Here is a 53663-nt window from a genome sequence, read left to right as displayed (position 1 = left end):
TACTATATTGGAAATGGTTCGTTTACGAATATATGGGTTCGAAAATTATTATTATTAATTGAAGAATACGCATGTTTACGTGATAATTTATGGAATTATATCGGAATTGATCCTAATATTGGGTGTGGATCGCAATAACGGTACGCCGAGGGGAAGGTCGAACTGGGCTGTGAGCTGCCGGTATGCGTCGTTCACTCGAGCTTGCAGGGGGTCAGGCAGCTCGGCCATGATAGTTGTCCCTTTCGGGCAAAGGAGAGACGGTTCGATCCGGTTGTATTGGCCGCTGACGAGGGGGTCGCCGCCACCCCGTTCTCGCGAGGCGGCGGTGCTGATGTATTCGTTCCTGAGGGGAGGATCGAAGCGCAGCCGCCCCGAAATCCGCGCTAGCGTCTCATCCGGAGCCTGCAGGAGTTGTTCGTGCAGAATGCCGATCCGACGGTGCGGGGGGAAGTGGGGCCAGAGCCTTGCCAGCGCTTCGACTCGTTCTGCGTAATAGCCCGCTGCCTTGAGCGGCGTGTCGTAAGCCTGGCGTTCGAGGCGCGCGAACAGATTGGCAATGGAGGCAATCGTCTCATCCGGGCGGCGCGCAATGAAGATGGCACGCGCTTCGAAAAATTCGGGCCAGGCTTGTGCATCGTGCCGGTTGTGCAGGATCTTGTCGAAGAGCAGCCGTGCCCCCGGTTTCCAGCCTTCGCGTCGCATCTGGTTGATCGCCAGTCGGCCGAGCGCGCCGGGTCCGTCGTGGCGCACATGGGCTTCTCCATAGCCGCTGATGTCGTCGCGCGAACACAGGATATTGGACAGGGCAGTGGACCCGCAGCGCATATGCGCGAGGACGAAGACGCAATTGCGATAGCTGAAAAGGTCGCTGGTGCGGCTCAGCAACCAGCCGGCTGAGCGCTTGCCCGTTTCGCGCAGGGCCTGGATCATGGGGCGGACGCCTCCTTCATGGTCTGGATCGCGCTCGTCTCTAGCGGTCGGGCAGGCAGGACGCCGCCGCAACTGGGTCCATCGTGGAGCTAGTCGCGCTTGGGATCGCCGGGGCGCGCCCCCTAAAAGGAAGGCGTCACTCCCGAAGTGAAGCCTGGCAGGTGGCCAAGCCCGGTGCGCCTGTTTCTCCCGAATTGCCGCAGGTCGATCGCATGCAGGGTCGGCTGTGTCCGTTCGGCCCGGTGCGCGAGGATCAGTTGAAGCGACGAACAGCCGAAGAACTGGAAGGCATGGTGCGCCGTATCAGGGATCTGCGCGCGTCGGGAAGGCGCTCCGGATTAGCGCTCTTCGCATTTCTTGCGCGGTCTCTGCAGCAGGTGTCGACTCTCGTCATGACTTTTCTGGCAGCCCGTTTCCTGCTGCCTTCCGAATACGGGGTCTATGCCCTGGGGATCGTGTTCGTCGTTCTGATCCAGACGCTGACCTACACCGGCTTTTACCAGTTCATTCTCAATGCAAGGCAAGACGATGCCGCTGTGCTGTCGACGTGCTTCTGGCTGATCTTCGGGCTTGTCACCGCAGCGTCCGTCATCCTCTCCGCGGCAGCCTATCCGATTGAGCGGCTCTTCGGTGCGAAGCACCTGGGGAACGTCATTGTCCTGCTCGCCTTGGTCCAGCCTTTGGCCAGCATCGGGGCCTGGTCTTCAGCTGCCCTGCTGCGGAGACGGGCGGTGATGTTGAATTTCACGATCATGTTCCTGCAGAACCTGATTGCCTTGTTTGCTGGCGGGTTGCTCATCTGGTTCTGGCATTCGCTCTACGCGCTCGTAGCCGTACGTTATCTGCGGGTCGTTTCGGGAGCAGTGCTGTTTGCCTCTCTGGGGCGCGATTGGCCCAGCCTGCGCTTCTCCCGCACGCTTGCCATCGAGGCTGCCGGGTTTTCGGGCGGGCTCTATCTCTCCCGCCTGCTCGGCTTTCTCTCGCGTTATGCCGGGGACATCCTGCTCGGCCTGTTCCATTCCCCGGGCGCCGTGGGCCTGTACCGGTTCGGCAACCGTGTCGCCACTGGAGCTACCGATATCGCGATGCAGCCGATGAGCAATTTCGCGGCGACCCAATTCGGCGCGGCGGCCCGCGATGACCGTGAACTCGGTGCCGTCCTTGCGCGCTTTACCGGCACGATTGCCTTGCTCGGGGGGATGGTCGGGGCGGTCGTGATAGTCCTTGCGCCGGACGTTATCGCTGCCTTCTTTCAGGCTTCATACCGGGGAGCCCTCGTCGTCACTGCGGCGATGGCTTTGCGGGGCATGGCCGGAGTTGGGCAGTCCCTCGTCGAACCGGTCTTCGCAGCTCTGGGCAGGACGAGTTGGGTCCTGATGTTCAACCTCGTTGCCGGCTTCATGTCGATTGCCGCTATCGCGGTGACGGCGCCCTTCGGACTGGGTGCGCTGGCCTGGGGGCAGGTTCTCGCCGTGCTCGCGATGACGGGACTGGCCTTCTTCCTCATGCGCGGACGTGGCAATGTCGATATCGGCGATGCCGGTCGGCGTTTTCTGGGCGCCGGCGTGCTGGCGTTGGCCTATGGCCTCGCGCTTGCCGCCGTCCGGCACCAGCTCTTGCCGATGGCGGGGATTTCGCCTGTCCAGATGCTCCTTGCCGGTCTCGTTGCCGCGACCGTTCTGGGGGCCTTTCTTCTCGTTCTGGCGATGCGTCTGCGTATCTTCAGCCTCCATGCCTTTTCAGGCTGACTGCTAACTTTCCGGGAGATCAAGCCTTGCTTCACTGTCCTGCTGAAAACCTGGTGTTCGTCCATGTCCCCAAGAATGCCGGGAAGAGCGTGCGTCATGCTCTGTCCCGTCATGCAGCTCTCTCGTGGTCGTTTCTGGCGAGAGATCTTGGTGTCAGTGAGGCGCGAGCCGAACGGGCGATGGACGAAGAAGTCGACGTGCCCGGGCTCGGCCGCGTCAAACCGGCGCATCTGCCGCTGCCGATCATGGCAATGCACTTTCCGCAGACTTGGGTGACGATCCGGTCCGCCCGCAGCTTCATCCTCACGCGCCCGCCACGCGATCGATTCTTTTCGGCGCTGTTGCAGCGACTGGGGGAATTCGCGGATATGCGTTCGATCCGTGCCGACGATCCCCGCGTGCGGCAGGAAGCGGAACGTGTTTGCGCCTGGCTCGAAGGGCGCGGCGTTTTTGCCGATGTCGAATACATCCACTTCTCGCGGCAAGTGGACTATGCCGATCGTGCAGGTAAACGGATCGTCTCGGCGCTTTTTCCGCTCGATCGGATCGGTAGCGCCGCGCAATGGCTCAGCAATGAAACCGGGTTGCACCTTGAATTCGCCCACGATCACGCACGACGGGAACCTCGCAAATGGGCAGGCGCACTCCAGCCTGCCGCGCGTCTGGTGGGGCGCCGCGTCCTGCCCTTGGCCGTCAAGAAGGCGATATATCCGCTCTGGATGAACAGCGGCCTCTTTGCCGACGCGGCAGGTCGGTACGAAGCGATCGATCTCGGCCCCGATGTGGAGAGGTTCATATCGGACTATTATGCCGCCGATGCCCGTCTTCATGCGGAAGCCGTGACCTTTGCCGAGCGGCAGGACCTCGGGGCCGTAGCCTGACTCATGGCGGGCATTACCATCAACGGCAAGTTCCTCGGCGCACCGCTCAATGGGGTGCATCGCATGGCAGCACTCTATGCGCGCGAACTGATCCGGCGCGCCGGGGAGTCCCATCGGGTGCAGGTCCTGACACCGCAAGGCGCTGCGGCGCCTCCGGGCTTCCGTGACCTTGCGCCGAAAGTGGCAAAGGGCCTTTTCGGCGCCGGACAGGGTTGGGAAATGCTCACCTTGCCTGCCCGCGCACGTGGGCATCTGCTGGTGAACTTCTGCAATCTCGCGCCTCTGGCCCATGCCAATTCGCTGGTCATGATCCACGATGCGCAGACTTTTCTATATCCCGGCGATTACAGGGGGCGGCAGGCGCTGGCCTATCGCGCGCTCCTGCCTCGTATCGCGCGGCGCGCGCGCAAGATCCTGACGGTGTCGCACTTCGCGCGGGAATCGCTGATCGCGCACGGCATCGGGGCAGCTGCGAAGATCGACGTCGTCCACAACGGGACCGACCACATCCTCGCCGAGGCCGAAGATGCCTCCATTCTGCGCCGCCACGGCTTGCAGCCGGGCGGTTACGTGCTGACGATCGGGTCGACCAAGGGCTACAAGAATTTGCGCCGTGTGTTTGAAACCATGGCATCTCCGCTGCCCGGCCGCCAGAAACTGGTCGTGGCCGGTGGCCCCGATGAAGTGAACTATCGGCGTGCCGGCTGGAGACCGCCGGAGGGGACGATTTTTACCGGCTTCGTCTCCGATGGCGAATTGCGCGCGCTTTACGGATCTGCAGGCGCTTTCGTCTTCCCGTCCTTAACCGAGGGGTTTGGACTGCCGCCCGTCGAGGCCATGCACTGCAATACCCCGGTGGTGGCGGCACGTGCCGGCGCCATGCCGGAAGTCTGCGGCGACGCGGCCCTGCTGGTCGAAGCGGACAATCCGCGGTCCTATCGGGAGGCAATCCTGGCCTTGTTGGACGATACCGAGTTGGCGGAGCGACAGCGCCTGCGCGGTCGCAATCGTGCGGCGACCCTATCGTGGGATGCCGCAGGCTCGCGTCTGGCTGAATTGGTCTGCGCGCTTGCCCAGCCAGGGGCGGGACGAACCTGACGGCGGCATGCAGGCGGCCTTGCGCTGCGTATGATGCCAAACATGGTGCGTCCGTCTCGCGCCGCTGCGCGTATGCCTCCCGGATCCGGGCTGCCTATAAGTCCAAACTAAAAACCTGGTCATCCCGAGGGTGTTCACGAAGGAGAGGAGAGCCAGCGCCATGATGATGGCTCTACCGTCCGTTCGTGCGTCAGATTTGCGCTGGCGCTACCTCCAGGCCCAGCAAGGCAGCGGCATTGAGGCCGAGGATCCTGGCCTGGTCGGCCGCGTCGAGCCTTGCATGAAACCCCACGGGATCGGGTTCGGACATGTCGAAGGGATAATCGGTGCCAAGGCACAGCCTGTCCGCTCCATGGGTGCGCACGAGGCTGTCGAGTTCGTCGTGGTCGAACACCAGTGTGTCGAGCCAGAGTTTGCGCAGATAGCTTGAGGGCGGATGCTGGCAATGCTCGCTGCAATCGCCGCGCGCGCGCCAGCCATGGTCCATGCGCCCCCAATAGCCCGGGATATAGCCGCCCCCATGGGCCACGCAGATGCGCAGGCCCGGATAACGATCAAGAACGCCGCCGAAGATCATGTGGCCGATCGCCAGAGTGGATTCGAGAGGGTTGCCGATCAGGTTATTGAAGTAATATTCGCTCATCCGCTGCGCGTGCGTGAAGCCGAGCGGATGGATGAAGATGAGCACACCCAGTTCCTCGGCTGCGGCCCAGAAGGGGCGCAGCGCTTCGGCATGGAAATCCATTCCGTTCACGTTCGTGCTGATCTCGATCCCACGCAGGTCCAGATCCTTTACGCAGCGCCGCATTTCCGCGACGGCCATCTCGACATTCTGCAGCGGCACCGAGCCCATGCCGACGAACCGGTCGGGATGCTGTGCCACCGCCTGCGCCATCCCGTCATTGACGGCGCGAGCTGCATCACGGCCGGTTTCGGCGTCGGTAAAGTAGAAGTACTGACCCGGGCTGGGCGAGATGGCCTGCACGTCGATGCCCAGACGGTCCATGTCCGCGAGGCGGGTGTCCAGGGTGTTGAGAGTGCGCCCAATGCTGGCGAACTGGGCCCGGTTGACTTCGGCGGTCTTGGCGCTGGTGAAATCGTTGATGCCGGGTGGAGGTCCCGGGTACTTCGCCTGGACTATGGCGTCCGCAGCTGGAATGCCGAGATGACAATGAATGTCGACGACCAGGTGCTTGCCCCGCGCCTGCACGGGAATCGGCTTGCGCTCGCCGCAAGTAAAAAGGGTCATGTGAAACTCCGTGCTGGATGAATGGTACCCGCGCACGGGCCGAATCCGATGGGGACGAAGCCTTCGGCCATGGCGCGGCCGCGCAAGGTCAGCGTGTCGCCATCTTCCAGCATCGTGCGTTCGCTGCCGTCGGGCAGGCGGATCGGTGCTCCGCCGCGCAGGGTGATTTCGGCAAGGCAGGCGCGGGCCTCATCGTCCGGGCCTGATACGGTGCCCGTGGCGATAAGATCGCCCGGTTCCAGCGGTGCGCCATTCGACCCTTGATGCGCGACCATCTGGGCGAGCGTCCAGAACAGGTCGCGCAGATTGCTGCGCACGATTTGCTGCGAAGCGCCCGCCTCATTGGTCAGTTCGGCGGTGAGTTCGACGCAGATTGCGCCCCGTGCCTGATCGGTCGGAGAGAGCAGGTGGGCGGGGACAGGCGCTTCCGTTTCGGCGCGTCCGCGAGCGGCCACGCGAAAGGGGGCCAGGGCTTCCATGGTCACGATCCAGGGGCTGATGGTGGTGACGAAGGACTTTCCCAGATGGGGGCCGAGGATGGACTCGAAGAACTGGATTCCGCGCGCTGACCAGTCATTGACGAGACAGCAGCCGAATAGGGACGTGTGCGCATCGGCCATGCCCATCGGTTCCCCGAGGGCGTTGCCTGCCCGCAGCCATGCGCCGAATTCCAGTTCGAAATCGAGCATCGGTTCGGGGCCGAAGCTGACGGCACCGCTGCCCGAAGGCAATTCGTACTGGCCGCAGGGGCGCACGACCGGTGTCCCGCTGACTGCGACTGAACTGGCACGCCCGTTGTAGGCGACCGGCAGGCTCATTGCCGCGAGCTTGGGCGGGGTGCCGCCCATGCGGACGATGTGGTCGATCGAAGTGCAGAAGTCGGTGAAGGCCTTCGGCTTGAGCGGCAGCAGCAGTTCTGCCTCGGCCATGGGCACAAGCGTGTTCTGCAGCACGTTCGGATCGCCGCCGCCGTCCTGACGGAACAGGTCGGAAAGGCGGGCGCGCAGGACGCTGACTGCCTTGGGTTCGCAGGTCAGTAGCGGCGCGAGCGTTTCCCCCGATGCCGCGCGCGCTGCGCTCGACGCCGGACCATCTATCAGGCCACCATCGAGCAGAGCATTGAGGTCGATGATCGCATCGCCCAGCGCGACGCCGCCTCTTGTCCGCCCGGCGGAACGAAAAAGGCCAAACGGCAGATTCTGAATCGGGAAATCGGTATCTTCGCAATTGGCAGAGGCGAACCAGGATCGACGCGCGGGATCGTGCGTTTCGTTCAGGTCAATGGTCATGACCACAGCCGTCAGCATGCGCCGCCAATTCACGGCTGTAGCGCCCCATCTCGCCGAACAGGTCGCGCGCATCCTCGGGCGGCATCTCGACGCCCCATTGCCGGTAGAGCGAAAAGACATTGGCGACGATCCGTTCAGGATCGGTCCAGCCGCGATATTCGCGCATATTGATGTCGCGCGCGGCTTCCTTCCAACCCATTCCCGCCTCATAGCGCTTGCGGGTCTCTTCACGAACGTATTCGAAATAGACCTTCAGGCTGGCGACCGCAGACTTGTCGGTGATCGGTCCATGACCCGGCACGACCACTTGCGGGTCAAGCGCGATGATATGGTCGCAGGCGGCGATCCAGTTCTCCACCGGACCTTCCCACATGATCGGGTGGCCTTCGTTGAACAGCAAGTCGCCGGTGAAAACCACGCGATCCTCCGGAAGCCAAAGGATCGTATCCGAGGCCGTGTGCGCCGGGCCGAGATCGACCAGGTCCACCTGCTTGTCGCCCACGTTCAATGTCAGCCGATGCTCGAATGTGCGCGTCGGCATGGCAACGGAGTCCAGATCGGTCCAGTCGAACTTGCGCCCCATCGTCTCGTAGAGAAAGGCGCCTGCATCACCCATCTTTTCCCAGTTGTCGGGCAGGCTGGCGAATTGCTGCGGGTTGAAATCTGCCATCTCGCTGGCCGTTTCGCGCGTAGCGATGATTTCTGCGCCTTCGACGAGCCCGTTGCCGACGAAATGGTCCGGGTTGGCATGGGTATTGACCAGTCTGTCGATATGATGACCGCCCGGAACGCGGGCGAAATCATCCAGCATGTCGCGCGTGAGCGACCGGCTCATCAATGTGTCGACCAGCAGCGTTTCGCCTTGCGATGCGATCAGGCCGGCGTTGGACCAGCCCCAGGTGCCGTCGGGTTGAACATAGCCGTAAACGCCGTTGCCGATATCATGTACGCCTTGCGTGAATGGCCAGTTCGCCATCTGTCGCCTCCTTCTCCTGCGCCGACTCTAGCGCCTGAATTCCTGTTCACAAGAATAATATTTGTGTCTAGCGTCCCCGGCATGACGACCGGGAAATCAAAGAAGCGCGGACAGGGGCGACCGATCGCCTCGAAGAACGGCGTAGGGCGCGATGCGTTGATCGTAGCTACGTGCAAGTTGTTGCAGGATCTGCCGCCCGCTCAGGTCACGATCGCTGCGGTCGGACGCGAGGCGGGCGTCGATCCCGCTTTGATCCGCTATTATTTCGGCAATCGCGAGGCCCTGTTGTTCGAAGTCGCACAGCGGCTTGCCAATCCGCCCGAAGTTCTCGCCATTGATGCCGACATCGACCCGATCGACCAGCTGGAAGCCTTCATTCACGCCGCCTTCGCCTTCACGCGATCGGCCAAGTACATGCAGCGGCTGATGACGGAGGAACTGAGCGAGGCGAAATCCCCGGAGATCCAGCAGAAGCTGCGCGAATGGCAGAAGCGGCCGGTATCCGTGTACGAGGCGATCAGGCAGCGCGATGGCGGTGATTCCCTGGCGGAATACGATCCGCTCTTTCTCCATCTCGCGGTTGTCGGCATGAGCGACTTCTTCCGTTCCGGCGCATCCGTGGTGAAGATGCTGGCGCCCGAGGGGGAAGACCTGGCAGAGCTGGAGAAGCGCTACGAGGCGTTTGTCGTGCGTGTTCTGCTGGACGGGTTGCGTCGGCGCGAGTCCTGAGCCAACCGGGCGTCGCACGAAGGCGACATGTGGCTTGGCCCGCTCACGGCATCTCTTCGGCAACGCAGGGGTTGCGCTGGTTGCCAAGGCCGGTGATGCTGCCTTCCATCACGTCGCCAGGCTGCAGGAAGACCCCGAAGGCCGAGCCATTGCCATAGGGAGAGCCGGTGCAGAGGAGGTCGCCGGGCTGCAGCACGACCCGCTCGGAAAGGAAGGCGATCTGGCGTTCGATGCTGATCATCATGTCGGCCGTGCTCTCGTCCTGATAGACTCTGCCGTTCACCGACAGCCGGATGCCGAGATTGTACGGGTTTGCGATCGCCTGTTTCGGCACGATCAGCGGACCGAAGGGGAGAAAGGTCGGGAAGCTCTTGCCCGATAGCCAATCCGGTCCGATCGCCGAACCATCACGGCGGAACAGGAGTTCGCGCGCCGTGATGTCGTTGACCACTGCAAAGCCGGCAACGTAGTCCATGGCTCTTTCGGCCGTCACATGATGGCAGCGCTTGCCGATGACCACGCCCAGTTCCAGCTCCCAGTCCGGCTTCTGGACATTGTGGGGCAGGATCACCGGGTCATTCGGGCCGATCACGCTCGAAGGCAGCTTGATGAAACAGAAGGGCGTGGCGGTCGCAGCCTTTGCGTCCATCACTTTTTCGGCATCGGCCCTTATCTCCTCGGGAGTCATATTCTCCTGCTCTGCCGTTCGCATCGAGGGGTCGCCCATCATCAGGCCGATCACGTGCTTGCGGTAATTGGCGCCGGCGCAGAATACCTGCCGGGGAATGTAGGGCGCGAGCGCGGCGCGTTCGTCGAAGCGAACCGCATCGGCCCAGACGCTTTCGTCCAGCCGTTCGATCGCCGCGCAGGTCGCATCCCAGTTGTCGATAAGGGCCAGAAGATCGTCCTTCAGGCCGTGTCGCACGAGTGGCAGGGCCTTGCCATCCCGGACCAGGACGGGCTGCGCCTTGCCGTCCAGCGCCAGTGTCGCCAGTCCATAGTCGCTCATCTTACTCTCCCGGGATCGCCTAGTAGGCTTGCTGGAGCCGGGCCATGGTGGCGCCCAGCATCCTGTTGGCTTCGACCTGATCCCCTCCGGTCATCTCGATTTCGCCGATGCGCACCGAGTTTTCGACGACGAGCCGCGCGCGTTCGATCCGCCGGGCCATGAAAGCTGCCAGCGCTGCCCCGATATCATCGTGCCGTGCCAGTTCATCGGCGAGCACTAGGCCGTCTTCCACTGCCATGCCCGCACCCGATGCCATGTGCGGTGTCGTTGCATGGACGGCATCGCCGATCAGCACGATACGACCCTTGTACCAGGGCTCTTCGAGGAGCAGCCATTCGAGCGGACGATAATTGACCAGCGACTGCGGTCCAAGGCCCTCGCGCACTTCGGCGACGTAGCTACCGAACGGGGCAAGCAGGTCTTTCAGGTGATCGACGAGCGCATCTTCCGGGAACCAGGGATTGTCCGGAACATGCTCAAGGACGAACACGTACATGTCCGTGTCGGAGACCGGATTGAAGCCCACCTTGACCGGACCGCCGAAGAACATTTCCGCACGGTCGAACCCCGCCGGGCGCGGCGCGATGGCGCGCCAGCATCCTTGCCCGGTAAAGCGCGGCGCAGGGGCCTTGGGGAAGACTGCCTGACGCGTCTGGGAGTTGATGCCGTCTGCGCCGATCACCAGATCGTATCGGCCCGCAGCGCCATCGTCGAAGCCTACGCCGACGCCAAGGCCGTCATCCTCGAGCCGATCCACGCGCACGCCCAGGCGCACCGCAATGCCCGCCTCCCGTACCCGCGCGGACAGGATGTCATGCAGTACCGGCCTCATGATCCCGCCCCCCGACTGGATCGGTGCCGGGTTTTCCGGCACCGGTGACTCGAACAGGACCGTGCCGTCCGGCGCGCGTCCGCGCATCCCGGCTCCGACGTGTCCGCGCTGGCGTACGTCATCCAGGATGCCCAGATCGTCGAAAGCCCGCAGCGACAGGCCGGTGACGCTGATGCCCGCACCGTAGACCCGCCAGTTCGGATCCGCGTCGATCAGTTCGACCGCGACCCCCCGGCGTGCCAGCGCAAGCGCGGCCGTCATGCCGCCAATGCCACCGCCGATGACCAGTGCGGTTGCAATCATGCCGGCACCTGCCACAGGCCCTTGTCCGGCGCCATTTCCGCATGCGGGCGATTGCCCGGGATGATGCGCCCGGTGCCCCACTGGTCCATGACCTCGATGCCCGGTTTGTAAACGGTGGGTTGCCAGCTTTCCTCGTCCACCGTTTCGAGATCGGAAGTATATTCGACCGTGTTGTCGTTCGGCGTCGAGTAATAGCTGAAGGTGTTGTTGCCGGCGGTGTGCCGTCCCGGCCCCCATTGGAGATGGACACCGGCCTTTGTCATGCGTCCGAGCCCCTTCATCAGCGCGTCGATGGACGCGACATCGAAGGCGATGTGGTTGAGCGCGGGCGGACCAGGCAGGATCGCGAGGCGATGATGGGCCGGATTGCAGCGCAGGAAGACCATGAAGTCACCCAGCCAGTCCGTCAGGCGGAAGCCCACGACTTCGCGATACCAGCGTTCCAGTTCGCCATGCTGGGGTGAGTGAAGGACGACATGGCTGATCTGCAGCGGGATCGCCTCATGTTCTTCGACTGTTCGGATGGCGCGCGGAATAGTATCCGCGATGATCTCCACCGCGCGGCCATCGGGATCGAAGAAGCGGAAGGCGTAACCGCCGCCTGGACCGGTGGCCGGACCGGGCTCGGCAATGATCTTTGCGCCCGACGCCTTCACTTGCGCGAACAAAGCGTCGACATCGGCGCTGCTGTTGGCAGTGAATCCGATCAGGTCGGTCTTCTTCTCATCGTCCTGCCGCAGTCGGATCACATAGGGATGAGGGGAGGCGGCAGTCGCGAGATAGACCATGCCATCCACCTCGGCGACTTCCTCGAGGCCCCAGGTATTGCTGAAAAAAGTCCGCTCTGCCGCGAGATCGGGCACGGCAAGCGCGACATACTGGAGATCGTTAACTGATGCTGTCATTTCAGTCCTCTCAGGACGGGTTGCCCTCAGTAGTGGAAGCTGGCGCGCAACCCGTAAGTCCGAGGTTGTTCGGCATCGGCCACATAGAGGTTGGCGCTGTTGATGACCGCGTTCGCCAGGCGCCGGCTGTCCGTGACATTGAATGCGTAAGCCGTGATCGACCAACGATCGCTCGCCTGGGCCAGGGTTGCGGACAGCGTGGTGACGAAATTGCTCTTGCTCTTGAGGAAAGGCAGATAATCGGCACTGAAGTAGGTGGAACTGCGGTAGCGCGTTCCGGCCTGCAGCACGAGCTTGAGGTCGCCAAGCGGCACGGTCTGTTCGCCGTTGACCGTGAAGGACCACTTCGGTGCATTGAAGGCCTGCCGTCCCGAGCAATCGATCTCGAACACGTTGACAACCGAGCCGCCGGGCGTGGTTTGGGTTGTTGGGCTGTAGCCGCAGGCTGTCTTGGGCGGCAGGCCCTGGTTCGGCGCGTAATAGACGAAGCTGTCGTATTTCGTGTCCAGATACTGAATGCTACCGGAAAGCAGCGTATCGGGCGTTGCCTGGAATTCGACATCGAGATCGACGCCCTTGATCGTACTGGTGCCGATGTTCCGGGTCAGCAGCACCGTCGACGGCGGATCGCCCAGATCGTATCCGAATTGGCTGAACTGCTGGTTGCGATACTTCCAGAGGAAGGCTTCGACATTCAGTTGCAGGCGATTGCCAAGGAAGCGGTTCTTCGAGCCCAGTGTATAGGCGTCCAGCGTTTCGGGCTGATAGCTGTCCAGCCCCCGGGCGAACGAGAAGCCGCCGGCATGGTAGCCGGTTTCGAAGCTGGCATAGACCATGTTGCTGGGCGAGAAATCGTACTGCGCCGCAAGGCGGTAGGTGAACTTGTTGTTCTTCAGCGACGAATTGATGACGATGGGCGAGCGCAGAACGAAAGGCGCCGTTTGCGAGCCGCCGAAGGCATCGGGCAGCACAAAGAGCGGGACTGACGTGACCGGGATCCCTGCCGCGCCATAGAAGCTCTCGACGTCCGCACCATTGGTCGCGAGCGGCATGAAGGGCAGCGTCGGGCAGCTATTACGCAATGCCGGGTTGCCGCAGAACAGGATATAGACGTTCGAGACGCCATCGAAGGACTTGCGATCGGACGTATAGCGTCCCGCCGCCGTCAGGCTCAGCCTTTCGATGGGCCGGAAGGTGAACTTGCCGAAACCCGCCCAGGATTTGGTGTGCGTGTCGAACTCCTGGAAAGGCGAAAGCGTCCACTGGTTATAGTAGGCCGTGGCGCCGATCTTCTCATCGAAATACATGCCGCCAAGCAGATAGTCGATCTGGGAACCGGCCTGGCCCGCCCAGCGCGCCTCGATGCTTGCCTGCCGATCGTCCTCCTTCGAACCGGCTTCGCGGAATATGTTGGCGAACCGGTAATCGATGTGCGCTTCGCGCCAGGCGGGCTGGATCGTCAGGGTGCCGATATCGGTCTTGTAGTTCAGTTCGGCGGTCACGCCCCAGTAATCGTTATCGTTCGATGGGTTGCCATCGCTCGCCGCACCTGCGCGACCGACTTGCGTGATGTAGCGTGAGGCCAGGTAATCCTGGGATGCCGGATCACCGAGGCCCTGCAGGGACGAGAAACCGGATCGCTTGTAATCGTAGCCGGCAAAGCCGCTCGGGCCGAAGGTCGGATCTACCGAGCCGAAATAATAGCTCGAGGAGCTGGCGCCGCCCTGATGGGCGTAGTCGGCGGCAATGCGCAGATCCAGTTGCGGGGCGGGTTCGGCGTAGATCTGGAAGCGCGCACCGTATTCGCGCTGGTTGCCGGTGCCGTCGCTCATGAACGCATCGTGCCGCGACAGCGTACCCGCTAAGCGCATGGCGACCGAGTCGCCTGCCGGGACATTGAGCGCAGCTTGCGCGGTCCACCAGTTGTAGTTGCCATAGCCGACCGTGGCGTCAACGCCGAACTCATCGAGGCGCGGCCTGTTCGGGATCACGTTAATCGCGCCGCCTGTCGCATTGCGCCCGTAAAGCGTGCCCTGCGGCCCCTTGAGCACTTCGACGCGCGCGAGATCGTAGAACATGCCGGATGTCGAACTGGGTCGGCCGATATAGACACCGTCATAGTTGAACGCGATGGCGGGGTCCGAATAGGCGTTCACCGTGTTGTTGCCGACGCCGCGCAGGTAGAAAGTGGTGGTGCCGCCTGCGCCGCCGACGGTGGCGAGCGCCGGGGATGTGCGCGACAGGTCTTCCGCCCGGGTCACGATCTGCTGACGAAGATCCGCGCTCGTCACCACATCGACCGGCAAGGGCGCCTTTTGCGCGCTCTGGCTGACGCGTTGGGCAGTGACCACGATTTCTTCCAGACCTCCAAGGCGGGTCTGTGCATCGCTGTCCTGAGCGACAGCAATCTGTGGCAGCACCATGGTCGCGCAAATCGCAAGTGCAGATACGCTACGATGAAAGACGTTCATCCCACTCTCCCCTCTGCTTTCCACCATTTATTCTTTGGTGAATGAATTATTTATTCCCGCTATCATGAATAATGAGCCCGATCAATACCGAAAGTGTCCGCTTGGACGGCCTCCCGGCGCGGCCGCGCGGACAAGGGGCAGGTTCGGGTGGATCGGTCGGCCGCTCATTGGGGATGACCGTGCTGCAGGGTCACGGCGACACTTGGGATGGTCTAGAACGGGAAAGGGGGCGTCATGCCGTTCGTTCGCCCCAAGCGGCCGCAATGGCCATGAGGCAGTACGTTCACTTATCGTTGCGCTGCTTCACAGATCGTCGGGCAAGCCGCAGGAATAGCTTTTCGCAGCCATTGGATCGCCGTCGCCGTCATAGTGCGCAACCCATGGATAAGCACAGAGCGGCCGTTCCATTGGCGCGCGCGGCGGGTTGGGCGGCTGTCCGGGGAAGGGCACCAATTGCGTCGGGCGCGTGGCGGTGATGCGATCGGGGGCATGGCCCGTAGCCGCCCATTCATCGATCGTGCCGAGCGTGTCGAACTCGCTCGGCCCTTCGCCGCCCGAGCAGTGATCCATGCCGGGCGCCATGAACAGGCGCAGCTGCTTCTGCGCTGTCTCTCGCGGGAGCGCTGCATAGAGGTCCCGATAGAAGCGCAGCGTATTGGTTGCAGGGATCAAGCCATCGGTCCAGCCATGGCTCAGAAGCAGCTTGCCGCCACGCGCGAAGAACGGGCCGAGCCCGTCCGAAGGCACGTTGAGCATCCTCGCGCCGAACTGGCGCGCGTCGTTCGTCAGGCTGCGATAGTCTGACGCCCGCCAGTCCCAACGATCCCTGCCGCGATAGACGAGGTCGCGGAAATAGCTCATCGCAACAGGGAAAGGCTCCGCGCCCATGACCAGCGCGGCCATCTGCATTTCGGATCCGATGGGCCATCCGGGCAGCAACTGCGTACCGTCCGTGGCGCGCACCCCGTCATACATGTTGCGAATGGCGGAAACCTGGCCTGCGCTCAGGCAACCTTTCTCCTGCCCGGGTTTGCATTGCAGGCTGGCAGGGGTGAAGCTGCATTGTTGCGGTCGGCCGATCAGCCCATCCTTGACGCCATCAAGCCCATCGCATTGTGCGACCGCCGCGGCGTGGACCAGGCCCAGTTCGGCGGGCGTGATCCGCACCCTGAAGCGCTGCGGCTGCCAGCCTTGCCACATGCTCTGGGTCATCAGGTCTGTCATCGGATTGGCCGGAGCCATGGCGCTGATCGCGTCGAAATCCTCCGGATAGCGATGCGCTGCCATGAGGCCCTGCCTGCCGCCGGTGGAGCAGGCGTTCCACAAGGAGAGCTGAGGCGCGCGGCCGTAGAACGCTTCGATCACCTGTTTTGCCGCGACGGTCGTCACATGTATGGCTCGATAGCCGAAATCGACCAGCTTTTCCGGGTGATCCACGGCCCATTCGGCCGTCATGCCATTGCCGGTATGGCCCGTGTCGGTGGCGGCTGTAGCGTAGTTGCGCGCAACATTGCGCCCCAGTTCGGCGAAGCTGATCGAGCCGGCCCAAATGCCATTGCCGACCCCGGCATATCTGCCGTTCCAGCCATCGAGCGGCAGCCAGACCTCGCTTTTGATGTCCGAATCCGAAGAGGGTGTCAGCGTCATGCGCACCCGGCAGAAGGCGGGTACGCCCGAATAGGCCGCTGCGGTAACGCCGGGCGGCGGACCCGAGTCGGCAGGTGGTTCGAAGCCCCCTTTGGCGACGATCCCGGCGCTGGTGATCCTGCCACCCCGGATAGCGAGGTCCGTCAGGTCCGAACAGGTTGCGTGGGCGGGTGCTGCGAAGGCCAGCGCGCATGGCGAGGCAGCGACGGCAAGAATGCGCTTGGTGTGCAGTATCCCCATTACGGTCTCCCGGTCTGTTCTGCCTTGGCTGCGTATTTCATCCGTTTCGGGGGCATCGTGCGGATCGTCCCGGTGGAGGCATTCCTTCGGCATGAAAGCTCACGCGACAGGTAATTCGAACGTTCGTTCCAGAGGAAGTGACAAATCGTACAAGGGGGCACTTCGCCTTATGCTCGACAGATGCCCCAAGGGCCGGTCGATGCTCGTCAATCGAAGAACGCCTGCGGCCACCGCGGGTTCTGCCGGCAGATAGAGGTGCAGAAGAACCACTTTCGAACACACTCAGAAGTTCTGAGAAAATGAGATGGAGGCCCGAGCCGGAATCGAACCGGCGTATACGGATTTGCAGTCCGCTGCGTCACCACTCCGCCATCGGGCCTTATCAACGACTTAGAGCGAAATTCGCGGGCGTTCCGCACTTTCGATCCGCTTCGTTCCGCAATCGCATGGTGTTTCGATCGCGGAGCGCGCCTTTGGCACGCGCATTGCTGTCGGTCAAGGGATGTTGGCGGAGCAAGGTGTTTGGGCCCAAATTTCTTGCGTTGGCCCTCGCTGTGGCTTGTGTCGTTCAGAACACGATCACAGCGCCACAGAGCTCGGCCTCCCTTGATCGAGCCGCATTAAAATTATGAAGGACTACGAGCTTCGAGTGCCGATGTCCTCTTCTAACGAGCTGATTTTAAGATACATATTTGGCATTAAGAAACTATCCATCTGGATGAGTTTACAAATCTGGTTGTGTCGGCATATCGCCGGCTATAGGAGCGTGCGCAGAAAGGGAGGCCAGAACATGACGCATAATGAGCGCACTGTCCTTGCTGCCTTTAGCGTCGAGCATGCTTCTCGGGTCACGGGACTGTCGATGGCGCGACTTACTCGATGGGACCGGGAAGGGTTCTTTTCCCCTGAGTATGCTGATGAGGAAGACAGGGGGAACCCTTACAGCAGGGCGTATTCCTTCAACGATCTTGTCGGCTTACGCACACTGGCGATCTTAACCGATACCCATCATATCTCTCTCGCAGAACTGCGTAAGACTTACCCAGAGCTCGCTAAGCGGGTGAAGCGGCCATGGTCAGAGGCGCAGCTAGCCGTGTGGAAGCGGAAGGTAGTGTGGGATCTTGATACACTTCCGCGCGATCGGCATGGGCAATATCTTGGCCGACATATCGAATTGCCCACGATCGCAGAGGAAGTGGCGCGAAAAGCGGACGGTCTGCGGGAGAGGAAGCAAGATCAACTTGGCGTTGTTGAGCGGCATAGATTTGTTGCCCACAATGCGCCGGTTTTGGCGGGTACGAGAATTCCGGTTTCAGCGGTCGAGAGTTTCATCAGGGCTGGCTACTCGGATGAAGCTATCCTCGTGGAATATCCTACGCTTACCAAGTTTGATGTTGGTTCGATCCGGCGGAACATGAAGGACGCAGCCTGAGCGAGCAGCCATCATTGAAGTTCTTCGCGGACCATTGCGTGCCGGAATCTGCTTGCAAACTTTTGGAAGGGCGTGGGCATACGGTTATTCGGCTGCGTGATGTCCTTCCTACGGATACGCCAGATCCAATCGTCGCCAAAGCAGCTCAAGATAGCGATGCTATTCTACTAACACACGATGGTGATTTCAAAGCTGTCGCGCCACGCATCCCTATCGGGCAGCGCAATAGGTTCCGGAAATTAAGTAAGGTGCATCTGGCGGTTGAGCACGTCAAATCAGAGAGCCGATTGGGTGAGGCGATTACTCTAGTAGAATTTGAGTGGGTCTCTGCTCAGAAGCGAAGGGACAGGCGAGTGCACGTAGTAGTGCAGCCCTCCGTAATTAAAACTCACCGATGATTTTCTTTTAGAGATTTAAATCATCGCCGATCAGGGCAAGGACTGGCACCTCACGCACTCGCTTCAAGTTTGCGCATCGCTGCCTCGGCGTCTCTACGCTGACGGGCGTACTTGATCGCCATCTGGTAGGTCCGGTGACCGATCACGCTGGTGATCTGGACAACGGTGCATCCAGCTGCTTCCAATTGTGCCGCACTTGCATATCGAAGTCCGTGGAGAGTCCGGTGCGGCATCCCGTCGATCTTTGCCACCGCACGGTTCATGGCCGATGACAGCATGCCGGCGTTCATCGGCTTGCCGTCCTGGGTGCGGATGATGGCGCCGCCGAAGGGGGTGCGGATCTTCTTCAGGTGCTTGGCCAGCTCGGGGTGGCACGGGAGATCGAGCGGCTCACCAGTCTTGTTCTGGCGGACGCGAACGACGTTGCCCATGACATCGTTCCATTCCATCTGCACCAGATCTTCGCGGCGCTGGCCGGTATAGAGCGCGAGTAGGACCGGCGTCTTCATGAAGGGTTCGCAGTTCGCGAGGAAGTGCGCGATCTCTTCGGCCGACCATACCTGGATCGGCACAACCTTGGATTTCAGCTTGCGGATGCCGGTGGCCGGATTGCGGAAGTCGGCCGGCAGGAGATCCTCTTCTTCCGCCCAGCTGTAAAGCCTCCCGACCATCTGCTTGATCTTGTGTGCGGTGCGGGGCTGCGAGGCGAGACTGTCGCGCACGGCTTTCACGCTGGCGCGGTCGATGCAGTCGAAGCGCTCGGGGCCGAGGATGGGGATCAGGCGCTGCTCGATCGTGAACCGGTAGTCCTTCTGCGTGACATCAGCGAGCGCGTTGAACTCTGCGCTGTTGAGGTAGCTGCTGCAGAGGAATTCGAAGCTGTTGCGGTCGGCCTGGCGGGCGCTCTCGGCGTCAGCCGCTTCCTGTGCGGCATGGACCAGCTCTGCATAGCGGGCATGGAAGTGGGGATCACCCGGCGAGCCAGGCAGAGGCGTGTCGCGTCCATCGCGGCGAAAGCGCCAGTATTCCTTGTACTTGCCTGATGCCAGCTTCTTCCGGCTGCAGTAGCAATAGGGAAGGTCAGTTCGGACCATTTGCAAGGCGTCTCCGGACACGATCGGCAACCGATTCACTTTCTGCCTCGCGCTGCGCATGGTCAAGCGGCTGCGGGTCCGTCTCATTGGTGCCCAGGGCATCGGCCCAGCGATCGAGATCGCGGCGATCCCAGACGGCGCAACGGCCAATGTGCTTCGAGGCTGGACCGTGATCACGGAGCATCGACTTGCTGATGCCAAGATAGGCGGCCGCCATCGTCTCGCGCATCAGGCGCGGCCAGTCAGGCAGTGCGCTGCGATCGAGAGGGATGGCGGCGGGCGCGTTCACTCGCCCTGCTTTCCCAGTTCCATCAGGCGCTCGATCACGTTGAGCGTCATAAGGTCCAGATATTCCGCGGCGTGGCGCGGGTGAGGGCGGTGTGCCTTCATCACTCCGGTCACCACCGTTTCGAGCAGGGCCATTGCCTCGGCTTCCGGCACAAGCTTGCCATCCTCCGTCAGGATCAGGGCGAGGATCGGTCGTAGGTTGCGATTATGGCGGTCGAGGGAGCTCATGCTGCCTGCCTCCGGGAATAAGCGACCATCTCGTCTGCAGCCGCAAAGAGCTTGCTTACAGTCGAAAGGTCGCGGGTCATGCATGGGCGATCATCCTCGGCGAAGATGGCCTCCCAGCAAGTAAATCGGTCGATTACGATTGTCCGAAGCGCGCCGTAGGCCGTCTCTTCGTCCCACTCGGGCTCGTAATAGCCCTCCATTGCTCCGACCATGATCGTGCCCTTTAGCGGGTGAGATGGCATCCGGACCATGTAGCGGTAGCCCTTGCGCGCCTCGACGCAGTACATCTCACCTTCGCGGTGCCAACCAATGTGATGCGAAGGGTGGCACCAAGAACGCTCCCAGTCCGTCCGGTCGCGGATAATCAGGCCGTGGTAGTTTTCGCCCTGCTCGGCCCTGAACTGCTCGCGCCGGTCACCCAAGGCGGCGAGATATGGCGCGGCCCGCTTCGACAGCTTCTTGAGGATGCGCAGGTTCATGCTGCCTTCCTCGCAAGTTCTTCCCTCAGCGCCGCCCGCGCCTCGACCATGTGGGACGGCCAGTCTGCGCGGGGCATGTCCTCGTAAAGCTGTGTGAAGCACGGTCCGCAGTCCCAGCCCGTAAGCTGCGAGACGATCCAGTCGCGGACCTGCACGCACTGCACGCATGTGCGGTGGCTGTCCGGCTGGTTGTCCCAGATCCCGCTAACGTAGTTGTAGCGGTCGCCGGGATTGATCCATCCCGCGCACTCGCAACAGCGGTGCTGCTTGCGTGCGGTGCGCCATGTTTCGCAGAACGCCTGCGGGACTTCGCAATCACACATGGAAGTTCTCCAAAGCAGGACGAGACTCCCCGCCGAAGAGGTTGAAACGGAGACGCAGCCTGCGCTCCAGCTTGATGCTGTCATCACGATGGTGCGGGTATTTGCGATCCATGACCTCGTTGAGCTCATGGTCCTCCTGCATGGATTGCAGCCAATCGACTTCCCAAGCTGTCAGCGGCTTACGCCACCATCCGAGCGGTTTGATCTCTGGGAACATGCTACCCCGGAACCCGCCGCACTTTCGGCACCATCCTGCGCCGTTGGTGTAGCAATCCCGACCAGGCCGCTGGCGGCCCCAGACATGATCGCAAGCGAGGTCGCGCTGATACTGCTCGAACGCCCGCAGCTCGGCCTCGGCGATAGTCGCGCCCTCACCGCGAATGAACGTGCCTTTGGGGAACGCCTCGAAGAATGGCGTCGCCGGAATCAGCCCATTGCCCCACTGGACCATGCAGTCCTCGGGCCATGCGCATGTCGGCGTGTAAGCCGGGTTGCTGTGGAGCATTGAGGAGAACTTGTTCTCCGGTGTGCCTGGGATGTGGTGCGCGGCAATCCTCATGCCGCGTTCGCCTTTCTGCGCCGCTCCTGCAACTGAAGCCATTCACCGAACGTCTCTCCGCAATCAGCATCGAGGTAACGTTGATAATGGCGCTGGCTGCGGGTGAGCTTCGGCGGTGCCGGGCTGTTCATGGCCATCCACAGCTTGCCTTCAGGCGTCACAGCGAACACATCATCGCCGCCATACAACTCGTATTTGGCGCGCCGGATCACCATCAGGCCAAGGCCCACGGCTTCCATGCAGATCGGGTGATCAATCGACCCTTCGCCGGTGACGAAGTGGTTGCGATACTGCTCGCCTCGCCCGAACTGGTCGACGCCCAGGCTGTGCTGCAGGATGTGGAGGATCTTGTCGCTCATGACTTACGAGCCTCCCGCGCCGCGTGCTCGACCTTCGCCACCGCGAGGACTGCTGGCTTGAGCTCGTCGGGAGCATCGTCATAGGCCAGCACATGCCGGTAGCGATTTCCGCCAGCCAGGCGCGGCAGAAGCGCCCGCGGGATCAGCTCCCAATTGCTCGGATCGGTGTTGAGCTTGTCGCCCAGGCACTTGAGACAATAGCCTTCCGGAATAGGGCCGTTGGCGGCTTCCCATTCGATCAGGTGTACGGCGCGCCAACGCGATTGCAGCGGCATGCCATCGTGGATCTTGCGCTCGCGATAGCCGCTCTTGCTCAGGCGTTCTGCACCGACTGGCTTGTAAAGCTTGACCGCGACGCCCTGGCGTTCGCCCTTTTTGAACTGCGTGCGACGCGCGTTCGGGTGCAGCCCGCCAGTGCCAGGAGCACACTTCTTGCCCTTGTTCATCGGCTCCTGCCCTTTGGCGAAATGCCCGGTGCGGCCAGTCTTCCAGCCCTTCCGCTTGCGAAGTGCGTGCAGATGGCCGGCGCTGACGTCCTCGCGGCCGAACTCGGCGATGAACGCGCGGTGATAGTCGCTGATGACCATCGCCCGGTTCGCCTCAAGCCACGCCATTTCGGCGGCGCTGTAGGAGATGAACTTACCCTTCGGCATCGGGCTTTCCGATCATGGGGAGCATGGGCCGGAAACGGTCGCCATGGTTGGCGATCAGATTTGCGGCTTTGAGTTGCAAGTCGGCGTTGCGGATGATCTGGTCTGCGACCTGGACCATTGCGTCGGCGCGCTTGGCTTCCTGCTCGATCTTGTCGGCGTCCATGTCCTCGTCGCCCAAGCGCTCCAGCTGCATGAACAGGTGGTCATTGAGATCGGTGAGCTTGTTCTTCATGCTGCCCTCGCTTCGTCGGCGGTGGAGATCCGGCACTCATCCTCGAGGAACTTGGCGCATGCGGCGGCGAGCTGGTCGAGGGCGCTGACGTATTGCGCCGATGGGACGGGATCGTTCACCAGTGCCTCACGCGGGAACAGTGCGCGCTCGATCCGGGCGGTCTGCAGCAGCGCGATCGCCAGCTGCGCGACGGGTTCCGGATCATCGAACGGGAAGTTCCCGGCGAAGCCTTCGCGCTGGAAACGCAATAGCTCCACGGTGGCCAGCGTCGCTGCCTTGGCGGCAAGCAGGGCCCTTGCTGGGTGGTCGAGAGTGGGTGTGCGTTCGCTCATGCGGCCTTACTCCTGTTCATCGCCTCGACGGTGCGAGCGATGTCCTCAATGGTGTCCCAGTCCTCGATTTCCTTGTCCCGCACGTCGCTGCCGAAGGCTTCGGAAAGCTCGACGCCGATGGCCATGCGGTCGATGTCATCGAGCCCAAGATCATCCCTGAGCGAGGCGCGTAGATCGATCCGGCGCGGGCCGGTGAACAGCGCGACGATGCCGATGACACTGTCGATCGTTTCTGGGGACGGGTTCGGGATCATGCGGCCCGGCTCTTCCGGTACTTGGCGATCCCGCCGAAATGGGCGTTGGCGTCGACGCCGGGCGCGGGCAGCGGGATTGCTTTCGAAAGCGGTTCCGGCTTCGGCAGCGGATGCACCGTGAGGCGCGCGCGGATGATCAGATCGGCCAGGTCTTCGTGCGCAGTCGCGCGCATAAGGTCCAAGGTTTCCTTTGCTTTGGCGAGATCATCGGCATGAATGGCCTTGACCAGATCGAACATCATTTCATCGTCAACGCGCATTTTTTGCCTCCCTCAAACGGACATCGGCATCACACCGCAGATCGCGCCATCGGGCACGGTGCGGCGGATCAGGGCGATGCTGCCTGGATCCTCCTGGTGGATCTCGACGGTTTCCCCGCCGACCGCTTCAAGCGCGCCCGCAAGGAACGCGACGTTGAAGCCAGTGCGGTTACCGCCCTCGCAGTCGGCCGGGACCTGCTCGCTGGCCTCGCTGGCGCTGCCGTAATCCGACATGCGCAGGTCGATCAGGCCCTTGCCGGGTTCGAAGACGATCGCGCGCGACTTCTCAGTGCCGACCAACTCGATGCGGCGCAGGGCTTTGCGCAGGCTTTCCGGGTCGGTGACCAGCGGGGCATCGCCAGCCTTGGGAATGATGCGCCGATAGTCAGGGAAGATGCCTTCGATCAGCTTTCCGGTGAGCGTGACATCGCCGATCGTCGCGCGGATCTTCTTGTCATCCCAGAGCAGGTCGACGCGGCTTGCCTCTCCCGCGAGGCGTTCCAGTAACCGGGCATACTTCGTGGGAACGATCACGTCAGGCGCAGCCTTGGGCCATGCCGTAGCGGTATCGAGGACGAATAGCGTGAAGCCGTTGGTGCTGGCGACACGCAGCCTTCCGCCCTCTTCATTGAAGAAGATGCCCGCGATGTAATACTTGGCTGCCTCTACGCTGGTCGACCAAGCCGTGCGCGCTATGACGCTGGCGAGATCCTTGCCGGGCATGTCGATGCCATCTGCCTCGGCTTCGAACGGCAGATCCGGGAACTGCGAGACGGGAATGACCGGCAAGACCCAGCGGCTGCGACCGGACTTGACCGTCAGCCGGCCATCCTTCTCTTCAAGCGCGATCTGGGCGCCGCTTTCGACCGCGCCGGTAATGGCGGCGAACTTGCGGGCATCGACGGTGGTTGCGAGGCCTTCGCCGCTCACGAGCGGCAGGAGCTGGCGGAACTCGATCTCCAGATTGCTGGTGACGATCTCCAGCTTCGCGCCGATCGCCTCTAACCTGACGTTGGCGAGGACCGGGATCGTGTTCGCGCCTTCAACGATCGCAGCAGCGGATTTCAGGGCGCGGGAGAGGACTGCGGATTCGATGATCACGGCCATCGTCAGAAACTCCGATAGAGGAAGTGGATCACCGCCGCCGCACACAGGGCGAGTGCGGCGACGGTGATCCGGGTGCGGCCCTTCGAGGGGAAATCGGGCGAAGGGCCGGCTTTGGGGTTCAGTTCCATCGGCAGGATCGGGCCGTGGATGCGCAGGCGTTCTGCGTCGATCATGTGCTCCGGCTTCATGCGGGCAGCATCCACCACGCAGCTGCGAAGATCAGGGCGAAGACGGGGGCCATGCAGACCAGGCAGCCGAGTTCACGCAGGTCAGCGTGCGGTGCGTCTCGCAGGAGGTCGCCCCATTGCCCGATCAGCGACGGATCGCTCTCGCGCGGCTCGGCCACGATCAGGCCGGTCAGATGGCGAACCGAGATCATATGCCTACCCATGTCGTTGACGTGCAGGCAGACAGCAGGAGGATGCCGCCGACCACGACGAAGGTGAAGACGAGCCAAGTCGGCAGCGAATGCGGGATCTTCGGGATCTTCATGCGGCGATCCTTTCAGGATTGGCGACCTCGATCGCCGACGGACGTTCCCGCCATGGCACGGTGACATCGAGGGCGCGGGAAATGGCGGCGAGATCTCGCCATGCGGCCAAGGCGGCCTCACTGGGATTTGCGGTGTGCCGATCGGCAGCACGGTTGGTCGCTTCGCCCAGATCGCGGGACCAGCGCAGCGGTGCGCACCAGTCGTTGGCGACATCGACGCGCGCGACATCTTCCGGCAGGACGTGATCGCGTTCGACTGGCGCCCCCTTGCCTGCGATAAATACGATGGGGTGGCGCAGGGCCTCAACCTCTGCGGCAACATCGGCGGGCATGGCGTCGAGCGAAGCGCCAGCAAGCAGGCAGATCGCCACCCACGGGCGCAGCCGCTTATCAGCATCCTCGCGGGACCACTTGCCGGCGGTGACGTACTCGTCGGCAATGGCGCTGCGGTCGAGCCAGACGCGGGTTGCGATAGCGGAAAGGGGCTCAGTCATCGGCCGGACCCTCCACCGATGAGGGCGTTGCGCCCCCATCGGCTTCGGCTACCTTCGGATCAAAGCGGCTATCCGAAGGAGAAATGGAATGGGTTTTGTAAGCGCAGACGACTGCATGGTCGCTCGAAGAGATGATGGGAACGTCGTGTTGCGCATCCCCGCTGGCGGGCGTGATCGGATGATCGTTCTCGGCGCCGAAGATGCAATTCGGGTCGGAACTGCCCTCGTCAATGTCGGTGCCGACTTGCTCGACGACTTTGATCGAATTCCGAAGGTTTCGAATGTCCTTCTCATGCCCTTCGATAAGTCCGGCAACGCCATGCTCAGAATCGCTACAGAAGGAAGTGGCGGGGAAATTTTGCTCAGCATCAATGCGCATTGGCTTCTGGCGCTGGCCCAGTCGGCCGAGGCTGCCCTCGAGTTCTCGAAGGATGGCGGGCTGGCTTAGAGCACTACGACAGTCGAACGGACCGAAGATCTCCATCCACTGACGACCATTCCATACCAGACAGGCAATTATGTCGTCGCGGGTTGCCAGATCCACACCAATGACAGTCGGGCCGCCGGCGGCGTTATGCGCGCTCACCGGCGGCGGCTCCGCTTGCGACCCGCGGGCTTGATGGGTTCGGGGCGTTCGGTTGCGCGAAGGGACGCCAGCGGCACCGTGCGGTTACCGCTGGCGATCTCTCCGGGGAAACGACGGCCGGTCAGGGCGACAAGGGCATTGCCGTCGCCATTGTGTCGCAGGATGCGAACTTGCTCGACGACATCGCGGCCGAGATGGTCGCGGTCATCCAGAAAGCCGAAGCTGCCTGCCTGCGGGAATTCTGTCGGGATGCTGAGCATGGTGCCTCCAAGCAGGCGGCGTGCCTGCCGGAGACGGGTGTTACGGTATTCGTAATATCAGGTCAATACGAAATTCGTAATTACGCTAATCTGCAATCAGCTTCGGCTTTGCCAGAACGTCAATTTTCAGCCGTTCTTTGCCTCTGATGACGTCGAAGTGGATTGAATTTCCGTGGGCAATGGCGTTCACTTTGTGCCGGAACCACCAAAGATCGTCGAAGCTATGGCCGTCGATCTTTCGGATTTTGTCGCCTTCGCGAATGCCGCCAATTTCGCCAGCGCCGTCTGGCGCGACATCGGTAACGATGAAACGATAGCCGTAGAAATGTCCTGAAATGCCCAGGTCATTGCCTTCAAACTTGGTTCCTTGGGGAAACGTGCCGCCGGCAGCGATCAAAAGATCTTGAGCCTCGTCGTGTACTGTTCCAGCGTAAGTCTTCGTTTGACCAAACGCGTTGGTTACTTCGATGTCATCACTCGACTGAACGCGTACGTCATTGCCGATTGGCACGATCACGAAACGCGCGATTCCCTGGAATGAAGCGCTTCTCGGAGCTAGTAAAACGGTCGTTGCGTCGATATTGGAATGGTTGCAGATCACCATTCCTTCGGTGTTGCTAGTTACGGGCCAGCCTCTGTCTAGGCATGCTGACGCTACCTTTGCTTGCGCCGCTCTGGCTTCGGTATTCCGAAAAATAGCTTCTGCGGCACCAGATGGTGTGCGGATTTCATAAGATTCACGAGCATGCGCTGCGTTAGGTTGAATGAGAAACGCAGCAATGATCTGAGGGATTAAATACGCCTTCCAATCCATATTACTCGCCCCAGAACCTGCATTTCATCATCAACTGCTTCAATCGGTGAAACAACTTGATTGTCTGACATGAGCATAACGCTGCTGCGCGAAGTAATTCTCACACGCTTCACCATTCCGATATCGCCATAGGCGACAGCCCAAATCCGATCTTGCTCATCAATTCTACGGTGAGCCGTGTCGATGAGCACAATATCACCATCCATGATGGTCGGCTGCATCGAGTCGCCCTTGCCGCGCACAACTTTCAAGTGCGTCAGTGATCCTCGGAATAGGTCGTGGAGCCAATCAGCCTTGAAAGGTACGAGGCCCAAAACCTCAGGCTCGCCTTCAAGGTATGTGCCACCGAGGCCAAATGCGACATCCACCTCTTCAATCAGCGCGATCCCGTGCTCGGCGGCCAAATCTTCGAGACTCGGTGGGGTGGGTGTGATGAGCGACGTCTCGCCATCGGCGATCTGAAAGTGATCAATAAGCTTGCGCGCCTCATCGAACGACAAGTCGCGGTCACCCTTGAACATCTCCGTTATTCTGGCGGGCGCTACGTTTAGAACGCGCGCGATCTCGGCGCGACTTTTCGCCGCCTCATCGACCCGCTTCAGAAGTTCGGATTTCGTAAGCACATCGGCTTGATGCGGCAGTCGCTGGCAGGGGTCTATCACGGATTTCGTAATTGAGCTTGCCATGACATTACGTTTTCCGTAACAGTGCGGGCATGATGACAAGCGACCAGATCATCGATGGGTGCGGCGGCACGGTCAATGTCGCCAGTGAACTCGATCTCACGCCTTCAACCGTGTCGAGTTGGCGTACTGCGAACCACATTCCCCGTTGGTGGCAGGATCCTGTTCTCGCGGTTGCCAGCAAGCTCGGATTTGGAATGGACAAGAGTGACTTCCCTCCAAAGCCGCGCCGTAAATCTGCGAAGGATATTGGCGTAACGGTTGATGCCCAGTCCACCGGAAAGCCGGATCAGTTGTCCGGCGCAAAAACGGGTGCGGCATGACACCGTCGCTGGCTCGCATCAAACGCGGGGTACGCGAAGCAATTCACAGCTGCGGCGGCGTTGACGGCGCCGGCGCCACGGCCGGGCGCAAGCGTTCGGTTGCCGGTGACTGGAACAACCTGAACCACGACGCCTTCCCGCCGATCGACTGCGCTATCGCGCTGGACGAGGTGTGCATTGCCCAAGGGAAGAAGGCGTCAATCCTTTCGGCTCTGTCTGCGGAGCTCGGCCATGTCTGCATTCGCCTGCCCGACGTGGGGCACGGTGAAGACGGGCTGTCGCTGGCGCTGATCGATGCCAGCGCGGAATTCGGAGACATCGCGGCTGAGGTTCGCGAGGCGACACGCGATGGGGTGATCGAATCCCATGAACGCAACGCGATCGTGCGCCAGATCGATGAGACGATCGAGGCGCTCGCGCGTCTTCGTGCAGTTGCCAACGGAGGAAAATGAGGGTGGCTATGGGGGGCATCGCACGGGACGGCGCACGTTATCGCATTGGCCCGCTCACAACTTATGATGATCCGCAGGATCTCGAGGCATGGCACCGCAAGGCGCGGCACGGTGATGAGCGATGGTATGCATTCGGTCCAGCCCTCGGTGCGGAGGCTGTTACCGCCAAGCTTGCTCGGAAGCTCTATGAGCGTGGAGAGGCGTTTCTTTTCCAGAAGCGTGAGGGCAATGGATACCGATACTTCATCAGAAAATTAGCGAAGTCAGACGACCGAGCAGCGAGATCTCGCGATCCGTCACTGCCGCAGGGACTCGATCGGCAACTCTTGGATGCCTTGATGCAGCTGATCGATGAGGGCCTGCCGCTTCCGAGCTTTGAATTATTAGCCGATTACGCTGGCCTCTCGGACCGCCACGCGGCTCGTTATCGGCTCCAGAACCTCGAATCTCAAGGGCATGTTCGCATTGTTACCGCGAATGGCGGCGCGCGTGTCGCCGAGATCGTCGCGACCGGGCAGCGCACAGCTGAGATCGTCAAACAACAGCGGGCCTAGCCTGCGCACGGATGGGGGATTTCATGTTCAACGCATCGCTTGAACAAATGCAGACCTGGGCTGCCGGATTGATGGCATCCCGACCCGCTGATTTCGAGATCGGTACGAACTACCTGCGGCGTTGGTGGGTGATCCCGCGCAACCCGTTCTGCAATGTCTACCTCCACGAGTTTCGCGGTAGCGACGAGGATCGCGCGCTGCACGATCATCCGTGGGCGAGCACTTCAGTTATCCTGCAGGGCCAGTACATCGAGCATACGCCTGACGGGCAGTTTCTGCGTCAGCCCGGCGATGTGGCGAGCCGTCCTGCCGAGGCCTTGCATCGCGTCGAGCTGGTCGGCGATCGGGCGATTACCTTGTTCATGACCGGACCCAAGGTCCGCGACTGGGGGTTCGACTGTCCGCAAGGCTGGGTGCCTTGGCAGGACTTCGTCGATCCGAACGATCCGGGTTTGCCTGGGCCGGGTTGCGGTGAGTTTGATGCGGCTGTGGCCGAGGCGGTGTCGTGAAGGCGCTGCCGGATATTCAAGGCGGAAATGGCCGGGTTGAATGGTTCGCAACAAGCGGCTTTCGCCACGATGCGGACGTGATCTCGTCGCCACGGTCCTACGCGCAAAGGCTGATCCGCTACATTCGCGACGATTCGACCGTGCGCGCGCGAGTGATTGATCGTTTTGGGCCAGAGCATGCGCCATCGCGCGAGGAAATCGCCGCCATGCGCGATCAGCGGATGGAACACGTTACCCGGCAGAACGCCAAGCACGAAGTCGGTGAGGCGGAAGACTACGACCGCTTCGACTTCGTGGCGTGGGAGCGGGCCTTCGTGCCGCAGGTCATGATAGCGGCCGAACGGCAGTCAAGGATCTCGGTCGAAGCTGAAAAGCGCAAGGAACGCAGTCGCAAGATGGCTGCCCTTCTGGAATCGATCAACACCCGGGTGCCTGAGGCGAAGGCAATCGAGCTCCGTCAGGGGCGGCCGATGGGGCGTCCTCCGGGCAGGGTCGGTCCAGGTGATCCCGAAGGCCTGATCAAGGTGGTCGAGCACCTGACCGGCATGATGCCGGGCAGTGTCGTATCCCGTTCGCGCGCTCGTCCGTTCATCAGGGCGCGCGCCTTGGCGACGGTCCTGTTGAAGGCGCGAGGTAACTCGTGGCCAGCGACTGGGGATCTGATCGGCAATCGCGATCACTCTTCGGCCATCAATCTTGGCCGCGTGTTCTTCAGTCGGGAATTGCGGGACCCTGTCGTCATGGAGGCATGGCAGCGGTTGGCACCATGCATAGTTGGTGCTGCAAGGACGTTTGAGGAATTCCGCCTGATGGTGGAGGCCCGGCCATGAATTATGCCGCTTTCCTAGAACGTAAGGCGATCTGCGATCCTGCAACAGGGCTGGTCGACATTGACCGGCTGCGGTTGCCGGAGTGCCTGTTCCCTCACCAGCGAGACATCGTGCGTTGGGCCTTGCGCCGCGGGCGGGCCGCGCTCTTCGCTGGCACAGGGCTTGGCAAGTCCCTGATGGAATTGTCCTGGGCGCAGGCGATTCACGACGCGACCGGCAAGAGCATCCTGCATCTGGCACCGCTTGCGGTGTCGGCGCAGATGGTCCGGGAGGCCGAGAAGTTCGGTATCCCTGCGCATCTCGCCGGATCGCAGGACGATGCCGGCGAAGGGATCGCGATCACCAATTATCAGAAACTGGATCACTTTGATCTCTCCCGCTTCGGTGCGGTCATCCTTGATGAAAGCAGCATCCTGAAGAACGTGACCGGGCACTATCGGTCCATGCTGATCGCGGCGTGCAGGGCAATCCCCTTTCGTCTTGCCGCCACGGCGACTCCAGCTCCGAACGATTTCATGGAACTGGGCAACCACGCCGAATTCCTGGGGGTGCTGTCCTACACCGACATGCTGGCCACGTTCTTCATTCACGATGGTGGCGACACGCAGAAGTGGCGCTTGAAGGGCCATGCGGAAAACGAGTTCTGGCGATGGATGGCGACATGGGCCGTGATGCTGCGCAAGCCTTCGGATCTGGGCTATTGCGATGATGGGTACGACCTGCCGCCGCTGACATATGTGCCGCACATCGTACCGGTCGACTATTCGCCGCAACCCGGTGGCACGATGTTCCCAATGCAGGCGGCGACGCTGCAGGAGCGCATTTCGGCCAGGCGGGAGAGCGTGGTCCCGCGCTGTGAGCTGGCAGCGAGCATTACGCCGAGCGATCGGCCGTTCGTCTGGTGGTGCAATCTCAATGCCGAAAGCGAATTGCTCACCAGGATGATCCCTGGTGCCGTGGAGACGCGCGGCAGCGACAGTGATGACGTGAAGGAGCGTAAGCTTCTCGATTTCAGTGAGGGCCGTACTCGCGTGCTGGTCACCAAGCCGGGCGTCGCCGGGTTCGGGATGAACTGGCAGCACTGTGCTGATACCGGGTTTGTCGGTCTGAGCGACAGCTTCGAGCAGTTCTACCAGGCGGTGCGGCGGTTCTGGCGCTTTGGGCAGGCAAGCCCGGTCATTGCGCATGTGATCTCCAGCGAAATCGAGGGCGCGATCGTCGCCAATATCCGACGCAAGGAAGCCGACGCCGAACGGATGGCCGCAGCAATGGTGCGCCACATGTCCGATCTGTCGAGCGAAGCTGTGCGCGGCATGGTGCGCGAGCGGCCGGACTATCAGCCGATGCAGCCGATCGCGCTGCCATCGTTCCTTTCATCCATGCAGGAGGCCGCATGAGCATGCCGATCAAGTGCATCGATCAGGTTCTCGCCGACAATTACGCGCTCTACCAAGGCGACAGCTGCGAGGTCATTCGCGCGCTTCCGGGCGACAGCATCCACTATGGTATCCATTCGCCCCCGTTCGAAGGCCTGTACAAGTTCAGCGCCTTCGATCGCGACATGTCGAACAGTGAGGGCGATCAATTCTGGGAGCACTATGCATTCCTGATTCAGGAGATGCTTCGCGTAACGATGCCTGGCCGACTGCATTCGGTGCACGTCATGCAGCTGCCAACTTCGAAGATCCGCAATGGTCATATTGGCATGCGCGATTTCCGGGGCGAAGTAATCCGGGCTTACGAGGCGGCCGGGTGGATCTTTCATAGCGAAGTCTGCATCTGGAAAGATCCTGTCGTTGCCCAACAACGTACGAAGTCGATCCGGCTGCTGCACAAGCAGGTTGTGAAGGACAGTGCGCTTTCGGGGCAAGGGCTTGCCGATTACATCGTCAGCTTCCGCAAGCCGGGCGACAATCCTGAGCCGATTGCCGAGTGCTTCGATCGATATGTCGGAACAGATGAGCCAGATCGTTCGAAGTTTACGACGCCGAACGATGGGCGAAATTGGTATTCGATCGAGGTCTGGCAGCGCTACGCATCGCCTGTCTGGATGGACATCAACCAGACTCGCACGTTGCAGTACCGGTCGGCGCGGGATGCGAAGGACGAACAGCATATATCGCCGTTGCAGCTGGACGTAATCGAGCGTTGCATCGACCTGTGGAGCAACCCCGGCGACACGGTGCTGACACCGTTCCTCGGCATTGGCAGTGAAGTTTACAGTGCCGTTTGCATGGGCCGGCGAGGCGTCGGCATCGAACTGAAGCCGTCCTACTTCGCGCAGGCCGTGCGAAATGTGGCCGAAGCTCGCCCCGATACGGGCGACATGTTCAGTGCAGTCGCATGAACGCGCCCGCAGATTTTCGTTCACGAACAGCCGAACGTGTCGCGGCGATCAAGGATCGGATATCGCTTTCGAGCCTGATCGGCCGCGTAGTGAAGTTGCGCCGCGCCGGCCGCGAGTATGTTGGGCTCTGTCCCTTCCATAATGAGCGATCGCCTTCGTTTTCGGTCGTGGAGGAGAAGGGGTTTTATCACTGCTTCGGCTGCGGCGCCCATGGCGATGCGATCCGGTTCAAGATGCAGCACGACGGGATGACCTTTCCTGATGCGCTGACCGCGCTGGAAGGCGACGCAGGTCTGGCGCAGGCGTCTGCGGCAGTGCAGCGCGAAGCGAAGCGTGAGCGGGGAAGCAGTAAGTACGTTGACGGACGCGGGGCGGCTGCCGCCGTTTGGCAATCGGCGGGACCGGCCCGCGGCACGATCGCCGAAGCGTGGCTGCGATCGCGAGGCATCGATCCTGATGCATCGGGCGCGCTGGACGTGATCCGGTTTCACCCACGTTGCCCGGCTGCGTTGTGGCGGCCGTGGGAAGGGCCGGGCGATGCGCGTCGAACGGCGCCGGCGTTGATCACACCATTCCTGCGGGTGACGGGCGGCCGAACCGAGCGGGCGTTGCGGATGACGGGGGTGCACCTGACATTTCTGTCCGCAGATGGCCGGAGCAAAGCCTATTTCGAGCCGTACCGCGACAGGCGCACCGGGCAGATGGTCCATCCGCCGCGGCGCATGTTCTGGGGATCTTCGAAGCGGGGCGCGGTTCTGCTGCCGGCGAAAGCCCTGAATCGCGATGGCGAAGTGGCGGCCCAGCTGATCGCTCTTCTCGATCAGATCGAGAGTGGCCCGATGCTGGTTGCCGAAGGGCTGGAATCGACCTTGTCGCTGATGGCGCGGCGGCCTGATGCCCGATTGGGCTGCGCGACGCTTTCTTTGCTCAACCTGCAGGGCGGCGCGGCAGGCGTTGGCACGCATCATGCGCTGGCGACGTGGTGCATCGCGGGCGATTCGGATGCGCCCCCGTTCCTGGTCGATGAGCCGGGCAGTGTAGTGCTTGGCGTCGATGCCGACATGAAGCCGGAAACACGATGGGTGCAGGACCGCAAGGGTGCGCCTGCCGTGAAGCGGGCGCTCAGCTCGGTGGAGCGGTCACAAGTCTGCGCCGGACTGGCGAGCTGGCACTGGCGGCATGCGGGGGCGACAACTGTTGAAGCAGTCCGTCCGCCGATGGGCTGCGATTTCAATGACCTTGATCAGGGGAGATGGTGATGGCTCATAATTACTATGCGCAGTTGGAACGTCGCCCACGGACAATGACAGTCGGTCAGCTGATGACGCACCTGAAGGATCTTGATCCTGATGAGCCTGTTGTCTTCAAATCACCGCGTTACGGTGCCTTTGGCTCAGAATTGACCTACACGATCGACAGTGTCGACATCGTGCAAATGGATCGGGACGAGCGTCATTTTGAGGGCGGCGTCCGGATCGATGATGAGACTGGCGAAGAAGAAACCTACGAGCCGTGGACCCAGGTCTTCCATGAATGGCATGGCGTGGTGATCTCGTGACTGACGATCGGCTGCGCCAGATAGTCGAGCGGGTCGAGCGCCTGATGGAAGAGCGCCGCGGGATCTCGGACGATATTCGCGATGTGTTCGGCGAGGCCAAGGCGGTCGGCTACGATGTCGCGACGATCCGGAAACTGATCGCGCGCAGGGCCATGAAGCCTGACGACCGGGCCGAGTGCGACATGCTGCTCGAAAGCTACGAGGCGGCTTTGGGTGGCATGCGCGAGCCCATCGAGCCGACTTCTGCCGAACAGCGTGCCGCTGAGATGGCGCATGCGCTGCTGGCCGAGCAGATCGCCGGTCTGGAAGATCCGGCAATGGCGGCCATGCTGGTCGAGCATGTGACCTTCCTGATCGATCTGAGGGCAGAAATCGCCGTGCTGCGCCAGCAGGAGGCGGAGCGCCGCAAGGTTGCGAAGCTGGATGGCCTGCAGGTCAACCAGCTCGCCGCGGTGGTGCGCTGGATCGAGAAGTGCGCAAAGCACGGTGCCGATGTCATGCGGGCCGGAGAGGCCACCTACCTCATGTATCGCGGGACCGTAGAGGCGCGCGATGCGGCTGCCGATCCCGCCCAAGCGACCGGCGATGCCACGCTGGCGGCGAAATTCGCGAATCCGCCGCCGAAGAAGATCACCGCGCGCGACAAGCGCCTTGCTGAAACGATGCTCTGGGCCGGGGGTAGGGGATGACTGCCGAAGTAATTGTGATGACACCGCCCGATCCCGAGCGGCTTGCCTGGTACGAGATGAACGATCTCGGCAATGCCGAACGCCTCAAGGCGCGTAGCGGTGGCCTGCTGCTCTACGTACGCGACAAGGGATGGATCGCGTGGGATGGCCGGCGCTGGTCAATGGAAGACGGCGAGCGACGCGCCAACCAGCTTGCCCATGACGTCGCCCGCGCAATCCGAGAGGAGGTGAAAGCGCTGGGCGACCAGATTCGCGCCGGGCGCTTGCCCAAGTCGATGATCGAGGCGGCGGGCGAGGAGCGCGCGGCCGAAATGGCGAAGGACAAGCTGGTCGGGCTGCACAAGTGGGCGATCAAAAGCGGCAATGCGGCGCAGACGCGCGGCATGCTGGCGCAGGCGGCCGACGAGATGGCGGTTTCGCCCGAACAGTTCGACACCGACCCACTCGCCTTCAACTGCCGCAACCGGACGCTGCGCTTTGTCCATGGGCCCGAGGGCTGGTATGTCGAGGATCGGCCGCACGATCCCGAGGACCGGATCACGCGGCTTGCCGAGGTCGACTATGATCCGAAGGCCAAGGCGCCGCGCTGGTGCCTGCGCATGGAGCAGATCCAGCCCGACGAGGACCAGCGGCGGCAGCTACAGGTACTGATGGGCTATTGCCTGACCGGCCTTGTCAGCGATCAGCAGTTCTACCTCAACCAGGGCCCGGGCGGCGACGGCAAGACGATGACCTGGGGCACCTTCGCCAAGCTGATGGGCGACTATCACCGCCGGGCGCAAGTCGCCACGTTCCTGCAGGGGCCGCAGCGCGGCGGATCGGATCATTCGAGCGACCTGGCGCGGCTCTCCGGCGATATCCGCCTGGTCACCTGTTCCGAGCCGCCGAAGCGATCCACGTTCAACGCCAACCGCATCAAGGAAGTGACCGGCGCCGACACGGTGACGGCGCGCGCGCTGCGCGAGGCGGAGATCGAGTTCCTGGTACGCTGGAAGCTGATCATCGAGTGCAACGGCCTGCCGCGCGTCGATACCGGCGACGATGGCTGGTGGCGGCGCGTGCGGCAGATCCCATGGCCGTTCCAGTTCGCCAAGATGGGCGTGCCGATGGAACAGCCGCACGTGCTGCAGAAGATCCTGCTGGACGAAGGTCCGGGCATCCTCAACTGGGCGATCGAGGGCGCGCTGCTCTGGCTGAAAGAAGGCCGCGTTCCCGAATCCCGCGCGAGCCGGAGGGCGGTAGCCGAGTACCGGAGATCGACCGACCCTTTTGACGAATGGTATCTGGACTGGTGCGTCACCAACGATCGCGGGGCCAAGGCGCTATCGTCCGACCTCTACCGCAGCTTCAAGGAATCGTGCGAAGGGCGCGGCGTCGAGAAAGTGATGACGGCCACCTCGTTCGGGCTGAAGCTGGCGGAAAAGCAGCACGAGAAGAGCAAGAGCAACGGCGTGATATGGCGCCTCGGCATTCGCCTGCGCACCGAGGCCGAGCGGGCGACGCTGGAGCGCGACCAGGAGGCCGACGACGCGGCGATGAGCCCTGTTGCGGCGGCCGAGGCAGGCGGGCATCATGCGGACGGCGCGGACCTGCCGGAGGGCTGGTGAGCATGGCGCGGAGGCAGGGACAGTTTCAGGGACAGTTTCAGGGACAGTTGCCGGATAAGGGACAGTTGGGCCGGACACTGGAGGTTGTTCAATCGGGCGGGGCGATGGCATGCAGTTTAGTTGATCGGTTTTGTCGATTTCAGGAATGGACAACTGTCCCTCTGTCCCTGAACTGTCCCTGCCCGTGAGGCCAGCATTCCTGCGGCTTAGGGACAGTCGGGGACAGTAGGGACAGTTATACGGGGTTGGTGGATATATGTGCGGGTGCGCGCCTGTGCGCGGAGTGGTGCACTAACTGTCCCTCTGTCCCTGAACAGATGTTCAAACAGGAAAAAGGATCAAGGGATATGACCGAAGTCATTACCTGGCAGGAAGCCGAGGACACGCTGACGGCGGCAGTCGAGTACCTCGGGGCCATGCCAGATAGGGAACGCTCCTATCTGGCCGCAGGCTCACGCTCATGCTGGCCGTCGATCGTGCGGGACATGCAGTCCGATTATGCCGACAGTGAGGCGTTACCGTCGCCGCAGCTGACTCGGCGATGCGCCAACCTCGTCGAGCGAATGCTGACGGGAGAGAAGCCGCTGGCCGATGTGATCCCCGAAGGCCATCGTGCACTGGTGGGCCGTGTCATCGTCATGAAGCGCTGGCCTGGCGCCGATGGCTTCGGTTGGGATCGTGTGTTCCGGTCCATGGGTGGCGAGCTGTACAACCTCGCTCGTAGGCAGGTGATGGCCACCACCAGCGACGGCATGCGCAAGGCATATGAGCGTGCTATCCAGCGAGTTGCGCAAAGGTTGAGCGCGGCATCTAGCTGAAAGTGGCGGCTTTCTGGCGCGCAATGTGTCAACCCCATTCTTCATTCCGCAAACAAATAAAGGGTGTCCGTTTACGCAAGAATTGAGGGTATGCCTTGGGTACGCTGGTACCAATGCGTGCTGACGGACATCCTCTCCCATCCTGATCGGGCGACGCGGGCTGCGGCCTTCGTCGCCCGTTCTGTTCTCGGTGCTTCGTAATGGGCAAGCTCAAGGCCATGCCGCCCCGTGTGGGCGGCCTGCCGCCAAGGGTGGCCGCGATGCCCAAGGTGGCAGACCGGTTCTACCAGTCGCAGGAGTGGGCCGAGGCGAGACGACGGCAGCCCGACAAGTGGTGCACCGTGTGCGGCACCACGTCGCGGCTGATCCTCGATCACAAGGTCGAGCGGAAGGATGGCGGCGCCGATCTCGATCCGGCCAACCTCGAATGGCTCTGCCAGCCCTGCCACAACCGCAAGACGGCGGCGGCGAGGGCGCGGCGGGCGCGCGGAGGTCGGTGACGGTCGGATCGGTCGAGCCGACGTAATGATGTTGCGCGAGGGCGCAAGGGGTAGGGGGTGGTCGAAAGTTCGGGGGGCTGGGCCCCATAGGACCGCCACCCGTCCCATTCGGAGATTTTTTTCATGGCCGGTGAAGTTTCGGGCAAGGATGGCATGCCGCAATGGCTGCCCTTCGACCTGCTCGGCCATCCCGTGCCTGCAAACAAGGGGCAGAAATCTCGCCCGCAACACGCGCCAACCGCAGAAAACCTAGAGAAACTGGTCCTGCTGTTCGGCATGGGTCGCAGTGAGGCGGAGTGCGCCGCCGCAATCGGGGTCTCGATCCCGACCATGAAGAAGCACTATTTTTCGAGCCCGGAGCTTCGGCGGGCCAAGCAACATGCCGGTCTCGTCCTCGAGGCTGAATTGCTGCAGCGGCTTAACCAGCAGTCGCTCGACGGTAAGACCTCGGCGACGGAGAAGCTGCTCAAGCGTCTCGACAAATCACGGCTTGGGCCGACGCCGGTTGCCCCGGGGAAGCCGAAGAAGCGCAAGGGCGTGAAGGAAGAGCGGCGGGATGCTGCCTGGGATGCCGGCCGCGAGGACGATGGCTGGGGGCCGCTCCTGCACGGCGAGAGCGGGAAGCCGCTCCCGAACTGACCTATGACCGAATGGAACTTCGCGTGCCCGGACTGGAAGGACCGGCTGCGCGAAGGGCGAAGCCTGATCCCTGATTTGCCGCTCGACCGAGAGATGGCAACGCGGGCGGTGCGGATCTTCAACAAGCTCCGCCTGCCCGATGTCGGGGACCGGCCCGAGATGCGGATCGCTGCTGGCGATTGGCAGCGTGACACGGTGGCGGCGCTCTTCGGGTCGCTACTGCCGGACGGCCGCCGCCGTGTCCGCAAGATCTTCGAGCTGGTCCCGAAGAAGAACTCGAAGACGACGAAGGCCGGTGCGATCGGCGTGACGGCCCTGTTGATGGACCCGGAGCCACGGCAGCCATATTACCTGTTCGGCCCGACGCAGGAGATTGCGCAGCGCGGCTTCAACCAGGCCGAGGGCATGATCCTCGCCGATCCGGTGCTGCGCCAACGGTTTCACATAAAGGCGCATCTGAAAACGATCGTCGACCGGGTGACGGAATCGACGCTCAAGGTGCAGACCTTCGACGAGAAGGTTTCAACCGGCGGCATCCCGAAGGGGGCGATCGTCGACGAGCTGCACATTCTCGGCAAGGTCCACTACGCAAGCCGCGTGCTGGGCCAGATCTGGGGCGGCATGGTCTCGCGACCAGGCGCGTTCCTCTACATGATCACGACGCAGTCGGATGAACCGCCTGCCGGCGTGTTCAAGGAAGAGTTGCAGCTGGCCCGCGCCGTTCGCGATGGCCGGGTGACGGGGGAGGCGGCGACCGTGCTGCCGATCCTTTACGAGTTTCCGGAAGAGTTTCAGACCGATCCGAAGCGGCCTTGGAAGGACCCGGCTTGCTGGCCGATGGTCCTGCCGAACCTCGGCCGGTCGGTGCAGATCGAACTGCTGCGCCCGCAATTCTTCGAGGCGGTAGAGAAGGGCGACGCTGAACTGGCGCGATGGTCGTCGCAGCACCTGAATATCGAGATCGGCCTTGGCCTGCATGCGCAGCGCTGGCGCGGTGCAGACTTCTGGCTTGCCGCTGGGGAACCGGGACTAACGCTGGAAGATCTGCTCGATCGCTGCGAGGTCGCAGTCTGCGGCATCGATGGCGGCGGGCTGGACGACTTGACCGGACTTGCTGTGCTCGGCCGCGAGCGGGAAACCGGCAATTGGCTGGCCTGGTGTCGGGCATGGGCCATGCGGGACGTGCTGGACCTGCGCAAGGACGTAGCGCCGCGGCTGCTAGACTTCGAGAAGCAGGGCACGTTGACGCTATGCGACAGTGCGACGCAGGATATTGATGAGGTGGCGGCGATTGTCGCCCAGGTGAACGCAAGTGGCCTGCTGCCTGAGAAGGGCGCGGTCGGTCTCGATCCGCTCGCGGTGGGCGGCCTGATCGATGCGCTGGTCGGCCAAGGCCTGACGGACGAGCAGCTCGTCGCGGTCGGGCAGGGATTCAAGCTTTCGTCGGCGGTGTGGAGTTCGGAGCGCAAGTTGCGCGACGGAACGCTGCGCCACGACGGCACGGACATGATGGCCTGGTGCGTTGGTAACGCCAAGGCCGAGCAGCGAGGTAACGCGGTGTACATCACCAAGGAAGCGGCAGGGAAGGCGAAGATCGACCCGCTGTGCGCGCTGTTCGACGCCGTCAAGTTGATGGAGCGCAACCCGGAGGCGGCAGGCAAGAACGTTTCACCTTATCGTGAACGCGGCTTCCTGGTGATCTGATGGGCTGGCTTGCGCAGATCTTCGGTCTCGAGCGCGACGGCAATGGTGGAATTCCATCGCCAGCCCCTCGCGCGATGTCGGGCGGTGCGACCGAGTTTGTCATCAACTCGCCCGCTGACCTTGAAGAGGCTCTCCGCCTTGGTAATGTTTCGGCATCAGGCCAGTCCGTCACGGCGGATTCGGCGATGCGCGTCGCCGCCGTGTTTGCATGTGTGCGAATTCGAGCTGGTGCCGTGGCGAACATGCCGCTGGGTATCAAGCGTCGCGTAGATGATCGAACCCGTGTCGATGCCACCGATCATCCCATGTGGATGGTGGTCAATCGTCGGCCGAACGTCTGGCAGAAGCCGGCGCAGTTCAAGCGAATGATGGAGGCCCATGTCCTCCTGCGCGGCAATGCCTATGCCTTCAAGGGTCGGAACATCAAAGGTCAGGTGACCTCGCTGACGCCGCTCCATCCAGATCGTGTCGAGCCACGCCAACTTGACGATCTGACGATGGAATACATCTGGACCCGGAAGAATGGGGCCAAGGTGACGTTCAAGCAGGACGAGATCCTGCACCTGATGGGATTGTCATTCGACGGCATCAAGGGTCTTTCGGTCATTGGCATGATGCGCGAAGCGGTCGGCATCGCCCTGGCCATGGAATCGCACGGCGGCACTGTGTTCCGCAACGGTGCCAACGTGACTGGCGCTTTGAAGCTCCCTGCAGGTCGGACGCTCAGCGAAGAACAGGCCGAGAAGCTCCGCGGCGAAATGGATCAGTTCCGCTCGGGCGGGGCACGAGAGGGGAAGGTCATCGTTCTCGAGGACGGCCTCGAGTTCCAGCAGATGGCTCTCTCGGCTGAAGACGCGCAATGGCTGGAAGCGCGCAAGTTCTCGCGTGGCGACATCGCCATGTTCTTCGGTGTACCGCCGCACATGATCGGGGACACCGAGAAGTCGACCAGCTGGGGGACGGGCATCGATGCCCAGTCACAGGGCTTCGTCAGCTACACGCTCGAGGATAGCCTCACGGCATGGGAAGAGGCCATCGGCCTCGACTGCCTGGACTGGGTGAAAAATCCGGAACTCTACGCGCGCTTCAACCGCAATGCCCTGGTGCGCGGTGACCTGAAGACGAGGTGGGAAGCCTACGTGAAGGGCCTGCAGTGGGGCGTGATGAGCCCGAATGACGTGCTCGCAAAGGAAGACGAGAATCCCCGCGAAGGCGGCGACATCTACTATCCGCCGCCGAATACGGCTGGCAAGACTGGAGACGGCAATGTCACTCCGTAACCTACCGCAGGCCCGCTGCCCGCAGCGGCCGCAGAATTTCCAGTGGGACGCGCCCTCCGACGCATTCGCTCGCTGGGCTGAAGGCCCGCAGGCAGCGACCAGCGACGATGCGACCACGATCTCCATCTATGACGTGATCGGCACCGACTGGTGGACCGGTGAAGGCGTAACTTCGAAACGCATCGCCGCCGCGCTGCGCTCGATCGGGGAACGCGACGTAACCGTGAACATCAATTCGCCGGGCGGGGACATGTTCGAGGGTATCGCGATCTACAACCTGCTCGCAGCACACAAGGCGAAAGTGACGGTCAATGTCATCAGCCTTGCGGCCAGTGCCGCTTCCATCATCGCGATGGCCGGAGATACGATCAACATGGGCGTCGGATCGTTCATGATGATCCACAATGCCTGGGGCGTTGTAGTCGGAAACCAGAACGATTTCCGCGATGCGGCCGATGTGTTCGCAGGCTTCGATGGTGCCCTGGCGGATATCTACGAGGCCAGGACCGGGATCAAGCGCGGCGAAATCGTTTCGCTGATGGATGCCGAGACCTTCATGGGTGCCGAGGATGCCATTCGTCGCGGCTTTGCTGACAGCACAATGGCTGATGAGCCTGCCGGTGAGACGGCAACCAATTCCATCGATCGCAACCTGTTGGCGCGCCGTACTACCGAGGCGGCGCTTGCCCGGGCCGGATTTTCTCGCGGGGATCGTCAGCAGATGATCGCTGCACTTGGAGGTGCCCAGCGTGATGCAAGCACTTCGCCCGCCGCGCGTGATGCAGGCAACCATCTAACGGGACTTCGCGCCCTTATCGCGACCCTCCAAATCTAGAGGAATCTCACATGAAGATGTTCCACTTGGTGGCGGCTCTCGCAGTCGCCTGTTTCGCCCTGTTCGGCGCGCCGGCTATGGCTGCCGATGTGATCGGGCACAGTGCTCATTCGCTCAACCATCTCGGGATGATCGGCTTGGGTGGCGTTCTCGGCGCTGCCGGCGCCGCCGATGCTACCCAGCGTATTCGCGGCATCATTCGCGCCCGTGCCGATGCTCCCGACATCAACGCCACGATTGCCGAACTGAACCGGACCTTCGCTGCTTTTCGCGAGCAGAATGACCGTCGCCTGGCTGACCTCGAAAGTGGTCGCGAGGATGTGGTCACCAACGAGCATGTCGATCGCATCAACGCCTCGGTCACTGAGCTGACGCAGGCAGTCGAAGCGCAGCAGGAAACGATCAACGCCCTGCGGATCGGCGGCGGTAGCGGCAACGCGCCCAGCGCTGAAGCGCGCGAGCACACGCAGGCCTTCAACACCTGGTTCCGCCGCGGCGTCAACGAGTCGGCGCTTTCGGACCTGCAGGTTCGTGCGGGGCTTACCACCCAGAACGATCCGGACGGCGGATACCTGGTCCCGGAGGAGATGGATCGCACCATCTCGCGCGTACTCGGCACGGTCTCGGCCATGCGCGGGCTTGCGCGAGTGGTGATGGTCTCGGCACAGGAATATGCCGCGCTGGTCAGCCAGGGTGGCACGAATTCGGGCTGGGTGGGCGAGGAAGATGCTCGCCCCGAGACCGATACGCCGACCCTGTCGAAGATTGTCGTCAACAGCGGCGAGATCTACGCCAATCCCGCAGCAACCCAGCGCTCGCTCGACGATGGCTTTTTTGATGTTGCCGCATGGCTCGCCGAAGAGGTCTCGATCGAGTTCGCCGAGGCGGAAGGCGCGGCCTTCATTTCGGGCAATGGCATCAACAAGCCGAAGGGCATCCTGTCGTATGACACCGTGGCGAACGCAAGCTACGCTTGGGGCAAGCTCGGGTTTGTCGTGACCGGCGGAGCTGCCGCTTTTGCTGCCTCCAACCCGGCCGATGCGCTCTTCGACCTCTACTACAGCTTGAAGGCTGGATACCGTAACGGTGCCGGGTTCCTCACGAGCGACGCTGTTCTGGGCACCATCCGCAAGTTCAAGGATGGCCAGGGCAACTACCTCTGGGCGCCGCCGACCGCAGACATGCCGGCGAGCATCATCGGCAAGCCTGTCTACACCGACGACAACATGCCGGCGCTGGGTGCCAACGAATTCCCTGTCGCTTTCGGCAACTTCCAGCGTGGCTATATGATTGCCGATCGACTGGGCGTTCGCGTCCTGCGCGATCCCTTCACCAACAAGCCGAACGTGCACTTCTATACCACGAAGCGCGTCGGCGGTGCGGTCACCAACTACGAGGCGATCAAGCTCCTCAAGTGCTCGACCTGACGGTTTGAGCTTCTGAACGGCAGCCCCGGTCTCGGCCGGGGCTGTAGCCGGCCTCGCCGGTGTATCTCATCCCCTGCGGGAGAATTTCGATGCGTGATCTTCATTCCAACGTCGCTCTGGCGACGCTGATCGGCGCCGCCTCGTTGGCGGCTGACAATACCCCGGGTGCAGTTGACCTGCTTGGTTACAGCTCGGCCGAAATTGCCCTTGCCATCGGTATCGGCGGCATCACGTTCACTAGCTCGAACAAGATCGAGTTCGTGCTGACGCACTCGGACGACGATTCGACCTATACGGCGGTCACCGATGACGACATGATCGGTGTTACCGGCATTTCCAGCGGCATCATCAAGTCGCTGACTTCGGCCCATGCGGCAGCTGCCAGCTACCGTTACGGGTACAAGGGGGGCAAGCGCTACCTGAAGTTGCTTGCCGATTTCAGCGGCACCCACGGCGCCGGCACGCCGATCGCTGCCATGGTGATCAAGGGCAACCCTGAAGTTGCTCCGGTCGCTGACCAGGCCTGATCGGCAGCCATGAACAGCAGGCCCGGCGCGGACACGTGCCGCGCCGGGATCTACTGACGAGGTTTCCATGATCTTCGAGCTGCTGCACGCGCCCTATGCCAGCGAGTACGGCGAAGCATTGCTTCCGCTGGCCACGTGCAAGGAGCAGCTGAAGGTCGACATCACTGATGATGACGACTTGATCGCAATCTTGCGTGATGCGGCTCTGGAATTCGTCGAGCAGTATTGCTCGCTTCGCCTGAAGGAGACGGCCGGCCTGATCTGGAAGGCAGAGCGCTTTCCGTGCGTCGGCCAGTCCATCAAGTTGGGTGTCGGGCCGGTCTCGGCCATCACGGCGATCGAATGGCTCGATGGTGATGGTGCGACGGTGAACGGCACGCTTTCCGACTATCGTCTCGGCCTGCATAACGAGGTGCTGCCAGCAATCGGCGGCTCATGGCCATCGAACGTGGGCGGCGGCGTGCAGATCACATTCACGGCCGGGTATGCGGATGACGCAGCGCCGTCCAGCCTGCTGCAGGCAGCAAGGATGTTCCTCGGTCACCTCTACATGTTCCGCGAGGCGGTGACCGATCGGGGGACCGAGGCAGAGGTGCCATTCGGTGTCCGTCAGCTCTGCTCTCGTTTCCGTGGAGTGGTGATCTGATGCGTTTGTCAGCTGGGGATCTGGATCGCCGGATCACATTCCAGTCCCGCAGCGAAACGCAGGGCGGCGCGCACAATCGCAAGACCGTGAACTGGGTGAACTTCGCGACGATGTGGGCGCAGGTGCAGGACACGCTGCCCAGTCGCGCGGAGAGCATCGATGACAACATGGCCATACAGCGCCGGCCGTGCCGTATTCGCTGCCGGTTCCGTGAGGACATCACCTCCGACATGCGCATCATCTACGGCAGCCGGACGCTGCGGATCATTTCTGGGCCCGTTGAAATCGGCCGTCGGGAAGGTCTGGAACTGATGGCGGAAGAGTATTCAACCGAAGGGACAGCACCGTGAAAGCTGAGATCTCGATGCCCAAGCTGATGAAGCAGATCAGCATCAAAGCAGTCGTGACCGGCGCAAGGCAGGTCCGGTTCCGGATCTGGCTGGGCACAAAAGTGATGCTCTTGGCAGCCTGGATCATCGGTTGCTCGATCGAGATCGACACAACGCAGGAAGGTGACCAGTGAGCCGCGATTTTCCGGTCAATGGGCTGAAGGAACTCGACGCGTTCCTCTCTGCGTTGCCGGCGAACATGCAGAAGGGTGCCTATCGTGCCGGGCTCACGGCAGCTGCTGCTGTTGTTCGTGATGAGGCTCGCATGCTCGCATCGCGATCTTCCGGCAAAATGGCTAGGGCCATAAAATCTGGTTCGCCGAGACAGAATCAGGACGGGTCATTCTCGATCACGGTTCGTCTTGATCCCAAATCACCGCATGCGTTCATTGGCGTATTCCAGGAATACGGTGTGGCACCGCATCTCATCAGCGCTGGCGACGCCTCAGTAACCACCCGATCGCTGAACAAGCGTGCGAAAAAGAGCGGCGTACTGAAGAAAATGGATAATGGTCTGATCCGCGTTGGTGGATACGACTATATGAATGGTCCGCGTGGACAGCGCACCAGCGCAGATACGCTGAAGATCCGAGACGCGTTTATCGGCGGTGCCGTCTTCCATCCCGGGCACGCTGCCCACCCGTTCATGCGCCCAGCACTAGACATAAAAGCAGATGAAGCGATCAAGGCCTTTGCCTCGAAAATTCGCGATTACCTTGAAGGAAAGACTGGCTTTGCAGTGCCGGTTGACGAGGCGGACTGATGGACGGCTGCGCGGCGCTCGTGGCAGTCGCGATCGCGGACGCGGCCCTGACTGCGCTCGTCCCTGCTGCGAAGATCATGGCTGGCCCGTTGCCGCAGGGTACGAGCTTGCCGGCGATTACCTTTCGGCGTGTGTCGACCACGACGCGCAGCACGCTCGTGAAGGGAGCGACGACTTTCGTCCGCGAGCGAGTGCAGGGCACTGTCCATGCGGTAGACTATGACAGCCAGACCACGATCCAGAAGGCCCTTATCAAGGCGGCGCATGCCACCTTTCCCGATGTCACCGGGCTTATCAATGTGACGGTCCACCACGACAGCGGCGGCCCGGACTTCATGAACGAGGAAGCCAGCATCTACCTCGGCAGCGAGGACTTCCGCGTCACCTACAGCGAGGAGCGCTAGAATGACCGCGAAGAAGAAGGGAGCGCTGGTTAGGGCAGTCGCTCTTCGAAGGTTTAAGATTGCGATCAGGGGCAAGAAGGAGCCGAGGGCCGTAAAGAAAGACGCGGTCCTGTCTTTGCCCGCGGCCCAGTTCGACGATTTTGAAGCGGTTGGCCTGGTCAAGCGTGCGCCCGCAGCCGAGCCCGCAGAGTAGGCTGATCGCCCAGTAGTTTGCCAATCCCGGCAAAGTCCCGCCCGCTTCGCGCGGGCTTTTTCGTGCATGGAGCAGTTAGATGAATGCGATTACTTCGGCCGGGACCACTCTCGGCATTTCGGCCGGCGCGCCCGCGACCTTCAACCAGGCGGGCTTCGAGGCGCTGACTTTTACTGGTATCGGCGAAGTCACGAGCATCGATGGCGACCTTGGCCGTGTCTACAATCTTGTGACGCACAATCCGCTGGCGACCCGCGCGACGGTGAAGAAGAAGGGCTCATACAATTCCGGCTCGGTTACGCTTCAGCTCGCGATCGACCGCGATGATGCAGGCCAGGTGCTGGCTCTTGCCGCCCGGGATAGCGATGCGAACTACTCGTTCGAGCTGACCTTGCAGGATGGCACTGTCATCTATTTCCAGGGCCTCGTGATGAGCTTCCCGATCAACGCCGGCAACGTCGACTCGATCACTGCCGGCACAATCTCGATCGAGATCACGGCCGACGATTCCGGCAATGACTTCGTCGAGGTCGCCGCGGCCTGATCCTGATCAGATCCGTGAATCTTGGCCCGCCCCGCGCGGGCTTTTTCATGTCCGGCCCGCCGTCACGGAGGCGGGTCGGACGCCCTTCCGTGAAAGGATAATATCATGGCAATCGATCTCTCGCAGAAGCTGATGCCGACGATCGGCATGGTCGCGATCAAAAACGCCGATGGCTCGCCCATGCTGGACGGCGACGGCAAGCCCGCCTTTGCCCGCATGCATACGCCTGCGTCGAAGACCTGGGAGGTGGCGCACGCCAGCCAGCGCCGCAAGAGCATGCGCCGTGTCCGCGAACATGGTGGCCGGATCGAAGCGGTCGCGGACGACCTGCAGGACACGATCGAGTTTCTCGTCGCCGTCACTGAGGAATTCGTGAACGTCGCGATGCCGCTGCCGGAAGGACAGACCGGCGCAAAGGCCCTTGTCCGTGCGATCTACGAGAATCCGCAGCTCGGCTACATCCGCGACCAGATGGAAGCCAACAGCAAGGATTGGGGCGCTTTTTTGGATCAGTCGGAGAGCAACTGACGCTCTTCGTCCAGCAGCTGGCGTGGCTCAACACCGCGCCGGACAAGCGCAAGGGCGACAAGAAGGACGCCCGGCTAAACCCGACGCGGCGAGAAACCCTGTTCAAGCAGGGCGCGCCGATCCACCTGCCGGACAATCCCGCCCCGCACATCACCGACTGGCTGATCGATATCGGGCCCATCATGGGCGACGATGCTATCGGGTGGCGGGACATGACCGCGTGGCAGGAACTGACCGGCATCGCACTGCAGCCCTGGGAGGCGCGGGAGATCCGCCGCCTCTCCAAGGTCTACATCAACCAGTACCATGATGCCCGGGCTCCCGATTGCCCGGCGCCGTGGGCCGGCGCTCACGCCGACATCGTGAGCAACCGCGACCGTGTGAACAGTCAGGTTCGCGCGGTCTTCAGTGGCATGCGCAAGGTCGGTTCCCGCCGGCCCGATTAATCCAGGCGATCGAAGGAGGCGAGAATGGCAGGAGGTGTCCCCGCAGGCCGTCTCGGTATCGAAATCTATGCCGAAATCGCCCGGTTGCAGGCCGATCTCGACAAGGCGAAGCGTGCGGTCAAGGCCGCCTCCAAGCAGATCGCTGACGATGCCAAGCACGCCAACGACAATCTCGGCAATATGGGCAGCGGCCTGCGATCCGCGAACGACAACCTGTCGCGTTTCGGCGGTACGTCCCGTCTTGCCAGTCACCATGTCCAGAACCTCGCCTTCCAGTTCCAGGATATGGCCATTGGCTTGCAGGGCGGGCAAAAACCTCTGACCGTCTTCCTGCAGCAGGGCTCCCAGATCGCAGGCGTTATGGCGCAGGCCGGCATCGGTGTTGGCGGGCTGGTCCGGCAGATCGGCAGCATGGTGCTAGGGTTTGCTGCCGCGCATCCGATCCTGCTTGCCGTTGGCGCGGGAATCGGCGTGGCGTCGGTGGCGTTCAAGGGATTCACCGACATCCTCGAGAACAAGGCGCCGGTCGAGGACTACATCAAGACCCTCGGGTTGACCGATGAGGAGGCCAAGAAGCTCACCGACACGCATGTCACGCTGGGAGATACCGCGAAGGCGGCATGGGACACGATCAAGGAAGCCTTGGGGCTCGAGGATGTGTTCAGCACGCTTAAGGGCTGGGTCAGCGATGCCGCGAAGTGGCTCTATGACCAGTTCAAGAACGCCACGGCTTCTGTCTACGGCGCGTTCAAGGCAACCTATGACAACATCGGCTATATCTGGGAAAACCTGCCTGCGCTGGTCGGCGATGCGATGCGCTATGCCGTCAACGTCTCGATCGAGCGGCTGCAGTTCCTGGTCAATGCCGGCATCATCGCTCTCAATGCCATGGCGGACAAGGCCAACGACGTTTTCGGGACCGACTTCGGCCACCTCAACAAGATCGACCTTGGCGGGCTGAAACTTCAGTACAGCGCCGCCGGGCAGGAGCTGGGCGCTCGCTTCCAGTCGTCCTACAATGCGGCCCGATCCGAGGCGATGGCTGCATTCGGTCGCTTCGAGGACCGTGTGATCGCCAACCGCAATGCGCGCCTGCTCGCGCAGGCAAAGGAGCTGATCGACAAGCGCAAGGATGCGGCGACGAAGGCAGCCAAGGATACTGCGGACAAGGAAAAGGAGGTCTGGGACTTCCTTGCCGAGTGGCAGACCGGCCTGCTCAGTTCCGTGGAGAAGCAGCTCGAAGCCAACCAGGCGGCAGACTGGAAGGAATTCACCGACGCGCTGGCCAATGATGGCAGGTTCGCGTGGGAAGAGAATGAGCGGGCTGCCATGGACGCCAAGCGCGCAGCCGATGCATATGCGGACAGCATTGGCAACCTGATCGGCATGCTCGGGAATCTTGGTTCCATGGGGCAAGGGATCGGGGCCTTGCTCGGCGTCTTTAACGGACAGACTTCCGCGATCGGCGGTCCGATCGGCGAGCTGCTCAACATGGGCACGGGGCAGACGCGTTATGACGACCGGCTCAATCGGGAAGTGGCCATCACCATCGGCGACGAGGTCAGCAAGATCTTCAAGGCCAACGGTGACTTCGCGAAGACGTTCTCGGGCATCCTGCAGAGCGCCGGCACTGGCATGATCGCCGGCAGCGCCGTCTTCGGCAAACAGTCGTCGAGCGAGAAGGTTGGCTCGGCCATCGGTGGTGTGCTGGGCAAGGAAGCCGGGAAGGCGCTGGGTAAGGTGGTTGGGGGCACGCTGGGCAAGGCACTAGGGCCGCTCGGCTCGATCGCCGGGGGCATCCTTGGCAGCGTCATTGGCGGGCTGTTCAAGTCGGTGAAGTGGGGCCGCGTGGACCTGTCATCGCAGGGTGTCTCGGCGACGCAGGGCAACAGCGACTCCTCTGAGCGTGCCGCGCTTGCTGCGGGCAACAGCATTTTCGGTTCGCTCACCGATATTGCGGATGCGTTCGGCGGTACCGTCGGGGACTTCGGTTCGATTTCTGTCGGGGTGCGCCATGGCGACTATCGCGTGAATACGGGCGGCACCTCGCTCAAGAAGAAGAACGGTGCTGTCGACTTTGATCAGGACGCTGAGGCTGCGATTGCCTATGCCATCCAGGAGGCCATCAAGCGCGGCGCGATCGATGGCATCCGAGCGAGCACGCAGAACCTGCTCAAGTCTTCCGACGACCTGCAGAAGAATCTCGAGAAGGCGCTCAGCTTTGAGAACGTCTTCAAGCAACTGGAAAGCCTGCGCGATCCGCTCGGCTATGCGCTCGACGAACTGCAGACCGAGTTTGACCGGCTCCGCAAGATCTTCGACGAGGCCGGCGCGTCGGCGCAGGAATATGCCGACCTCGAGGAACTGCTCGCCCGCAAGCGGCAGGAGATCATCGATGACCAGGCGCAGAAGGCCATCGACGACCTTGCCGATCGTAACTCGCTGGAAGTCCAGATCCTCCAGATGCTTGGCCGTTCGGAAGAAGCGGTTTCGCTCGCGCGACTGCAGGAACTGGCTGCGATGAAGGAATCGCTGCGGCCCTTGCAGGAGATGGTCTATCAGCTCGAGGACGCGCAGGCGATCATCGACAAGTTCGGCCCGCTGGCCGACGACCTGCGCGCCTTCAAGCAGGAGCTGCTCGGCGGCGACGGCATCGCCAACAGCTTCGCCTACCTCACCGCCAAGTTTCGCGACACGGCCGCGCTGGCCAAGGCCGGCAATGCCGAGGCGCTGGCCAATCTGCGCGGCGACGCGGGCGCCTATCTCGAGGCGGCCAAGGGCAATGCAGGGTCCGATCTCGATTATAGGCGCGCGCTCGGCGAAGTCCTCGCCGCGACCGATGCCGGCATCTTCGCGGCCGAGACGCAGGTCGACTACGGCCAGATGCAGATCGATGCGATCAACAACACCGCCGATATCCTCACCAGTATGCAGGATGAGCTGACCGCCTACGTCGATCGGCTCGTGAACCAGGGCGCGTTCGTCGAGCGGACCCTGCGCCGTGTCGAAGGCGAGGGCTGGCTGATCCGCACCGACAGTAACGAGCCGGTCCAGGTGGAGGTCGTTTCCTGATGCGCATCATTCGCCCAGCGACAATCGACAACCTCGATCTGACGCTGACCGCATCGAACGTGCCGGAGGCGCCGCCTGCGGCCTACTCGGGCGGCGCGTCATACGATGATGGTGATACCGCGTCCGACCTGCAGGGTGATGGGTACACCTATAAGGTCTACGAGAGCTTGCAGGACAGCAACTCCGGGAATGCCCTGACGGACACCATCTGGTGGCTCTACCTCGGCGAAACCTATGCCGAGTGGAATGTCGGCTCGACCTACGGCGTCAACTACATCGTCATCTCCAGTACGACGCATCATGCCTACCAGTCGCTGCAGGCTTCCAATACGGGCCACTCGTTGTCGGACGCGGCCTGGTGGCTCGATCTGGGCCCAACCAACCGGTACAAGATGTTCGACCAGTCGAACTCGTCGCAGACGCAGAACGGCGACACGATCGACGTGACGACGCAGGTCGACGGCCGTGCTGACAGCGTTTCAGTGCTGAACATGGTTGCGGCCACGGTGCAGATCATCATGCGCACCGTCGAGGATGGCGAACTCTATAACGAGACGTTCAATCTCGTGTCGAACAGCGGCGTCAACAACTGGTACGAGTATTTCTTCGAACCGGTGGTGCGCAAAGGCGACCTGACTGTTTATGACCTGCCGCTCAATGCCGATCCCGAGATCCAGGTGATCGTTTCCGATCCCGGCGACACAGCGAAAGTTGGATCGCTGGTCATTGGCCAGAGCCGCGACATTGGCGTGCTAATCCATCCCTCGAAGATCGGAATCACCGACTACAGCCGCAAGGAAACCAACGAGTTCGGCGACTTCACGATTGTCGAGCGCAACTTCGCGAAGCGGGCGACCTACAAGATCGTGATCGAGGAAGACAAGGCCGACGCTATCGCGGCGCTGCTCGCCCTTTACCGGGCAACCGCGGTCGTTTTCGTCGGTGTCGAATCCATCACCTCGACGTGGATCTACGGCTTCTACCGCGACTGGGAGATCGACTTTGCCGATCCCAACGAGGCCTATCTCAATATGGAATTGGAAGGTTTGACCTGATGCCGTTGCAGGATCTCACGTCGCCGCCCACGGCGCCTTCACGCAGCGACGATCCCGATCTGTTTATCGAGCGCGCCGATGATTTCGTGGCCTGGTTCGGGACGTTCGTTTCCGAAATGCAGACGTTGACGGCGCAGCTCGAAGCCACGGCAGCGCTGATCGCGGTGGCACCGGCATACGCCGACGCGGCGCTCAAGACGATCGCTGACAGTGGCCTGACGCCCGCTGCGGACAAGCTGCCCTATTTCAGCACCGCAAGCGCCGCCGCATTGGCGACACTCACCTCCTTCGGCCGCTCGCTGATCGATGATGCCGATGCATCGGCCGCGCGCACGACGCTCGAGTTGGGAAGCGCAGCGACCTCAAATACCAGCGCTTTCGATGCAGCAGGGACCGCCTCGGCAGCGGTGTCGTCTCACTCAAGCAGCACGAGCGGCATCCACGGCATTTCGGCCTTCATGGCTACCGTGCTTGACGATGCAGACGAAGCTGCCGCTCTCGCAACGCTGGGCGCACAATCCGGCCTCACCTTCACGAGCAATGCCAACGGCTACGCGATCGGCATCCCGATTGGCGGAACGACCTACTATCTGCAATTCGCGACGGGGGGGGCGCTGACCACGACTGAGGGCACGCAGACGATCACATGGCCGGTGATGTTCGGCACCGCATGTCTCTTTGCAGACGTGGGTACGAACATAGGCTCGGCCGGGAACAGTGCCGACCACGCCTTTCAGCTTGTCGGGACGCCGGGATTGTCGTCGGCGACGGTCTACCTCCAGCGTTACGGTGGCGGCGACTGGACTGATTCTGTCAGGCCGCTCCTTTGGGGCTTTGGCCACTGATGCGCAAGGAACTCATCGACCAGTTCGCGCACGTCTTTGCCGCCCTCGTCGCGCTCCTGCCGGCCGCGCTCTGGCCTGCCCCTGTATCGTTCGGATGGGCAGGATTCGCCTGCGGGTTCGTGCGCGAGATCACCGAGGAAGAAAAGATCACCGTGCCGCACTTCGCGCATGCGCTCGGTTCCTGGCGTGACCTGACGTTCTGGACCGTGGGCGGACTTATCGCAGGATTGGGAGTCTCGTAAATGCCGGCACCTGACATCACTCCGCTTCCCGATCCGCCGCTGCGTTCGGAAACACCGGCGACGTTTACGGCAAAGGCGGAGGCGTGGGTGGCCGCGCTTGTAGACTTCGTCACCGAAATAAATGCGTTTGGGGATTACTGGGACAGCTACTCTCCATCGCAACAGTACATCTGGTCGTTCTTCTTCACGACCACGCCCACGGACGGCGAAGTGCTTGCTTTGCATGTTGCTGGCGCGGACTTCACGATCCCGGCCGATTTCACCGCAGGGCTACAATCCAGCATCGGCACCAATCCGACGAGT

At 62.1% G+C, this 53663-nt stretch carries 67 protein-coding genes, 1 tRNA gene and 1 pseudogene; 39 read left to right on the top strand and 30 right to left on the bottom strand.

Annotation, left to right across the window (positions count from 1 at the left end; translation table 11 throughout):
• Positions 1-87: 87 nt before the first annotated feature.
• Positions 88-930 (bottom strand): sulfotransferase, encoded by an 843-nt coding sequence (locus SPHV1_RS05405; RefSeq protein WP_054945018.1) that lies wholly within the window; start codon positions 928-930, stop codon positions 88-90.
• A 161-nt stretch (positions 931-1091) separates the two neighbouring features.
• Here SPHV1_RS05405 and SPHV1_RS05400 point away from each other — a divergent pair, with 161 nt between their 5' ends.
• From SPHV1_RS05400 to SPHV1_RS05390, 3 genes are read left to right on the top strand one after another with little or no spacing between them, the layout of a single operon-like run.
• Positions 1092-2678 carry an oligosaccharide flippase family protein gene (locus SPHV1_RS05400; protein WP_231634532.1) on the top strand — a complete coding sequence of 529 codons (1587 nt, stop codon included), beginning with the start codon at positions 1092-1094 and terminating at the stop codon, positions 2676-2678.
• Between the two features lie 26 nt (positions 2679-2704).
• Positions 2705-3559 carry a hypothetical protein gene (locus tag SPHV1_RS05395; protein ID WP_156367259.1) on the top strand — a complete coding sequence of 285 codons (855 nt, stop codon included), beginning with the start codon at positions 2705-2707 and terminating at the stop codon, positions 3557-3559.
• A 3-nt stretch (positions 3560-3562) separates the two neighbouring features.
• Positions 3563-4657, top strand: a complete 1095-nt coding sequence (locus SPHV1_RS05390) for a glycosyltransferase family 1 protein (protein ID WP_054945015.1) — start codon at positions 3563-3565, stop codon at positions 4655-4657.
• A gap of 190 nt (positions 4658-4847) precedes the next feature.
• On the opposite strand, the gene SPHV1_RS05385 is transcribed toward SPHV1_RS05390, so the two are convergent.
• From SPHV1_RS05385 to SPHV1_RS05375, 3 genes are read right to left on the bottom strand one after another with little or no spacing between them, the layout of a single operon-like run.
• Positions 4848-5906 (bottom strand): amidohydrolase family protein, encoded by a 1059-nt coding sequence (locus SPHV1_RS05385; RefSeq protein WP_054945014.1) that lies wholly within the window; start codon positions 5904-5906, stop codon positions 4848-4850.
• Positions 5903-7195 (bottom strand): fumarylacetoacetate hydrolase family protein, encoded by a 1293-nt coding sequence (locus SPHV1_RS05380; protein WP_054945027.1) that lies wholly within the window; start codon positions 7193-7195, stop codon positions 5903-5905. The genes SPHV1_RS05385 and SPHV1_RS05380 overlap by 4 nt, the downstream gene beginning before the upstream one ends.
• A complete protein-coding gene (locus tag SPHV1_RS05375; RefSeq protein ID WP_054945013.1) occupies positions 7185-8171 on the bottom strand; it encodes an MBL fold metallo-hydrolase in 987 nt (328 codons plus the stop codon). The genes SPHV1_RS05380 and SPHV1_RS05375 overlap by 11 nt, the downstream gene beginning before the upstream one ends.
• Positions 8172-8234: 63 nt before the next feature.
• Here SPHV1_RS05375 and SPHV1_RS05370 point away from each other — a divergent pair, with 63 nt between their 5' ends.
• A complete protein-coding gene (locus tag SPHV1_RS05370) occupies positions 8235-8900 on the top strand; it encodes a TetR/AcrR family transcriptional regulator (RefSeq protein WP_197277652.1) in 666 nt (221 codons plus the stop codon).
• Positions 8901-8943: 43 nt separating this feature from the next.
• Here SPHV1_RS05370 and SPHV1_RS05365 read toward each other — a convergent pair whose 3' ends face one another.
• From SPHV1_RS05365 to SPHV1_RS05340, 6 genes are all read right to left on the bottom strand, one after another.
• Positions 8944-9909, bottom strand: a complete 966-nt coding sequence (locus SPHV1_RS05365) for a fumarylacetoacetate hydrolase family protein (RefSeq protein ID WP_054945011.1) — start codon at positions 9907-9909, stop codon at positions 8944-8946.
• A gap of 19 nt (positions 9910-9928) precedes the next feature.
• Complete coding sequence (locus SPHV1_RS05360) at positions 9929-11044, bottom strand: FAD-dependent oxidoreductase (protein ID WP_054945026.1); 1116 nt, start codon at positions 11042-11044, stop codon at positions 9929-9931.
• Positions 11041-11949 (bottom strand): VOC family protein, encoded by a 909-nt coding sequence (locus SPHV1_RS05355; protein ID WP_054945010.1) that lies wholly within the window; start codon positions 11947-11949, stop codon positions 11041-11043. Before SPHV1_RS05355 ends, SPHV1_RS05360 begins: the two co-directional genes overlap by 4 nt.
• Before the next feature lie 26 nt (positions 11950-11975).
• Entirely contained in the window at positions 11976-14420 is a 2445-nt protein-coding gene (locus tag SPHV1_RS05350; protein WP_054945009.1) for a TonB-dependent receptor, read from the bottom strand.
• A 303-nt stretch (positions 14421-14723) separates the two neighbouring features.
• Positions 14724-16307 carry a tannase/feruloyl esterase family alpha/beta hydrolase gene (locus SPHV1_RS05345; protein ID WP_054945025.1) on the bottom strand — a complete coding sequence of 528 codons (1584 nt, stop codon included), beginning with the start codon at positions 16305-16307 and terminating at the stop codon, positions 14724-14726.
• A 305-nt stretch (positions 16308-16612) separates the two neighbouring features.
• Positions 16613-16686 (bottom strand) — tRNA-Cys (locus tag SPHV1_RS05340).
• 249 nt (positions 16687-16935) lie between these two features.
• Between SPHV1_RS05340 and SPHV1_RS05335 the strand changes: the two genes are divergently transcribed.
• Entirely contained in the window at positions 16936-17739 is an 804-nt protein-coding gene (locus SPHV1_RS05335; RefSeq protein WP_054945008.1) for a DUF433 domain-containing protein, read from the top strand.
• A gap of 14 nt (positions 17740-17753) precedes the next feature.
• Positions 17754-18137: a DUF5615 family PIN-like protein gene (locus tag SPHV1_RS26120; protein WP_197277651.1), complete on the top strand. Its 384-nt coding sequence runs from the start codon at positions 17754-17756 to the stop codon at positions 18135-18137.
• 50 nt (positions 18138-18187) lie between these two features.
• On the opposite strand, the gene SPHV1_RS05330 is transcribed toward SPHV1_RS26120, so the two are convergent.
• From SPHV1_RS05330 to SPHV1_RS05235, 20 genes are all read right to left on the bottom strand, one after another.
• Positions 18188-19231, bottom strand: a complete 1044-nt coding sequence (locus tag SPHV1_RS05330) for a tyrosine-type recombinase/integrase (RefSeq protein WP_054945007.1) — start codon at positions 19229-19231, stop codon at positions 18188-18190.
• Positions 19218-19520: an AlpA family transcriptional regulator gene (locus tag SPHV1_RS24880; RefSeq protein ID WP_054945006.1), complete on the bottom strand. Its 303-nt coding sequence runs from the start codon at positions 19518-19520 to the stop codon at positions 19218-19220. Before SPHV1_RS24880 ends, SPHV1_RS05330 begins: the two co-directional genes overlap by 14 nt.
• Positions 19517-19747, bottom strand: coding sequence for a hypothetical protein (locus SPHV1_RS05320; protein ID WP_054945005.1), 231 nt, complete (start codon positions 19745-19747; stop codon positions 19517-19519). Before SPHV1_RS05320 ends, SPHV1_RS24880 begins: the two co-directional genes overlap by 4 nt.
• A complete protein-coding gene (locus SPHV1_RS05315) occupies positions 19744-20226 on the bottom strand; it encodes a hypothetical protein (RefSeq protein WP_054945004.1) in 483 nt (160 codons plus the stop codon). Before SPHV1_RS05315 ends, SPHV1_RS05320 begins: the two co-directional genes overlap by 4 nt.
• Complete coding sequence (locus tag SPHV1_RS05310; RefSeq protein ID WP_054945003.1) at positions 20223-20549, bottom strand: hypothetical protein; 327 nt, start codon at positions 20547-20549, stop codon at positions 20223-20225. The genes SPHV1_RS05315 and SPHV1_RS05310 overlap by 4 nt, the downstream gene beginning before the upstream one ends.
• Positions 20542-21108 (bottom strand): hypothetical protein, encoded by a 567-nt coding sequence (locus tag SPHV1_RS05305; protein WP_054945002.1) that lies wholly within the window; start codon positions 21106-21108, stop codon positions 20542-20544. Before SPHV1_RS05305 ends, SPHV1_RS05310 begins: the two co-directional genes overlap by 8 nt.
• On the bottom strand, positions 21105-21467 hold the full coding sequence (locus tag SPHV1_RS05300) for a hypothetical protein (protein WP_054945001.1): 363 nt from the start codon (positions 21465-21467) through the stop codon (positions 21105-21107). The genes SPHV1_RS05305 and SPHV1_RS05300 overlap by 4 nt, the downstream gene beginning before the upstream one ends.
• Positions 21464-22054, bottom strand: coding sequence for an HNH endonuclease (locus tag SPHV1_RS05295; RefSeq protein ID WP_231634531.1), 591 nt, complete (start codon positions 22052-22054; stop codon positions 21464-21466). The genes SPHV1_RS05300 and SPHV1_RS05295 overlap by 4 nt, the downstream gene beginning before the upstream one ends.
• 52 nt (positions 22055-22106) lie before the next feature.
• Positions 22107-22352: a hypothetical protein gene (locus SPHV1_RS05290; RefSeq protein WP_054944999.1), complete on the bottom strand. Its 246-nt coding sequence runs from the start codon at positions 22350-22352 to the stop codon at positions 22107-22109.
• The gene (locus SPHV1_RS05285; protein ID WP_054944998.1) at positions 22349-22684 is read right to left on the bottom strand and encodes a hypothetical protein; all 336 of its coding nucleotides are present in this window, start codon (positions 22682-22684) and stop codon (positions 22349-22351) included. The genes SPHV1_RS05290 and SPHV1_RS05285 overlap by 4 nt, the downstream gene beginning before the upstream one ends.
• Complete coding sequence (locus SPHV1_RS05280; RefSeq protein WP_054944997.1) at positions 22681-22938, bottom strand: acyl carrier protein; 258 nt, start codon at positions 22936-22938, stop codon at positions 22681-22683. The genes SPHV1_RS05285 and SPHV1_RS05280 overlap by 4 nt, the downstream gene beginning before the upstream one ends.
• Positions 22935-23177: a hypothetical protein gene (locus SPHV1_RS05275; RefSeq protein ID WP_156367258.1), complete on the bottom strand. Its 243-nt coding sequence runs from the start codon at positions 23175-23177 to the stop codon at positions 22935-22937. Before SPHV1_RS05275 ends, SPHV1_RS05280 begins: the two co-directional genes overlap by 4 nt.
• Positions 23178-23210: 33 nt before the next feature.
• Positions 23211-24305: a DNA polymerase III subunit beta gene (dnaN, locus tag SPHV1_RS05270; protein WP_054944995.1), complete on the bottom strand. Its 1095-nt coding sequence runs from the start codon at positions 24303-24305 to the stop codon at positions 23211-23213.
• A gap of 2 nt (positions 24306-24307) precedes the next feature.
• Entirely contained in the window at positions 24308-24493 is a 186-nt protein-coding gene (locus SPHV1_RS05265; protein WP_197277650.1) for a hypothetical protein, read from the bottom strand.
• On the bottom strand, positions 24490-24684 hold the full coding sequence (locus tag SPHV1_RS05260) for a hypothetical protein (protein ID WP_054944993.1): 195 nt from the start codon (positions 24682-24684) through the stop codon (positions 24490-24492). Before SPHV1_RS05260 ends, SPHV1_RS05265 begins: the two co-directional genes overlap by 4 nt.
• 109 nt (positions 24685-24793) lie before the next feature.
• A complete protein-coding gene (locus tag SPHV1_RS05255; RefSeq protein ID WP_054944992.1) occupies positions 24794-25291 on the bottom strand; it encodes a hypothetical protein in 498 nt (165 codons plus the stop codon).
• Positions 25284-25877: a hypothetical protein gene (locus SPHV1_RS05250; protein ID WP_156367256.1), complete on the bottom strand. Its 594-nt coding sequence runs from the start codon at positions 25875-25877 to the stop codon at positions 25284-25286. The genes SPHV1_RS05255 and SPHV1_RS05250 overlap by 8 nt, the downstream gene beginning before the upstream one ends.
• On the bottom strand, positions 25874-26137 hold the full coding sequence (locus tag SPHV1_RS05245) for a hypothetical protein (protein ID WP_054944990.1): 264 nt from the start codon (positions 26135-26137) through the stop codon (positions 25874-25876). Before SPHV1_RS05245 ends, SPHV1_RS05250 begins: the two co-directional genes overlap by 4 nt.
• An 85-nt stretch (positions 26138-26222) precedes the next feature.
• Positions 26223-26951 (bottom strand): PDZ domain-containing protein, encoded by a 729-nt coding sequence (locus SPHV1_RS05240; RefSeq protein WP_082430842.1) that lies wholly within the window; start codon positions 26949-26951, stop codon positions 26223-26225.
• Entirely contained in the window at positions 26930-27637 is a 708-nt protein-coding gene (locus SPHV1_RS05235) for a S24 family peptidase (protein WP_054944988.1), read from the bottom strand. The genes SPHV1_RS05240 and SPHV1_RS05235 overlap by 22 nt, the downstream gene beginning before the upstream one ends.
• 29 nt (positions 27638-27666) lie before the next feature.
• Between SPHV1_RS05235 and SPHV1_RS05230 the strand changes: the two genes are divergently transcribed.
• From SPHV1_RS05230 to SPHV1_RS05075, 33 genes and pseudogenes are all read left to right on the top strand, one after another.
• A complete protein-coding gene (locus tag SPHV1_RS05230) occupies positions 27667-27957 on the top strand; it encodes a carph-isopro domain-containing protein (RefSeq protein ID WP_054944987.1) in 291 nt (96 codons plus the stop codon).
• Positions 27954-28409 (top strand): phage regulatory CII family protein, encoded by a 456-nt coding sequence (locus tag SPHV1_RS05225; RefSeq protein ID WP_054944986.1) that lies wholly within the window; start codon positions 27954-27956, stop codon positions 28407-28409. The genes SPHV1_RS05230 and SPHV1_RS05225 overlap by 4 nt, the downstream gene beginning before the upstream one ends.
• 8 nt (positions 28410-28417) lie before the next feature.
• A complete protein-coding gene (locus SPHV1_RS05220) occupies positions 28418-28963 on the top strand; it encodes a hypothetical protein (protein WP_156367255.1) in 546 nt (181 codons plus the stop codon).
• 71 nt (positions 28964-29034) lie between these two features.
• Complete coding sequence (locus tag SPHV1_RS05215) at positions 29035-29472, top strand: hypothetical protein (RefSeq protein ID WP_231634530.1); 438 nt, start codon at positions 29035-29037, stop codon at positions 29470-29472.
• A complete protein-coding gene (locus tag SPHV1_RS05210) occupies positions 29469-30302 on the top strand; it encodes a hypothetical protein (protein WP_054944983.1) in 834 nt (277 codons plus the stop codon). The genes SPHV1_RS05215 and SPHV1_RS05210 overlap by 4 nt, the downstream gene beginning before the upstream one ends.
• Positions 30299-31699, top strand: coding sequence for a DEAD/DEAH box helicase (locus SPHV1_RS05205; protein ID WP_054944982.1), 1401 nt, complete (start codon positions 30299-30301; stop codon positions 31697-31699). Before SPHV1_RS05210 ends, SPHV1_RS05205 begins: the two co-directional genes overlap by 4 nt.
• Positions 31696-32649, top strand: coding sequence for a DNA methyltransferase (locus SPHV1_RS05200; RefSeq protein WP_197277649.1), 954 nt, complete (start codon positions 31696-31698; stop codon positions 32647-32649). The genes SPHV1_RS05205 and SPHV1_RS05200 overlap by 4 nt, the downstream gene beginning before the upstream one ends.
• Positions 32646-33908 (top strand): CHC2 zinc finger domain-containing protein, encoded by a 1263-nt coding sequence (locus SPHV1_RS26115; RefSeq protein WP_054944981.1) that lies wholly within the window; start codon positions 32646-32648, stop codon positions 33906-33908. Before SPHV1_RS05200 ends, SPHV1_RS26115 begins: the two co-directional genes overlap by 4 nt.
• On the top strand, positions 33908-34207 hold the full coding sequence (locus SPHV1_RS05190) for a hypothetical protein (protein WP_156367254.1): 300 nt from the start codon (positions 33908-33910) through the stop codon (positions 34205-34207). The genes SPHV1_RS26115 and SPHV1_RS05190 overlap by 1 nt, the downstream gene beginning before the upstream one ends.
• Positions 34183-34422 (top strand): annotated as a pseudogene (locus SPHV1_RS25690) (DUF2312 domain-containing protein); the annotation flags it as partial. The gene SPHV1_RS05190 and the pseudogene SPHV1_RS25690, both read left to right, overlap by 25 nt.
• Positions 34423-34892: 470 nt before the next feature.
• Positions 34893-36503 carry a phage/plasmid primase, P4 family gene (locus SPHV1_RS05180; protein ID WP_054944979.1) on the top strand — a complete coding sequence of 537 codons (1611 nt, stop codon included), beginning with the start codon at positions 34893-34895 and terminating at the stop codon, positions 36501-36503.
• A gap of 347 nt (positions 36504-36850) precedes the next feature.
• Positions 36851-37321, top strand: a complete 471-nt coding sequence (locus SPHV1_RS05175) for a hypothetical protein (protein ID WP_156367253.1) — start codon at positions 36851-36853, stop codon at positions 37319-37321.
• A 218-nt stretch (positions 37322-37539) separates the two neighbouring features.
• On the top strand, positions 37540-37821 hold the full coding sequence (locus tag SPHV1_RS05170) for an HNH endonuclease signature motif containing protein (protein WP_231634529.1): 282 nt from the start codon (positions 37540-37542) through the stop codon (positions 37819-37821).
• A 123-nt stretch (positions 37822-37944) separates the two neighbouring features.
• Entirely contained in the window at positions 37945-38460 is a 516-nt protein-coding gene (locus SPHV1_RS05165) for a histidine phosphatase family protein (RefSeq protein WP_054944976.1), read from the top strand.
• 3 nt (positions 38461-38463) lie between these two features.
• Positions 38464-40164, top strand: coding sequence for a terminase large subunit (locus SPHV1_RS05160; RefSeq protein WP_054944975.1), 1701 nt, complete (start codon positions 38464-38466; stop codon positions 40162-40164).
• The gene (locus tag SPHV1_RS05155; protein ID WP_054944974.1) at positions 40164-41444 is read left to right on the top strand and encodes a phage portal protein; all 1281 of its coding nucleotides are present in this window, start codon (positions 40164-40166) and stop codon (positions 41442-41444) included. The genes SPHV1_RS05160 and SPHV1_RS05155 overlap by 1 nt, the downstream gene beginning before the upstream one ends.
• Positions 41431-42279, top strand: a complete 849-nt coding sequence (locus SPHV1_RS05150; protein ID WP_054944973.1) for a head maturation protease, ClpP-related — start codon at positions 41431-41433, stop codon at positions 42277-42279. The genes SPHV1_RS05155 and SPHV1_RS05150 overlap by 14 nt, the downstream gene beginning before the upstream one ends.
• Positions 42280-42290: 11 nt before the next feature.
• Positions 42291-43706 carry a phage major capsid protein gene (locus tag SPHV1_RS05145; RefSeq protein WP_082430838.1) on the top strand — a complete coding sequence of 472 codons (1416 nt, stop codon included), beginning with the start codon at positions 42291-42293 and terminating at the stop codon, positions 43704-43706.
• A gap of 89 nt (positions 43707-43795) precedes the next feature.
• On the top strand, positions 43796-44233 hold the full coding sequence (locus SPHV1_RS05140) for a hypothetical protein (RefSeq protein WP_054944972.1): 438 nt from the start codon (positions 43796-43798) through the stop codon (positions 44231-44233).
• A 67-nt stretch (positions 44234-44300) separates the two neighbouring features.
• On the top strand, positions 44301-44879 hold the full coding sequence (locus SPHV1_RS05135; protein ID WP_054944971.1) for a head-tail connector protein: 579 nt from the start codon (positions 44301-44303) through the stop codon (positions 44877-44879).
• Complete coding sequence (locus SPHV1_RS05130) at positions 44879-45229, top strand: phage head closure protein (RefSeq protein ID WP_054944970.1); 351 nt, start codon at positions 44879-44881, stop codon at positions 45227-45229. Before SPHV1_RS05135 ends, SPHV1_RS05130 begins: the two co-directional genes overlap by 1 nt.
• Positions 45226-45402: a hypothetical protein gene (locus SPHV1_RS24875; protein WP_156367252.1), complete on the top strand. Its 177-nt coding sequence runs from the start codon at positions 45226-45228 to the stop codon at positions 45400-45402. The genes SPHV1_RS05130 and SPHV1_RS24875 overlap by 4 nt, the downstream gene beginning before the upstream one ends.
• A complete protein-coding gene (locus SPHV1_RS05125; protein ID WP_054944969.1) occupies positions 45399-46031 on the top strand; it encodes an HK97-gp10 family putative phage morphogenesis protein in 633 nt (210 codons plus the stop codon). The genes SPHV1_RS24875 and SPHV1_RS05125 overlap by 4 nt, the downstream gene beginning before the upstream one ends.
• The gene (locus tag SPHV1_RS05120) at positions 46031-46435 is read left to right on the top strand and encodes a DUF3168 domain-containing protein (protein WP_054944968.1); all 405 of its coding nucleotides are present in this window, start codon (positions 46031-46033) and stop codon (positions 46433-46435) included. The genes SPHV1_RS05125 and SPHV1_RS05120 overlap by 1 nt, the downstream gene beginning before the upstream one ends.
• A gap of 1 nt (position 46436) precedes the next feature.
• Entirely contained in the window at positions 46437-46628 is a 192-nt protein-coding gene (locus SPHV1_RS05115) for a hypothetical protein (RefSeq protein ID WP_054944967.1), read from the top strand.
• Positions 46629-46707: 79 nt separating this feature from the next.
• Entirely contained in the window at positions 46708-47172 is a 465-nt protein-coding gene (locus tag SPHV1_RS05110; RefSeq protein ID WP_054944966.1) for a hypothetical protein, read from the top strand.
• Between the two features lie 105 nt (positions 47173-47277).
• The gene (locus SPHV1_RS05105; protein WP_054944965.1) at positions 47278-47700 is read left to right on the top strand and encodes a hypothetical protein; all 423 of its coding nucleotides are present in this window, start codon (positions 47278-47280) and stop codon (positions 47698-47700) included.
• Positions 47664-48146, top strand: a complete 483-nt coding sequence (locus tag SPHV1_RS05100; RefSeq protein WP_054944964.1) for a hypothetical protein — start codon at positions 47664-47666, stop codon at positions 48144-48146. Before SPHV1_RS05105 ends, SPHV1_RS05100 begins: the two co-directional genes overlap by 37 nt.
• 24 nt (positions 48147-48170) lie before the next feature.
• Positions 48171-51218, top strand: a complete 3048-nt coding sequence (locus SPHV1_RS05095) for a phage tail length tape measure family protein (RefSeq protein ID WP_054944963.1) — start codon at positions 48171-48173, stop codon at positions 51216-51218.
• Positions 51218-52273 carry a hypothetical protein gene (locus SPHV1_RS05090; protein ID WP_054944962.1) on the top strand — a complete coding sequence of 352 codons (1056 nt, stop codon included), beginning with the start codon at positions 51218-51220 and terminating at the stop codon, positions 52271-52273. The genes SPHV1_RS05095 and SPHV1_RS05090 overlap by 1 nt, the downstream gene beginning before the upstream one ends.
• Complete coding sequence (locus SPHV1_RS05085) at positions 52273-53118, top strand: hypothetical protein (protein ID WP_054944961.1); 846 nt, start codon at positions 52273-52275, stop codon at positions 53116-53118. Before SPHV1_RS05090 ends, SPHV1_RS05085 begins: the two co-directional genes overlap by 1 nt.
• Positions 53118-53360: a hypothetical protein gene (locus tag SPHV1_RS05080; RefSeq protein WP_054944960.1), complete on the top strand. Its 243-nt coding sequence runs from the start codon at positions 53118-53120 to the stop codon at positions 53358-53360. The genes SPHV1_RS05085 and SPHV1_RS05080 overlap by 1 nt, the downstream gene beginning before the upstream one ends.
• Positions 53361-53663 (top strand): hypothetical protein (locus SPHV1_RS05075; RefSeq protein WP_054944959.1); only part of this gene is annotated, 303 nt, incomplete at its 3' end.

Origin of the sequence: Novosphingobium sp. KN65.2 (genome assembly GCF_001368935.1) — a bacterium.
Classification (GTDB): domain Bacteria; phylum Pseudomonadota; class Alphaproteobacteria; order Sphingomonadales; family Sphingomonadaceae; genus Novosphingobium; species Novosphingobium mathurense.
This window is presented reverse-complemented; position numbering and strand designations above follow the sequence as displayed.

Excerpts from the sequence above, each read along its gene's own strand:
- SPHV1_RS05080 (WP_054944960.1), top strand. The coding sequence starts at position 53,118 with ATGCGCAAGGAACTCATCGACCAGTTCGCGCACGTCTTTGCCGCCCTC.
- SPHV1_RS05225 (WP_054944986.1), top strand. The coding sequence starts at position 27,954 with ATGACACCGTCGCTGGCTCGCATCAAACGCGGGGTACGCGAAGCAATT.
- SPHV1_RS05155 (WP_054944974.1), top strand. The coding sequence starts at position 40,164 with ATGGGCTGGCTTGCGCAGATCTTCGGTCTCGAGCGCGACGGCAATGGT.
- dnaN (WP_054944995.1), bottom strand. The coding sequence starts at position 24,305 with ATGGCCGTGATCATCGAATCCGCAGTCCTCTCCCGCGCCCTGAAATCC.
- SPHV1_RS05175 (WP_156367253.1), top strand. The coding sequence starts at position 36,851 with ATGACCGAAGTCATTACCTGGCAGGAAGCCGAGGACACGCTGACGGCG.
- SPHV1_RS05160 (WP_054944975.1), top strand. The coding sequence starts at position 38,464 with ATGACCGAATGGAACTTCGCGTGCCCGGACTGGAAGGACCGGCTGCGC.
- SPHV1_RS05095 (WP_054944963.1), top strand. The coding sequence starts at position 48,171 with ATGGCAGGAGGTGTCCCCGCAGGCCGTCTCGGTATCGAAATCTATGCC.
- SPHV1_RS05295 (WP_231634531.1), bottom strand. The coding sequence starts at position 22,054 with ATGGTCATCAGCGACTATCACCGCGCGTTCATCGCCGAGTTCGGCCGC.
- SPHV1_RS05360 (WP_054945026.1), bottom strand. The coding sequence starts at position 11,044 with ATGATTGCAACCGCACTGGTCATCGGCGGTGGCATTGGCGGCATGACG.
- SPHV1_RS05135 (WP_054944971.1), top strand. The coding sequence starts at position 44,301 with ATGATCTTCGAGCTGCTGCACGCGCCCTATGCCAGCGAGTACGGCGAA.
- SPHV1_RS05320 (WP_054945005.1), bottom strand. The coding sequence starts at position 19,747 with ATGAGCTCCCTCGACCGCCATAATCGCAACCTACGACCGATCCTCGCC.
- SPHV1_RS05365 (WP_054945011.1), bottom strand. The coding sequence starts at position 9,909 with ATGAGCGACTATGGACTGGCGACACTGGCGCTGGACGGCAAGGCGCAG.
- SPHV1_RS05350 (WP_054945009.1), bottom strand. The coding sequence starts at position 14,420 with ATGAACGTCTTTCATCGTAGCGTATCTGCACTTGCGATTTGCGCGACC.
- SPHV1_RS05145 (WP_082430838.1), top strand. The coding sequence starts at position 42,291 with ATGAAGATGTTCCACTTGGTGGCGGCTCTCGCAGTCGCCTGTTTCGCC.
- SPHV1_RS05290 (WP_054944999.1), bottom strand. The coding sequence starts at position 22,352 with ATGAAGAACAAGCTCACCGATCTCAATGACCACCTGTTCATGCAGCTG.
- SPHV1_RS05355 (WP_054945010.1), bottom strand. The coding sequence starts at position 11,949 with ATGACAGCATCAGTTAACGATCTCCAGTATGTCGCGCTTGCCGTGCCC.
- SPHV1_RS05085 (WP_054944961.1), top strand. The coding sequence starts at position 52,273 with ATGCCGTTGCAGGATCTCACGTCGCCGCCCACGGCGCCTTCACGCAGC.
- SPHV1_RS05280 (WP_054944997.1), bottom strand. The coding sequence starts at position 22,938 with ATGATCCCGAACCCGTCCCCAGAAACGATCGACAGTGTCATCGGCATC.
- SPHV1_RS05230 (WP_054944987.1), top strand. The coding sequence starts at position 27,667 with ATGATGACAAGCGACCAGATCATCGATGGGTGCGGCGGCACGGTCAAT.
- SPHV1_RS05345 (WP_054945025.1), bottom strand. The coding sequence starts at position 16,307 with ATGGGGATACTGCACACCAAGCGCATTCTTGCCGTCGCTGCCTCGCCA.
- SPHV1_RS05205 (WP_054944982.1), top strand. The coding sequence starts at position 30,299 with ATGAATTATGCCGCTTTCCTAGAACGTAAGGCGATCTGCGATCCTGCA.
- SPHV1_RS05305 (WP_054945002.1), bottom strand. The coding sequence starts at position 21,108 with ATGAGGATTGCCGCGCACCACATCCCAGGCACACCGGAGAACAAGTTC.
- SPHV1_RS05105 (WP_054944965.1), top strand. The coding sequence starts at position 47,278 with ATGGCAATCGATCTCTCGCAGAAGCTGATGCCGACGATCGGCATGGTC.
- SPHV1_RS05405 (WP_054945018.1), bottom strand. The coding sequence starts at position 930 with ATGATCCAGGCCCTGCGCGAAACGGGCAAGCGCTCAGCCGGCTGGTTG.
- SPHV1_RS05140 (WP_054944972.1), top strand. The coding sequence starts at position 43,796 with ATGCGTGATCTTCATTCCAACGTCGCTCTGGCGACGCTGATCGGCGCC.
- SPHV1_RS05220 (WP_156367255.1), top strand. The coding sequence starts at position 28,418 with ATGGGGGGCATCGCACGGGACGGCGCACGTTATCGCATTGGCCCGCTC.
- SPHV1_RS05380 (WP_054945027.1), bottom strand. The coding sequence starts at position 7,195 with ATGACCATTGACCTGAACGAAACGCACGATCCCGCGCGTCGATCCTGG.
- SPHV1_RS05330 (WP_054945007.1), bottom strand. The coding sequence starts at position 19,231 with ATGGTCCGAACTGACCTTCCCTATTGCTACTGCAGCCGGAAGAAGCTG.
- SPHV1_RS05375 (WP_054945013.1), bottom strand. The coding sequence starts at position 8,171 with ATGGCGAACTGGCCATTCACGCAAGGCGTACATGATATCGGCAACGGC.
- SPHV1_RS05275 (WP_156367258.1), bottom strand. The coding sequence starts at position 23,177 with ATGTTCGATCTGGTCAAGGCCATTCATGCCGATGATCTCGCCAAAGCA.
- SPHV1_RS05200 (WP_197277649.1), top strand. The coding sequence starts at position 31,696 with ATGAGCATGCCGATCAAGTGCATCGATCAGGTTCTCGCCGACAATTAC.
- SPHV1_RS05335 (WP_054945008.1), top strand. The coding sequence starts at position 16,936 with ATGAAGGACTACGAGCTTCGAGTGCCGATGTCCTCTTCTAACGAGCTG.
- SPHV1_RS05190 (WP_156367254.1), top strand. The coding sequence starts at position 33,908 with ATGGCTCATAATTACTATGCGCAGTTGGAACGTCGCCCACGGACAATG.
- SPHV1_RS05170 (WP_231634529.1), top strand. The coding sequence starts at position 37,540 with ATGCCGCCCCGTGTGGGCGGCCTGCCGCCAAGGGTGGCCGCGATGCCC.
- SPHV1_RS05310 (WP_054945003.1), bottom strand. The coding sequence starts at position 20,549 with ATGTGTGATTGCGAAGTCCCGCAGGCGTTCTGCGAAACATGGCGCACC.
- SPHV1_RS05315 (WP_054945004.1), bottom strand. The coding sequence starts at position 20,226 with ATGAACCTGCGCATCCTCAAGAAGCTGTCGAAGCGGGCCGCGCCATAT.
- SPHV1_RS05235 (WP_054944988.1), bottom strand. The coding sequence starts at position 27,637 with ATGGCAAGCTCAATTACGAAATCCGTGATAGACCCCTGCCAGCGACTG.
- SPHV1_RS05285 (WP_054944998.1), bottom strand. The coding sequence starts at position 22,684 with ATGAGCGAACGCACACCCACTCTCGACCACCCAGCAAGGGCCCTGCTT.
- SPHV1_RS05385 (WP_054945014.1), bottom strand. The coding sequence starts at position 5,906 with ATGACCCTTTTTACTTGCGGCGAGCGCAAGCCGATTCCCGTGCAGGCG.
- SPHV1_RS26115 (WP_054944981.1), top strand. The coding sequence starts at position 32,646 with ATGAACGCGCCCGCAGATTTTCGTTCACGAACAGCCGAACGTGTCGCG.
- SPHV1_RS05150 (WP_054944973.1), top strand. The coding sequence starts at position 41,431 with ATGTCACTCCGTAACCTACCGCAGGCCCGCTGCCCGCAGCGGCCGCAG.
- SPHV1_RS05165 (WP_054944976.1), top strand. The coding sequence starts at position 37,945 with ATGGCCGGTGAAGTTTCGGGCAAGGATGGCATGCCGCAATGGCTGCCC.
- SPHV1_RS05180 (WP_054944979.1), top strand. The coding sequence starts at position 34,893 with ATGACTGCCGAAGTAATTGTGATGACACCGCCCGATCCCGAGCGGCTT.
- SPHV1_RS05300 (WP_054945001.1), bottom strand. The coding sequence starts at position 21,467 with ATGAGCGACAAGATCCTCCACATCCTGCAGCACAGCCTGGGCGTCGAC.
- SPHV1_RS05255 (WP_054944992.1), bottom strand. The coding sequence starts at position 25,291 with ATGACTGAGCCCCTTTCCGCTATCGCAACCCGCGTCTGGCTCGACCGC.
- SPHV1_RS05390 (WP_054945015.1), top strand. The coding sequence starts at position 3,563 with ATGGCGGGCATTACCATCAACGGCAAGTTCCTCGGCGCACCGCTCAAT.
- SPHV1_RS05260 (WP_054944993.1), bottom strand. The coding sequence starts at position 24,684 with ATGATCTCGGTTCGCCATCTGACCGGCCTGATCGTGGCCGAGCCGCGC.
- SPHV1_RS05130 (WP_054944970.1), top strand. The coding sequence starts at position 44,879 with ATGCGTTTGTCAGCTGGGGATCTGGATCGCCGGATCACATTCCAGTCC.
- SPHV1_RS05265 (WP_197277650.1), bottom strand. The coding sequence starts at position 24,493 with ATGAAGCCGGAGCACATGATCGACGCAGAACGCCTGCGCATCCACGGC.
- SPHV1_RS05240 (WP_082430842.1), bottom strand. The coding sequence starts at position 26,951 with ATGGATTGGAAGGCGTATTTAATCCCTCAGATCATTGCTGCGTTTCTC.
- SPHV1_RS05090 (WP_054944962.1), top strand. The coding sequence starts at position 51,218 with ATGCGCATCATTCGCCCAGCGACAATCGACAACCTCGATCTGACGCTG.
- SPHV1_RS05215 (WP_231634530.1), top strand. The coding sequence starts at position 29,035 with ATGGCATCCCGACCCGCTGATTTCGAGATCGGTACGAACTACCTGCGG.
- SPHV1_RS05115 (WP_054944967.1), top strand. The coding sequence starts at position 46,437 with ATGACCGCGAAGAAGAAGGGAGCGCTGGTTAGGGCAGTCGCTCTTCGA.
- SPHV1_RS05245 (WP_054944990.1), bottom strand. The coding sequence starts at position 26,137 with ATGCTCAGCATCCCGACAGAATTCCCGCAGGCAGGCAGCTTCGGCTTT.
- SPHV1_RS05110 (WP_054944966.1), top strand. The coding sequence starts at position 46,708 with ATGAATGCGATTACTTCGGCCGGGACCACTCTCGGCATTTCGGCCGGC.
- SPHV1_RS05120 (WP_054944968.1), top strand. The coding sequence starts at position 46,031 with ATGGACGGCTGCGCGGCGCTCGTGGCAGTCGCGATCGCGGACGCGGCC.